The organism is Qingrenia yutianensis, assembly GCF_014385105.1.
GTDB lineage: Bacteria > Bacillota > Clostridia > UMGS1810 > UMGS1810 > Qingrenia > Qingrenia yutianensis.
In genome coordinates, this window is the sequence record NZ_JACRTE010000006.1 from 115,343 (window position 1) to 173,013 (window position 57,671).

The 57,671-nt window shown below is 43.7% G+C and carries 59 protein-coding genes and 1 riboswitch (2 of these 60 running past the window's edge); of the genes, 15 read left to right on the forward strand and 44 right to left on the reverse strand.

What is annotated here, in order from left to right; translation table 11 throughout:
* The 3 genes from galE to H8706_RS06800 form a co-directional block, all read left to right on the forward strand.
* Window positions 1-486: the final stretch of a UDP-glucose 4-epimerase GalE gene (gene galE, locus H8706_RS06790; RefSeq protein ID WP_262432031.1), read on the forward strand. 519 nt of this gene lie to the left of the window's left edge; 486 of the gene's 1,005 nt are visible here — the last part of the coding sequence; its start codon lies beyond the left edge, outside the window; its stop codon occupies window positions 484-486.
* A gap of 106 nt (window positions 487-592) precedes the next feature.
* Window positions 593-1,144: a hypothetical protein gene (locus H8706_RS06795; protein WP_178348393.1), complete on the forward strand. Its 552-nt coding sequence runs from the start codon at window positions 593-595 to the stop codon at window positions 1,142-1,144.
* A 96-nt stretch (window positions 1,145-1,240) separates the two neighbouring features.
* A complete protein-coding gene (locus H8706_RS06800) occupies window positions 1,241-1,942 on the forward strand; it encodes an ATP-binding protein (RefSeq protein WP_262432032.1) in 702 nt (233 codons plus the stop codon).
* A 97-nt stretch (window positions 1,943-2,039) separates the two neighbouring features.
* On the opposite strand, the gene H8706_RS06805 is transcribed toward H8706_RS06800, so the two are convergent.
* The 24 genes from H8706_RS06805 to H8706_RS06920 form a co-directional block, all read right to left on the reverse strand.
* A complete protein-coding gene (locus H8706_RS06805; RefSeq protein ID WP_262432033.1) occupies window positions 2,040-4,064 on the reverse strand; it encodes a bifunctional 4-hydroxy-3-methylbut-2-enyl diphosphate reductase/30S ribosomal protein S1 in 2,025 nt (674 codons plus the stop codon).
* Window positions 4,057-4,650, reverse strand: a complete 594-nt coding sequence (locus H8706_RS06810; RefSeq protein ID WP_262432034.1) for a lysophospholipid acyltransferase family protein — start codon at window positions 4,648-4,650, stop codon at window positions 4,057-4,059. Before H8706_RS06810 ends, H8706_RS06805 begins: the two co-directional genes overlap by 8 nt.
* Before the next feature lie 3 nt (window positions 4,651-4,653).
* The gene (gene cmk / locus H8706_RS06815; RefSeq protein WP_262432035.1) at window positions 4,654-5,331 is read right to left on the reverse strand and encodes a (d)CMP kinase; all 678 of its coding nucleotides are present in this window, start codon (window positions 5,329-5,331) and stop codon (window positions 4,654-4,656) included.
* A 13-nt stretch (window positions 5,332-5,344) separates the two neighbouring features.
* A complete protein-coding gene (locus tag H8706_RS06820; RefSeq protein ID WP_178348388.1) occupies window positions 5,345-5,764 on the reverse strand; it encodes a HutP family protein in 420 nt (139 codons plus the stop codon).
* Between the two features lie 96 nt (window positions 5,765-5,860).
* On the reverse strand, window positions 5,861-6,331 hold the full coding sequence (locus H8706_RS06825; protein WP_262432036.1) for a hypothetical protein: 471 nt from the start codon (window positions 6,329-6,331) through the stop codon (window positions 5,861-5,863).
* Window positions 6,332-6,401: 70 nt separating this feature from the next.
* On the reverse strand, window positions 6,402-7,616 hold the full coding sequence (locus H8706_RS06830; protein ID WP_262432037.1) for a BaiN/RdsA family NAD(P)/FAD-dependent oxidoreductase: 1,215 nt from the start codon (window positions 7,614-7,616) through the stop codon (window positions 6,402-6,404).
* Window positions 7,617-7,629: 13 nt separating this feature from the next.
* Window positions 7,630-8,493 (reverse strand): MurR/RpiR family transcriptional regulator, encoded by an 864-nt coding sequence (locus H8706_RS06835; RefSeq protein ID WP_178348385.1) that lies wholly within the window; start codon window positions 8,491-8,493, stop codon window positions 7,630-7,632.
* Window positions 8,494-8,651: 158 nt separating this feature from the next.
* Window positions 8,652-8,852, reverse strand: a complete 201-nt coding sequence (locus tag H8706_RS06840; RefSeq protein WP_178348384.1) for a cold shock domain-containing protein — start codon at window positions 8,850-8,852, stop codon at window positions 8,652-8,654.
* 144 nt (window positions 8,853-8,996) lie between these two features.
* A complete protein-coding gene (locus H8706_RS06845; protein WP_262432038.1) occupies window positions 8,997-9,677 on the reverse strand; it encodes an MBL fold metallo-hydrolase in 681 nt (226 codons plus the stop codon).
* An 83-nt stretch (window positions 9,678-9,760) separates the two neighbouring features.
* The gene (locus H8706_RS06850; RefSeq protein ID WP_262432039.1) at window positions 9,761-10,171 is read right to left on the reverse strand and encodes a twitching motility protein PilT; all 411 of its coding nucleotides are present in this window, start codon (window positions 10,169-10,171) and stop codon (window positions 9,761-9,763) included.
* 255 nt (window positions 10,172-10,426) lie between these two features.
* On the reverse strand, window positions 10,427-10,774 hold the full coding sequence (locus tag H8706_RS06855; RefSeq protein ID WP_262432040.1) for a type II toxin-antitoxin system PemK/MazF family toxin: 348 nt from the start codon (window positions 10,772-10,774) through the stop codon (window positions 10,427-10,429).
* 2 nt (window positions 10,775-10,776) lie between these two features.
* The gene (locus tag H8706_RS06860) at window positions 10,777-11,052 is read right to left on the reverse strand and encodes a CopG family ribbon-helix-helix protein (RefSeq protein WP_262432041.1); all 276 of its coding nucleotides are present in this window, start codon (window positions 11,050-11,052) and stop codon (window positions 10,777-10,779) included.
* A 119-nt stretch (window positions 11,053-11,171) separates the two neighbouring features.
* The gene (alr, locus tag H8706_RS06865; RefSeq protein ID WP_178348379.1) at window positions 11,172-12,296 is read right to left on the reverse strand and encodes an alanine racemase; all 1,125 of its coding nucleotides are present in this window, start codon (window positions 12,294-12,296) and stop codon (window positions 11,172-11,174) included.
* Window positions 12,268-12,903, reverse strand: coding sequence for a hypothetical protein (locus H8706_RS06870; RefSeq protein WP_178348378.1), 636 nt, complete (start codon window positions 12,901-12,903; stop codon window positions 12,268-12,270). Before H8706_RS06870 ends, alr begins: the two co-directional genes overlap by 29 nt.
* 3 nt (window positions 12,904-12,906) lie before the next feature.
* The gene (locus H8706_RS06875; RefSeq protein ID WP_262432042.1) at window positions 12,907-14,190 is read right to left on the reverse strand and encodes an NAD(P)H-hydrate dehydratase; all 1,284 of its coding nucleotides are present in this window, start codon (window positions 14,188-14,190) and stop codon (window positions 12,907-12,909) included.
* An 18-nt stretch (window positions 14,191-14,208) separates the two neighbouring features.
* On the reverse strand, window positions 14,209-14,718 hold the full coding sequence (locus H8706_RS06880; protein ID WP_262432043.1) for a DUF6106 family protein: 510 nt from the start codon (window positions 14,716-14,718) through the stop codon (window positions 14,209-14,211).
* Between the two features lie 16 nt (window positions 14,719-14,734).
* On the reverse strand, window positions 14,735-15,640 hold the full coding sequence (locus H8706_RS06885; RefSeq protein ID WP_178348375.1) for an RluA family pseudouridine synthase: 906 nt from the start codon (window positions 15,638-15,640) through the stop codon (window positions 14,735-14,737).
* Window positions 15,633-16,136 (reverse strand): signal peptidase II, encoded by a 504-nt coding sequence (gene lspA, locus H8706_RS06890; protein ID WP_262432044.1) that lies wholly within the window; start codon window positions 16,134-16,136, stop codon window positions 15,633-15,635. Before lspA ends, H8706_RS06885 begins: the two co-directional genes overlap by 8 nt.
* 25 nt (window positions 16,137-16,161) lie before the next feature.
* Window positions 16,162-17,613 carry a glutamate--tRNA ligase gene (gene gltX / locus H8706_RS06895; RefSeq protein WP_262432045.1) on the reverse strand — a complete coding sequence of 484 codons (1,452 nt, stop codon included), beginning with the start codon at window positions 17,611-17,613 and terminating at the stop codon, window positions 16,162-16,164.
* A 31-nt stretch (window positions 17,614-17,644) separates the two neighbouring features.
* A complete protein-coding gene (locus tag H8706_RS06900; protein ID WP_262432076.1) occupies window positions 17,645-19,345 on the reverse strand; it encodes a proline--tRNA ligase in 1,701 nt (566 codons plus the stop codon).
* A gap of 210 nt (window positions 19,346-19,555) precedes the next feature.
* Window positions 19,556-20,941: a M56 family metallopeptidase gene (locus tag H8706_RS06905; RefSeq protein ID WP_262432046.1), complete on the reverse strand. Its 1,386-nt coding sequence runs from the start codon at window positions 20,939-20,941 to the stop codon at window positions 19,556-19,558.
* A complete protein-coding gene (locus H8706_RS06910; protein WP_178348371.1) occupies window positions 20,938-21,315 on the reverse strand; it encodes a BlaI/MecI/CopY family transcriptional regulator in 378 nt (125 codons plus the stop codon). Before H8706_RS06910 ends, H8706_RS06905 begins: the two co-directional genes overlap by 4 nt.
* 166 nt (window positions 21,316-21,481) lie before the next feature.
* Window positions 21,482-22,645 (reverse strand): iron-containing alcohol dehydrogenase, encoded by a 1,164-nt coding sequence (locus tag H8706_RS06915; RefSeq protein WP_262432047.1) that lies wholly within the window; start codon window positions 22,643-22,645, stop codon window positions 21,482-21,484.
* Window positions 22,646-22,672: 27 nt separating this feature from the next.
* A complete protein-coding gene (locus H8706_RS06920; protein WP_394354540.1) occupies window positions 22,673-23,413 on the reverse strand; it encodes a carboxymuconolactone decarboxylase family protein in 741 nt (246 codons plus the stop codon).
* A gap of 143 nt (window positions 23,414-23,556) precedes the next feature.
* Here H8706_RS06920 and H8706_RS06925 point away from each other — a divergent pair, with 143 nt between their 5' ends.
* Complete coding sequence (locus tag H8706_RS06925) at window positions 23,557-23,988, forward strand: MerR family transcriptional regulator (protein WP_178348368.1); 432 nt, start codon at window positions 23,557-23,559, stop codon at window positions 23,986-23,988.
* 86 nt (window positions 23,989-24,074) lie between these two features.
* On the opposite strand, the gene H8706_RS06930 is transcribed toward H8706_RS06925, so the two are convergent.
* The 17 genes from H8706_RS06930 to H8706_RS07010 all read right to left on the reverse strand — a co-directional run bounded on the left by H8706_RS06930 (window position 24,075) and on the right by H8706_RS07010 (window position 38,945).
* Window positions 24,075-24,767 (reverse strand): helix-turn-helix domain-containing protein, encoded by a 693-nt coding sequence (locus H8706_RS06930; RefSeq protein ID WP_262432049.1) that lies wholly within the window; start codon window positions 24,765-24,767, stop codon window positions 24,075-24,077.
* 33 nt (window positions 24,768-24,800) lie between these two features.
* Window positions 24,801-25,490, reverse strand: coding sequence for a helix-turn-helix domain-containing protein (locus H8706_RS06935; protein WP_178348366.1), 690 nt, complete (start codon window positions 25,488-25,490; stop codon window positions 24,801-24,803).
* A gap of 369 nt (window positions 25,491-25,859) precedes the next feature.
* Entirely contained in the window at window positions 25,860-26,636 is a 777-nt protein-coding gene (locus tag H8706_RS06940) for an acetyl-CoA carboxylase carboxyltransferase subunit alpha (RefSeq protein ID WP_262432050.1), read from the reverse strand.
* Window positions 26,637-26,659: 23 nt separating this feature from the next.
* Entirely contained in the window at window positions 26,660-27,451 is a 792-nt protein-coding gene (gene accD / locus H8706_RS06945) for an acetyl-CoA carboxylase, carboxyltransferase subunit beta (protein WP_316636679.1), read from the reverse strand.
* 5 nt (window positions 27,452-27,456) lie between these two features.
* A complete protein-coding gene (gene fabZ, locus H8706_RS06950; protein ID WP_262432051.1) occupies window positions 27,457-27,879 on the reverse strand; it encodes a 3-hydroxyacyl-ACP dehydratase FabZ in 423 nt (140 codons plus the stop codon).
* A gap of 290 nt (window positions 27,880-28,169) precedes the next feature.
* Window positions 28,170-29,399, reverse strand: coding sequence for a beta-ketoacyl-ACP synthase II (fabF, locus tag H8706_RS06955; protein ID WP_262432052.1), 1,230 nt, complete (start codon window positions 29,397-29,399; stop codon window positions 28,170-28,172).
* 18 nt (window positions 29,400-29,417) lie between these two features.
* On the reverse strand, window positions 29,418-30,152 hold the full coding sequence (gene fabG / locus H8706_RS06960; RefSeq protein WP_178347087.1) for a 3-oxoacyl-[acyl-carrier-protein] reductase: 735 nt from the start codon (window positions 30,150-30,152) through the stop codon (window positions 29,418-29,420).
* A complete protein-coding gene (fabD, locus tag H8706_RS06965) occupies window positions 30,145-31,077 on the reverse strand; it encodes an ACP S-malonyltransferase (protein WP_262432053.1) in 933 nt (310 codons plus the stop codon). The genes fabG and fabD overlap by 8 nt, the downstream gene beginning before the upstream one ends.
* Window positions 31,065-32,009: a nitronate monooxygenase gene (locus tag H8706_RS06970; protein WP_262432054.1), complete on the reverse strand. Its 945-nt coding sequence runs from the start codon at window positions 32,007-32,009 to the stop codon at window positions 31,065-31,067. Before H8706_RS06970 ends, fabD begins: the two co-directional genes overlap by 13 nt.
* Before the next feature lie 6 nt (window positions 32,010-32,015).
* Entirely contained in the window at window positions 32,016-32,237 is a 222-nt protein-coding gene (locus H8706_RS06975; protein WP_262432055.1) for an acyl carrier protein, read from the reverse strand.
* Window positions 32,238-32,286: 49 nt separating this feature from the next.
* The gene (locus H8706_RS06980) at window positions 32,287-33,240 is read right to left on the reverse strand and encodes a beta-ketoacyl-ACP synthase III (RefSeq protein WP_262432056.1); all 954 of its coding nucleotides are present in this window, start codon (window positions 33,238-33,240) and stop codon (window positions 32,287-32,289) included.
* A gap of 151 nt (window positions 33,241-33,391) precedes the next feature.
* Window positions 33,392-33,892 (reverse strand): MarR family winged helix-turn-helix transcriptional regulator, encoded by a 501-nt coding sequence (locus H8706_RS06985; protein WP_178347082.1) that lies wholly within the window; start codon window positions 33,890-33,892, stop codon window positions 33,392-33,394.
* 219 nt (window positions 33,893-34,111) lie between these two features.
* Window positions 34,112-34,402, reverse strand: coding sequence for a DUF2325 domain-containing protein (locus H8706_RS06990; protein ID WP_178347081.1), 291 nt, complete (start codon window positions 34,400-34,402; stop codon window positions 34,112-34,114).
* Between the two features lie 77 nt (window positions 34,403-34,479).
* Window positions 34,480-36,573, reverse strand: a complete 2,094-nt coding sequence (locus H8706_RS06995) for a heavy metal translocating P-type ATPase (RefSeq protein ID WP_262432057.1) — start codon at window positions 36,571-36,573, stop codon at window positions 34,480-34,482.
* A 31-nt stretch (window positions 36,574-36,604) separates the two neighbouring features.
* On the reverse strand, window positions 36,605-36,841 hold the full coding sequence (locus tag H8706_RS07000) for a DUF1490 domain-containing protein (RefSeq protein WP_178347079.1): 237 nt from the start codon (window positions 36,839-36,841) through the stop codon (window positions 36,605-36,607).
* A 173-nt stretch (window positions 36,842-37,014) separates the two neighbouring features.
* Window positions 37,015-38,157: a Gfo/Idh/MocA family protein gene (locus H8706_RS07005; protein WP_262432058.1), complete on the reverse strand. Its 1,143-nt coding sequence runs from the start codon at window positions 38,155-38,157 to the stop codon at window positions 37,015-37,017.
* The gene (locus H8706_RS07010; protein ID WP_178347077.1) at window positions 38,157-38,945 is read right to left on the reverse strand and encodes a sugar phosphate isomerase/epimerase family protein; all 789 of its coding nucleotides are present in this window, start codon (window positions 38,943-38,945) and stop codon (window positions 38,157-38,159) included. Before H8706_RS07010 ends, H8706_RS07005 begins: the two co-directional genes overlap by 1 nt.
* A gap of 134 nt (window positions 38,946-39,079) precedes the next feature.
* On the opposite strand from H8706_RS07010, the gene H8706_RS07015 reads away from it, so the two are divergent.
* From H8706_RS07015 to H8706_RS07030, 4 genes are all read left to right on the forward strand, one after another.
* Window positions 39,080-39,892, forward strand: coding sequence for an AraC family transcriptional regulator (locus H8706_RS07015; RefSeq protein WP_178347076.1), 813 nt, complete (start codon window positions 39,080-39,082; stop codon window positions 39,890-39,892).
* Window positions 39,893-40,001: 109 nt separating this feature from the next.
* The gene (trkA, locus tag H8706_RS07020) at window positions 40,002-41,360 is read left to right on the forward strand and encodes a Trk system potassium transporter TrkA (RefSeq protein WP_262432059.1); all 1,359 of its coding nucleotides are present in this window, start codon (window positions 40,002-40,004) and stop codon (window positions 41,358-41,360) included.
* A 12-nt stretch (window positions 41,361-41,372) separates the two neighbouring features.
* Window positions 41,373-42,812, forward strand: a complete 1,440-nt coding sequence (locus H8706_RS07025; RefSeq protein ID WP_178347074.1) for a TrkH family potassium uptake protein — start codon at window positions 41,373-41,375, stop codon at window positions 42,810-42,812.
* 192 nt (window positions 42,813-43,004) lie between these two features.
* A complete protein-coding gene (locus H8706_RS07030; RefSeq protein WP_262432060.1) occupies window positions 43,005-44,441 on the forward strand; it encodes an APC family permease in 1,437 nt (478 codons plus the stop codon).
* Between the two features lie 70 nt (window positions 44,442-44,511).
* Here H8706_RS07030 and H8706_RS07035 read toward each other — a convergent pair whose 3' ends face one another.
* Window positions 44,512-45,750 carry an L-rhamnose isomerase gene (locus tag H8706_RS07035; protein WP_178347072.1) on the reverse strand — a complete coding sequence of 413 codons (1,239 nt, stop codon included), beginning with the start codon at window positions 45,748-45,750 and terminating at the stop codon, window positions 44,512-44,514.
* Window positions 45,751-45,862: 112 nt separating this feature from the next.
* On the reverse strand, window positions 45,863-46,828 hold the full coding sequence (locus H8706_RS07040; RefSeq protein WP_316636691.1) for an AraC family transcriptional regulator: 966 nt from the start codon (window positions 46,826-46,828) through the stop codon (window positions 45,863-45,865).
* Window positions 46,829-46,952: 124 nt separating this feature from the next.
* Between H8706_RS07040 and H8706_RS07045 the strand changes: the two genes are divergently transcribed.
* A complete protein-coding gene (locus H8706_RS07045) occupies window positions 46,953-47,735 on the forward strand; it encodes a putative ABC transporter permease (protein WP_262432061.1) in 783 nt (260 codons plus the stop codon).
* Window positions 47,736-47,744: 9 nt separating this feature from the next.
* Here H8706_RS07045 and H8706_RS07050 read toward each other — a convergent pair whose 3' ends face one another.
* Window positions 47,745-48,611, reverse strand: coding sequence for a helix-turn-helix domain-containing protein (locus H8706_RS07050; RefSeq protein ID WP_262432062.1), 867 nt, complete (start codon window positions 48,609-48,611; stop codon window positions 47,745-47,747).
* A 927-nt stretch (window positions 48,612-49,538) separates the two neighbouring features.
* On the opposite strand from H8706_RS07050, the gene kduI reads away from it, so the two are divergent.
* The 6 genes from kduI to H8706_RS07080 all read left to right on the forward strand — a co-directional run.
* Window positions 49,539-50,369, forward strand: coding sequence for a 5-dehydro-4-deoxy-D-glucuronate isomerase (gene kduI / locus H8706_RS07055; protein WP_178347089.1), 831 nt, complete (start codon window positions 49,539-49,541; stop codon window positions 50,367-50,369).
* A gap of 24 nt (window positions 50,370-50,393) precedes the next feature.
* Window positions 50,394-51,182, forward strand: a complete 789-nt coding sequence (locus H8706_RS07060; protein ID WP_178347069.1) for a gluconate 5-dehydrogenase — start codon at window positions 50,394-50,396, stop codon at window positions 51,180-51,182.
* Between the two features lie 188 nt (window positions 51,183-51,370).
* Window positions 51,371-51,472, forward strand: a riboswitch (glycine riboswitch).
* Between the two features lie 75 nt (window positions 51,473-51,547).
* Window positions 51,548-52,981 carry an alanine/glycine:cation symporter family protein gene (locus tag H8706_RS07065; protein WP_262432063.1) on the forward strand — a complete coding sequence of 478 codons (1,434 nt, stop codon included), beginning with the start codon at window positions 51,548-51,550 and terminating at the stop codon, window positions 52,979-52,981.
* A 204-nt stretch (window positions 52,982-53,185) separates the two neighbouring features.
* Window positions 53,186-53,872 carry a hypothetical protein gene (locus H8706_RS07070; RefSeq protein WP_262432064.1) on the forward strand — a complete coding sequence of 229 codons (687 nt, stop codon included), beginning with the start codon at window positions 53,186-53,188 and terminating at the stop codon, window positions 53,870-53,872.
* Window positions 53,873-53,886: 14 nt separating this feature from the next.
* Window positions 53,887-56,754: an S-layer homology domain-containing protein gene (locus H8706_RS07075; protein WP_262432065.1), complete on the forward strand. Its 2,868-nt coding sequence runs from the start codon at window positions 53,887-53,889 to the stop codon at window positions 56,752-56,754.
* 94 nt (window positions 56,755-56,848) lie between these two features.
* Window positions 56,849-57,671: the 5' portion of an S-layer homology domain-containing protein gene (locus tag H8706_RS07080; RefSeq protein ID WP_262432066.1), read on the forward strand. Its footprint extends 242 nt past the window's final position; the window shows 823 of its 1,065 coding nt (coding positions 1-823); its start codon is at window positions 56,849-56,851; the stop codon falls past the right edge of the window.

The window sequence follows — 57,671 nt, forward strand, 5'->3', positions numbered from 1 at the left end:
AGATATTTCAACCCCATCGGTGCGCACGAAAGCGGACTTTTGGGCGAGGACCCCAACGGTATCCCGAACAATCTCGTTCCTTATATTGCACAGGTTGCTCTCGGCAAGCTTGAAGTTTTGTCGGTGTTCGGCAACGATTATCCCACGCACGACGGCACGGGTGTAAGAGATTACATTCACGTTGTGGACTTAAGCCAGGGACACATTAAAGCACTTGAAAAAATTATGGATACAACCGGCGTTGACGCATATAACCTCGGCACAGGCACAGGTTACAGCGTTCTCGACGTTGTAAACGCATATCAGGAGGCAAGCGGTGTTAAAATCAACTACAAAATCGCTCCGCGCCGTCCCGGCGATATAGCAGAGTGCTATGCAGACCCGACAAAATCCAAAAACGAGCTTGGCTGGAGCGCAAAGCTTGACATTAAAAAAATGTGTATCGATTCGTGGAACTTTACTAAAAAAAATCCTAACGGACTTTAATTTTTAAAGGCATTTCACCGTTTGGTGTACTGCCATTTTTGACAGCAAGACGGTGAAGATGTACTGTACTATCTTCACCGTCTTTTTTTGGAGGACTTGAAAGACTATGAAAGAAACCGACACCTTGGAAAAATACATTAAAAAAATGAAAAAACCGAGCGACTTTTTTAATCATCATATATGCCGCAGCTCGCTTTACGGCGGAATTGAATATTTTGTTACGCTTTACAGCAAAATTCCCGAGCGCTTTCTATACGAAATATATAAAGAAGCGCTTATGAAAAGTATACGGCATAAATTTAAAAAACAGCTTTTCACCGAAAAACTCGAAAGAAAAATAAAAGCGCTCGGCAAAGACGAAATTTTAAGCAACACAAATCTTGTAAATCTCGCCGATGATGACGGATTTATAACAGTATACCGCGGTCATACCGACGATATCGAATACACATCGGCGTCGTGGACGGCAAATGAAGATTTCGCGCACCGTTTCGGCAAACGCCACGCACTGTTTGACAATCTGCCGTATTATTACGTCACAAAAGGGCGCGTAAATATTGACGACATTGTTATGTATATCACCGAGAAGGGCGAGGACGAAATTATTGTTCTGCCGAAATTTGTAAAAGAAAAAACACGGGAAATTTTTGAATTTTAACCTTAAATTGTATTTGATTTTTTTAATCAAACGTGTTATATTGTTTGTCGTAAGATATACAAACAGATATACAAAAATATGTGTGAGGTGTTTTATATGATAAGACGTATCATTGAAATAGACCGTGAAAAATGCAACGGCTGCGGACTTTGCGCCGAGGCTTGCCACGAGGGCGCAATCGGAATGGTTGACGGCAAAGCGAAACTTCTCCGCGACGACTACTGCGACGGACTCGGCGACTGCCTGCCCACTTGCCCTACCGGCGCAATATCGTTTGTAGAGCGCGAGGCGGCGGAATATGATGCCGAGGCGGTTAAGAAAAATATGGAAATTAAAAAACAAAAATTTCACGGCGGTTGCCCCGGTTCAATGGCAAGAACAATTTCTCACGAAAAGACGGAGGACGTATCAGCGGAAGATACCGCAAAACCGGTATCACAGCTTTCACAGTGGCCCGTGCAGATTAAGCTTGCACCCGTGAACGCTCCGTATTTTGACGGCGCAAATCTTCTCATTGCCGCAGACTGCACCGCTTACGCATATGCGGATTTTCACAGAGATTTTATAAAAAACCATATAACGCTTATCGGCTGTCCCAAGCTTGATATGACGGATTATTCCGAAAAACTTACGGAAATTATAAAAAACAACGATATAAAAAGCGTAAAGGTTGCAAGAATGTCCGTTCCGTGCTGCGGAGGTATTGAAAATGCCGTTAAAACCGCACTTCAGAACAGCGGAAAGTTTATTCCGTGGCAGGTTGTGACAATTTCAACAGACGGCGGAATTTTGGAATAATTTTATATTTTCAAATGTAAAATCAGTCACAAAAAATTTAGTTTTAACGCAAAAAACCGTGAGCCTTAAGCCCACGGTTTTTATTATGTTGTCTTAATTATTCTTCTGTTGTTTCAGCGGTTTCTTCGGAAACAGCTTCATCATTGGCAGCTTCTTCTTTTGCGTTTTCCTCCGCAACGATTTCAGCTTCCTCTGCTTTCTGTGCTTCTTCGATAATCGCTCTTATGCTCAAACCGATTTTTTTGTTTTCAAAATCGAGTTCAACAACTCTTGCGGTTACGTGCTGACCAACGCTCAATTCGTCCTCAACCTTGCCGATACGTTTTGCGGCAACCTGCGAAATATGAATTAAGCCGTCAACTCCGGGATAAATTTCAGCAAATGCACCAAACGGAACAATTCTTACGATTTTGCAGTCGATGTCTTTGCCCACCTCAAGCTCTGCTTTTGCTTTTTCCCACGGATTGTCGCAAGCTTTTTTGTAACCGAGCGAAACTTTGCCTGTTTCTTTGTTAAAGTCGATTACATAAACTTCAACAGTTTCACCCTCCGAAACAACCTCGGACGGGTGTTTGATTTTCGACCACGAAAGCTCGGAAATGTGAACCAAGCCGTCTACACCGCCGATGTCAACAAACGCACCGAATTTTGTGAGCGATTTAACAACGCCTGTGTATGTTTTGCCGACTTCAACGTTGTTCCAGAATTCTTCTGCAAGTTTCTTTTTCTGCTCTCTGATAACCGCCGCGATTGAGCCGACGATTTTCGTTCTGCCGCGTTTTTTGGAAATTTCAATAATTTTAAGATCAACGGTAAGATTCTGCAATACCGACAAATCAGCCAAATATCTGTCCGACGCAAATTTTGCCGGAACAAAAATTCTTCCGCCGTTAACAGCAACCAAAACACCGCCGTTTAAAATTTCAACAACCTTACCCGTAAGAACGGTTTCGTTTTCAAAAGCTTCTTCCAAAACTTTTTCGCTCTTGATAGCGTCGATTTTTCTTTTTGAAAGCGTAACTTCGCCCTCAACGTCATTAACTCTGACAACGAAAACTTCAATTTCGTCGCCGACATTTATAAGTTCACAAATGTCAGCCTCGGGGTCGTCAACAACCTCGCTTGCAGGTATGAAACCGTCTGATTTATACCCCAAGTTAACGCTGACACCGTTGGGTTCAACTCGCATAACGGTTCCCTTAACAATATCACCTGTTTTTAAGGTAACCAAAGCCTGCTCCTTTTCGTGTTCTTTCAATACTTCGGCAAAGCTTACTTCGCCATTTACCATTTCTTCCATCTCGCCTACTACCTCCTTAATTATCCACGGCGGAGTCGATGCTCCGGCCGTAATACCAATTTTGTTTTTTGGTATATCGAAACGCAAGGGTAAATCCCTCACGGTTTCAATCTGAAAAGTGTTTTTGCAGTATTTTTTTGAAATATCCGCAAGCCGTTTTGTGTTTGCGCTCATCCTGCCGCCCACAACCAGCATAATATCGACCGTTTTCGATATTTCCTCCGCGTCTTTCTGACGTTTTTCGGTCGCACTACATATTGTATCAAATATTATGGGGTTTTGGCAAGATATTTTTACAAATTTTTTTATTTTTTCGTAATTTTTTTTATCCATAGTGGTCTGCGCCACCAGACAAACCCTGTCGGACGGCGAAATTTTGCCGTCAAGCTCGCTTAAATCGCTTATAACCAGCGCGCTGTCGTCACACCAGCCGTTTATACCGTCAACCTCGGGGTGATGCTTGTCCCCCGCGATGATGATTTTATAGCCTTTTTCGTGATACTCCGAGGCGATATTGTGAATTTTTTTCACAAACGGACAGGTTAAATCGCAAAAATCAATATTTTCGCTTTTTATTTTTTCAATCACGCTTTTTTTAACGCCGTGCGTACGTATCGCAAGCGTTGCGCCTTTCGGCGTTTCATCGGGCGAATTTACAATTTTCACGCCGAGCGACTCAAATTTTTCTATCACCGAGCCGTTGTGAATAATCGGTCCGAGCGTGACGGTTTTTTTCTCTTTTGCAATGCGCATAAGCTCGTTTACGGCGCGCTCTACGCCGAAGCAAAAACCTGCGCTTTTTGCCACTGTTATTTTACACATTTTTTGTATCTCCGGCAAGTTTTTTAATTTCTCCGTAAATGTCACCGCTCAAAACTTCAAGCTCCTCTGGAGTGAGTTTTTTGCCTTTAAGTTCGGTCAAATCCATACATTTGCCGATGTTTATTTTTATCTTTGAAAAAGGTTTATAACTTGCGTTAATGTATATCGGCACAACATTTGCACCCGTTCTCGACGCGATAAGCGCCGCGCCTTTTTTCGCGTCCGCGCCGTTCATTTGTTTTGTGCGCGTGCCCGTCGGAAACATCCCCAAAACCTCGCCGTTTTTAAGAACCTCCATAGAGCTTTTTATTGCCTTAATATCCGCCGCACCGCGCTTTATGGGAATAACACCCTCACTCGTCAAAAGCTTGTTTAAAAAGAAATTTTCAAACAGCTCGCTTTTCGCCATAAAATGGACTTTCCGCTTTAAAAACAGTATCAGAATGACGGGATCCCAGTTGCTTTGGTGGTTTGCGCACACCATACACGCACCGTTGTCGGGGATATTTTCCATACCCGAAATTTCTATTCTGAAAATCACACGGCAAAATACTTTTACCAGAAACTCAACAATTCTTAAAATCATACTCTATTTTTCCAATCTTTCAGAAATTATGTTTTCAATAAGACGCTCCGACTCCGCAAGATTAAGCTCGCTCGTATCCGCCAAAATACTGTCGCCGGCAGGTTTAAGAGGTGCAAACGCACGCTCCTCGTCGTTTTTGTCACGCTTTTTCATATCGCACAAAACCTCGTCAAACGTGACGTTTTCTCCCTTTTCCAAAAGCTCGTCAAAGCGCCTTTTTGCGCGTTTTTCAGCACTTGCGGTGAGAAAAATTTTAATATCCGCATCGGGCAGAACATATGTTCCTATGTCGCGCCCGTCCATAATACAGCTGTGATTTTTCGCGATTTCGCGCTGTAAATCCACAAGCTTTAAGCGGACTTCCTTTATGACCGCAATATTTGACGCGCCCATCGACACCTCGGGCGTTCTTATAAGGTTGGTAACGTCCGCGCCGTCAAGATAAATATGCTGATTACCGTCTATGTGCGAAATTTCGATTTTCGTATCGGCAATAGCCTTTATCACGCTTGGTATATCGTTTTTTATGTCAATTTTCAAATTCAGCATTTTTAATGCTGACGCGCGGTACATCGCACCCGTGTCTATGTATATAAACCCGAATTTTTTTGCCGCAAGACGCGCCAGCGTGCTTTTTCCTGCGCCCGACGGGCCGTCAATGGCAACGTTTATAATTTTCATTTTGTCCTCCGAATTAAATAACGCGGTGTCCCAAGCCTATGCCGACTTCGTTTAGGTGAAGCATACCGATTGCAAAAAATATGCACACGCAAAGGTGCTCTTTATACCTTGCAATGCCGATTTTTCCGCCGACGTTAAGCCCGATTGCCTTATCCATAACCTGCGTAATAGCCTCACGCGTTGCACCGATAACGGCGCCCTCCTCACGGTGAGTGCTCGAAATAACTCCCTCGCGCACCGCAGAAACCACCGCGCGCTCAACAATTTTGTTGATGTTGGTTATAAATTCTCCGCCGTAATCGACCGCGGAACACACAAATCCGTCCTTGCTTTTTTCTTCTATGTACTCACGCTCGGCGCTTCTGCCTTTTGTGAGTGCAATGGAAATCGCCGCGGCTGCCACGTCACGGCTGCCGATTTCATTTTCGTTCATAATTTTCTCCTTTGCTGCCATATTACCGTCGGGCGGTAGTCTGATACCGCCTTAAATTTTATTATACAACATTTTTCGCGGATTTACAATACCTTTTCAACTGTTTTTGAGAATTATCCGTCCTACAAAATTTATGCCCTTTGTTATCGGAATTTCGCCGTTTGCCGTTGTAAGATAAAGATTATCGGTCATATCCGAAATTTTAACGGTGTATTTTTCGTTTTTAAGTGCCTTTATCTCTATAACCGACGTGCTTAAGAGTTCAAGCTTTTTTTCGGTTTGGTCAAAGACGTCCACCTTTTCGCCGTTCACCAAAATTTCAAGCTCATTTTTCGGCTCGCCCGACAAAAGCGTGAGCGTCACAACACCCTCGCGGATTGCGTCATCGCCTACCGCCGTGCCTTCAAAAACCTCAATATCGGTAAAATATCCCTTTACAAAAGGAATTTTCAATCCGATCTGCGATATTAAAACCAGTGCAAGCAGTGATATACAAAGCGTTTTAAGCGTTTTGTCAACGTTTATATTTTCGCTTTTTTTCCTTATTTTATCAAAAAATTTATTCATATTCCGCCCTCCCGAAAATATTTCATCACAAGTATATTTTATGAAGAAACGGAAAATAAATTCAAATTATCTATACGTTTTTGCCTGCAAGATAACCTGTCGAAAAGGCAATCTGCAAATTGTAACCGCCTGTATACGCGTCGACGTCGATAACCTCGCCGGCGAAAAACAGTCCGCTTTCAAGCTTGGACTCCATAGTTGACGGGTTTATCTCTTTCACGCACACTCCGCCCGACGTAACAATTGCCTCGGAAACGGGACGGAAATCCTTTATGTTAAGCGGAAAACGCTTTATTGCCGAAACAAGATTTTTTCGTTCGTTCTTTGTTATTTCGTTAACCTTTTTGTGCTCGAAAATCCCCGATTTTTCCGCAACGGGGGCAATCATTTTCTGCGGTAAGAGTTTTGACAGCGAATTTACAAAATCCTTGTTTTTAAATTCATCAAAATCGCGCAAAATGCGCTTGTCCAGCGTTTTTTCGTCCAGTGCCGGTTTTAAATCTATAAAAACCTTACACTCTGACACCCGGTCGGGTTTTATGTGACTGCTCGCGCTCAAAACGAGCGGACCCGAAATTCCGTAATGCGTGAAAAGCATTTCGCCCATTTCGGAAAAAATCTCTTTTTTGCCGTCATATACGCTTAAAACAACATTTTTCAATGACAGTCCCATCATAGGATAAACATTTTCCTTTGTTTCAAGCGGTACGAGCGACGGTTTGGGCGGTATTACGGTATGACCGAATTTTTGAGCGAATTTATATCCGTCGCCCGTCGAACCAGTGGACGGATAACTAACACCGCCGGTTGCGATAACAACTTTGTCGCACAAAAGGCTTTTTTTGTCGGCAAAAATCACTCTCTTTTTGCCGTCCTCGCTTAAAATATCGGCAACCTCGCTGTTGTAAAGTACAACGCCGTTTTTTGCAAGCAGTTTTTTCAGCGCGTTCAAAACATCTTTCGATTTATCGCTTACAGGGAAAATTCTCCCTCCGCGCTCGACTTTTGTTTCAAGACCGAGCTTGTTTAAAAGCCGTATAAGGTCGGCATTTGTGAAAGAATAAAACGCGCTGTATAAAAAATTTGAGTTGCGCGGAACATTTTTGAAAAATTCCTCAATATCGGCATTGTTTGTAATGTTGCAGCGTCCCTTGCCCGTTATGAGAAGCTTTTTTCCAAGCATATTGTTTTTTTCGGTAAGCACAACTTTTTTGCCCCTCGCGGCGGCAACCGCGGCGGTCATCATTCCGGCAGGCCCTCCGCCTATAACGCAAACAACACTCACATTTTCACCCCGTTTATTTTATGTATTTCTCGTAAACCTCGTATTCGTCCCAAATATCCTCAAGTTCGGAAAGCGTTTTTCCGACCTCCTCCTTGCGTTCGATAACAAGCGCGACAATAAGCGCATTGATAATCGAAAGCGGTGCGACAAGCGAATCTACAAACGTTGACATATCGCACCGAGCGGTGAGCGTGTAGCTCGCGTTTTCGGTGATGGGCGAATTTTGACTGTCGGTAATCGCAACAATACTGCTTTTTTTCTCGTGCGCATATTTTAACGCGTTTATCGTTCTGCGCGAATAACGCGGAAAACTAATCGCTACAACGACGTCGTTTTCGCCTATTCTGTAAATCTGCTCAAACGTTTCACTCGCACTGTTTGTGCTTATAATTTTAACATTCGGAAAAATTAAATTAAGGTAAAATCCCAGAAAATTCGCTATGGAATAACAGCTTCTTGCGCCGATAATATAAATATTCTCGGCGTTTAAAATTGTTGACACCGCGCCGTCAAATGCGTCTTTATCAAGCTCCTCACCCGTTTGTTTAAGCTTCTCCATATCCGAAAGAAGCACCGATTTTAAAACGTTCTGCTCATCGATATGCGTCTTTATTATTTCCATTCGCTGAACGGAAGTAAGCTTGTTGCGTATAAGCTCGCGCAGAGCCTTCTGAAGTTTGGGATATCCCCCGAAACCAAGCTCAACCGCGAAGCGGACAACTGTAGACTCGCTCACTCCCACAACCTTGCCAAGCTTTGACGCAGTGATGAACGCCGCTTTGTCATAATGTTTTACAATATAGTCGGCAATTTTTTTGTGACTCTTGCTGAAGGTATCCGACCGTGCCGAAATTTCGGCAATTAAATCTTTCTCCATTTTTAAACCCTCTTATTTTTCTGATAATGTATATGCAGTCAAACACCTCCAATGGACGCCATTGGAGGTGTTTTAAGGTTTGTAATTATCGAGCTATAAATATACACTATCTGTTAATCAAATCTATATTTAAAAACCCTTGCATCGGAATGCCTCAATTAGCACTTTGTAACGTTGGCAGCTTGAGGGCCTTTGTTTCCTTCGATAACTTCAAATTCTACGTTATCACCCTCTGCAAGTGATTTGTAGCCGTCCATTGTAATAGCCGAAAAATGAACAAAAACGTCTGTACCGTCTTCGCATTCGATGAAGCCGTAGCCTTTTTCAGCATTAAACCATTTAACTGTACCTTTTTGCATATCTAAAGTACCTCCTAAAAATTTTACGAGCTTAATTTTTCGCTCAATGAATAGTTTACCATATCGGCAAAAAAAAGTCAAATGTTTTTTTGAAAAACCGTAACTCTTTTTTCATCAAAAAGCGACATTTCCAAAGACCGTTTATTAAAGCTCTATTTCCTTGTAAATAGTGGGAATAACCTTATTTTCAACGTCCAAATCCTCCGCGGTCATATCGTCAAACATTCCCACGTGATACGGTACAACCTTTTTGGCGTTTATTTTTTTTGCAAAACGCGCCGCGTCGGTTTTGTTCATATTGTTTCCCAGTCCGTTTACCGGCATAAACAAAACATCTATACCGTCCGGAATATCGCCGAAAATATCGGTATTATACAGCGTGTCGCCGGTGATGTAGTATTTCTTTTCGCCGTCGTCGATTATAACGCCTATCGGGTGCGGGTCGGAATGTGCGGCAAGCACCGAAGTAAATTTCACGCCGTCCTGCGTCCACTCAGTGTGACGGTTGAATTTAACATAATTCTGATTTTTGTTGCCTATTTTTCTCGCTTCTTCAAAAGCCGCCTCGGGCGCAAGCACGGTAACGCTTTTTTCACCGCAAATATAGTGCACAAGCGTGTCGGGGTCGGTGTGGTCAAGATGGTTATGCGTAAGCACCAGGACGTCGGGAACAATTTTAAGAAAACTTTCGTCCGCCGGCACACGGCGGTAGTTGCGCGGATTAACTCTTACAACGCTGTTTGAAAGATACGGATCTGTCATAATTTTGATTTTGCCATTGTCAAACAAAAGTCCCGCCTGTCCGAGATAAGTAATTTTCATCATATTTGTCAAGTCCCTTCAAAATGTAAAATAATTAAAACAAATCAGCGCACACACGGCGCGCTGATTTGGCTAATTTAATATTCTTAAACGATATAACCGTAAACCTTTTCGGGAAGCTCCGATTTAGCTGCGCTGACTGTGATTGTGAAATTGATGTTTTTATCCTTCGCGATTTTGTCGATTTTTTCTATAAAACCGTCAAGACCTTTAATATCGTCGTCAACAACCTTGAAAAGACTGTCAACAAAAATATGGGTAATATCGTAATTCTGCGAAAGAGCGCCGTTTATAAAGCATATAAACTCATTGTACGTCTTGATTGCATACTCTGCCGCGTCGATAAGGCGAACCGCATAATTGAGCTGGTAAACGTGCCTGTCGCCCGAGTTTATGAACACAACATTTCCGTGCGCGGTGTCAATAGCCTCGTTAACTCTGTCAAGCATCATTTTGGTCTTTCCCGTACCTTTTTTTCCAACGATTAAATTAACCATCAAAATCACTCCTTTTTTTAAATTAAAGCCTCCGAAAGAAATATTTTCCTGATTAAATAATATCATAGCTTTGCACGATATGCAAGGTGTTTTGTAAAAAAGGGAAAAATACGTCAAAAAACACAAAATTTAATACCGATTTTTGTAAAAAAACGCAAAAATTATTGACGCAAAAATACCGCCGAAAAGCATCGGCGGTGTTTTCATTAAGAATTGCGTATTAAATTCTTTGCTATGTAGAAAAATCCACACAGCCTACTCTTCAAGTCCGAAGCTGATTTCAAGAGCCTCGTTCACCCTTGCCATAAGCTCCTCGTCCAGATGTCCGATTTTTTCTTTAAGCCGTCTTTTGTCAATAGTCCGCACCTGCTCGGCAAGAATAACCGAGTCTTTGTTAAGTCCGTACTCGTCGCCCGAAATTTCAATGTGCGTGGGCAGCTTTGCTTTGTTGATTTGAGATGTAACGGCTGCGATAATCACAGTCGGACTGTATTTGTTTCCAATATCGTTCTGGATAACCAAAACGGGTCTTACACCGCCCTGTTCCGAACCGACAACAGGGCTTAAATCAGCATAAAAAACATCGCCGCGTTTTACAATCATTCTTATTCACACTCCGAAAGTTTCTCCTCGTAGCTCTGCTGCTGCTGACAGTCCGCTTCAAAGCAAACACTTGCAAATTCCAAGTTGATTTTCGCCATATCCTCGTAGCCCTTTTTCATCATCTCGGCGTGCTGCTGCTTTTTTCGGTCTTTGATATAAAGCCGCATTGCCTCGCGGATAAATTCACTTCTGTTAACATTTTGCCGTTGTGCAAGCAAATCCACTTCTTCAAGCAGCGAATCGGAAACACTAATCAGTATTTTTTTGTGATGTGCCAAGACAGTCAAGCCCCCTCAACTTCTTTAATATTACTTGAATTTACATATTTATAAGCTTATTTCAGATACTAAAATTATACCCCACACCGCACTGTTTGTCAAATGCAGTTTATTCCAAATTAAGCCCCGTGTATGTAAACCCCGGGAACGCGCTTGCTCAAGCTGCACAACACCTCATAGTTTATTGTTCCTATAATTTCAGCAGTTTCTTCTACGGTAACAGTATTATTACCGCTTTTTCCAAATAATATAACCTCATCACCCAAATTTATATTTTTAAGATGAGTTGCGTCAACCATAAGCTGATCCATACAAACGCGCCCCAAAACCCTGCACCTCTCGCCGTTTATAATGACGTCCGCTTTGTTTGAAAGAAGCCTGTTGTAGCCGTCGGCATATCCTGCCGAAACGGTTGCGATTTTCATTTTTTCCTTTGCGGTAAACGTTCCGCCGTAACTTACGCTCGTTCCTGCCTCCACCGTTTTAATGTGCACAACCCTGCTTTTAAAGCTCATTGCGCTTTCAAGCTTTAACGCATCTTTGTTCACAAAATCCGACGGGTAATAACCGTAAGTTATAATTCCGCTGCGCACCATATCAAGGTGGTATTCGGGAAAATCTATAATTCCGGCGCTGTTGCAGATGTGGCATATGGGAATTTTTATTCCCCTTTTCAAAAGCTCATTTTTTATAAACATAAACTTTTCAAACTGCACTCTGGTAGGCATTTTGTCCGCTTCGTCCGCCTTTGCGAAATGCGAAAACATTCCCTCGATTTCTATGCCGTCAAGCTTTGAAATTTTTATAATTTCCTCCACTGCGTCCTCGCTTGGCAAAAATCCTATCCGTGCCATTCCCGTGTCGATTTTAATGTGAATTTTCGCGGTTTTCCCGAGTTTTTTCGCGGTGTCCGAAAGCTTTTTCGCGGTGTCAAAATCAAAAACCGTGAGCGTGATGTTGTCTTTCACAAGCTCGGCATATTCGTCGCCGAACACCGCGCCGAGAATGAGAACGGGCGTGTTTATTCCAGCTCTGCGGAGCTGTTCCGCCTCGCCGTAGGTTGCAACGCCGAAATAGTCAGCGCCTCCGTCAAACAAAAGCGACTTTGCAACCTCAACCGCGCCGTGACCGTATGCGTCCGCCTTGATAACAGCCAGCAGACGCGTGCCGTCCTTTAAAAGTCCGCGTATGTTTTTTACATTGTTCTTTACCGCGTCAAGTTTTATCTCTTTCCAAACCCTCATTGGTATCCCCTTCTGTATCAAAAACACCGTCTTTGAATTTTTTCACAAATTCAAATCCGTTAAATTTCATTTCAAAAAGTTTTTCTCCGCCTTTTCTGAAAACGGTAAACGATTTCGGTTCAAGCTTTTTTTCGTCCAAAATCATAATTTCCACAAGCTCGTCACCGCTTTTTGTGGAAACGTCGCATTTTATGCTTATGCCTGCACCGCCCTCTTCATAGATGTATCCCGAGCCTTTGCCGGCAATGTACCGCGCAAAAAATTTGTCGGGAAAAATGTGCAGATATTCGTCCTTTTCCTCTTTGACCTTTTCCTTGCCGTTCGTTTTTCCGTTTATAATTACAGCCTCGCCGTCTTTGAAAACGATTTTCAGCTTATCTTCGGGATATTCAACCATACGCGCGCCGTCCTTTTCGGAGCAAAGCGCAAATTTATACGAATTTTCCGTTTTGTTGCTGAAAACCTCAATACTGCCCGACGCGGCGTAGCTTTGCATATCAAGATATTTTTTCTCAAACCGTTCTTCAAACGTCTGCTTTTGAGGCGCGGAGCACCCCGTGAGCACGAGCGAAATCAAAAGTATCGGAAAATATCTTAACTTTTTCAAAAATCAGCCTCCCAAATATTTTAAGGCATAGGCAAGCGTGTTTATAATGTCGGTCGGCGTAAGTCCGTATTCACCGAGACTTTGCGATGCCATATCCGCCGCAAGCGAATGAACGTAAACACCCAAAAGCGCGGCATTTTCTGCGCTCATACCCTGGCATACAAACGAAGTTATAACGCCTGCAAGAACGTCGCCCGTACCGCCCGTCGCCATTCCCGAATTTCCGAGAACGTTTTCAAAAACCTTTCCGTTTTTGAAAACAACCTTTGTTCGGTGCGATTTAAGCACAACACAGACGCTGTATTTTTTTGCAAATTCAACTGCGAGCTGTTCGGCATTATCAATGACATAATCCAAATCTTTGCCGGCAAGACGTGCAAATTCCGCGATGTGCGGTGTGAGAACAATCTCCTGCCTATGGCTTGTTAATACATTTATATTCAAAGCCAGCGCATTTATTCCGTCCGCGTCGATAACAAGCGGTTTTTCGCACTGTTTAACAATATTTTCAACAATATATCTTGTGCCGTCGGTAAGCGACATTCCGCACCCGATAAGGCAGACATTGCATTTTTGCGAAAATTTCAGTATTGCGTCAAATGCGTCTTTTGTCAAAACTCCGTTGTCGTCGCACAAAGGATAGGTCATAACCTCTTTGAGCGTAATTTCAAAAATATTGTTAAGACTTCTCGGCGTGCCGAGCGTTATAAGACCGCTCCCCGTTTTTAAAATCGCCTCGCACGCAAGACGCGCCGCGCCCGTAAAACCCGTGCTTCCGGCAACAGCAAACGCTCTGCCGAACGTGCCCTTGTGCGAATTTTCCGCACGCTTGGGCAAAAGCTTTACAGCTTTTGCAAGCGAGATTATATTCCCATTTTCAACGTCGCTTTTTTGCACCGCAGACACAAAGCGCGTGTGATTTTCGTCAAAATCGGCAAAAACAACCGCTGCTGCCATATCGTTGTCGTGCGAAATTGTGAGCGCAAAATTTTTATCACTGTATGTTTTAAGTATTTCCTTTGCTTTTTCGGAAAATTCAAAAAACGGCTTTCCGAGTTCATCTCTCACAACCGAAATTTCGGTTAACGGCAAACGCGAAAGACCGCAGCCTATCGCCTTTGCGAGCGCCTCTTTTGCACAAAAAGCGCCCGCAACCGTATTGATATTATAGCTGCGGCTCTTAAAATATTCAATTTCTTTTTGTGAAAACAGCTTGTTTAAAAATTCAGTCTTTGACGCTAATTTTTCAAGCCGTGAAATTTTTAAAATATCAACGCCGATTGACATAAACTATGCCTCCGTGCCTTAATAATTTTCAATCTCGCCTTTTAAATGAACGGTTCTCGGCGAATATGTCTTCATTGCCTCAATCATCTTTTGTGGCGGATTGAAAACGAGAGTTTTTTTCTGCCCGTCTTTCGAGAACACCGCATAATAAGCATTTTCGTAATTTCTTGTTCCGAGGTCAAACACGTTCGTGTAATTCTCGCCCTGCTTATACGGCGCAACAATCTCAAATTCTTTCGTCGAAAAGCTCAAAACTCTTTTTCTCTTTCTTTTCGCTATGATTTTGTCAATGTCGATATCGCCGTTTGTGAGAATATATTCATATTCCACATTAAAATGCGTGATAAGAATATACGCGCCGTAAACAACTCCGGCGTCTATGAGCAGAACAAAGCTCGAAAACGGTGTAAACAAAAAGAATAGCGAAAAACCAAGAAGAATTACTGCCAAAATAATCCCCAGCGCCGAAATTGTGAGTTCAACAGGATTTTTTTTCACCTTTACGATATACTCGCAAAAAACGTCCATAACACTTCTCCTAACATTATTTATTTCTTAAAACATTTAAAATATCGTTAAAATAATCGGGAATTTCGCTGTCAAATTCCATATAATCACCCGTCACGGGGTGAACAAACCCGATTGTTTTTGCGTGGAGCACCTGCGATGTGAGGTTAAATTCATTTTTTTTCGGACCGTAAACCGCGTCGCCCAAAACGGGATGACCGATATATTTCAAATGCACCCTTATCTGGTGCGTTCTGCCCGTTTCAAGACGGCAGGTAAGGTATGTGTAATCGCAAAACCGTTCCAAAACCTCAAAATGCGTGACGGCATTTTTTGAATTTTTGCTTGTCACCGCCATTTTTTTGCGCTCGGTCGGGTGACGCCCTATCGGCGCGTCGATAACGCCCCTGTTTGTTTCTATAACGCCGTTTGCAATGCAGATATAGCGCCGTTTTACACTTTTTTCCTTAATCTGTTCGGCAAGCGAAATGTGCGCGCGGTTTGTTTTTGCCACAAGCAAAAGTCCCGACGTATCTTTGTCGATACGGTGGACAATTCCCGGACGGATAACCCCGTTTATTCCGCTTAAATTGCCCTTGCAATGGTACAAAAGCGCGTTTACAAGCGTGCCGGAATAATTTCCCGCGGCAGGGTGGACAACCATATTTTTACCCTTGTTTACCACCAAAAGCTCGTCGTCCTCATACACAATGTCGAGCGGTATGTTTTCGGGTTTAACGTCAAGTTCTTTGGGTTCAAAATCCGAAACCTCCACAACGTCGCCCGTGCAGACTTTATAGCTTACGCGCGCCGTTTCGCCGTTTACGGTAACGCGCCCGTCCTCAATAAGCTTTTGCACCGCAGAACGTGTGAGCGAGTCGATTTTTACGAATTTATCCAATCTCTCGCCGCCGTTTTCGCATACAAGAGTGATTTTATCCATTGCCGTTTTCCTCACTGCTTTCAGCCGTTTTTTCCTTTTTCCGCGCCTTGTCCGCGTCATAATAAAATACAATGTAAACGCAAAGCAAAACCGCGCCGACAACCACACAGCAATCGGCAAAATTGAACACGGGATAGTTTATAAAATCAAGCTTTATCATATCCACAACACTGCCGTGACGGAAAATTCTGTCGAGAAAATTTCCTACCGCACCGGCATAAATAAGCGAAATCGCGAAGTTGAAAATTTTATTCGGCGTGCGTTTTTTTATTATCACAAATGTGAGCGCGATGAGCACAAGAGCGGTGAAAATTATAAAAAAGTACCGTCTGCCCGAAAAAATGCCCCAAGCCGCGCCCGTATTTTTAATGTAAGTAAACGATAAAATACCGCTTATAACGTTTATGCTTTCTTCAAACGGAATATTTTTCACCGTTAAAGCCTTTGTAAGCTGGTCGGCTATAACAAGCACAACCGACAAAATAACGTAAAGCACAAAACCGCCTCCTTAAAACGCCGGATTATGCATTGGCAAGCTTTTCAATTCCCTTTTTAATTCTCGCAACAGACTCATCTTTGCCGAGAATGTAGCCAAGCTCGATAGCTCCGCCGGGTGTGAATGCCTTTCCGCTCAGTGCAACGCGGAGCGGCCAGAGAATTATGCCGTTTTTAACGCCGAGTTTTTCGATAAGCGCAAAGAGTGCATTATGAATGTTTTCCTCTGTCCAATCCGAAATTTCTTCAAGCACGGGAAGCGAATTTTTAAGGCTTTCAAGCGAATTTTCGGGATTGGTTTTCATCTTTTTGTGCGTGTAGAGCGAAATGTCGTATTCGGGCAAAGCGTCGATAAAGTCGATTTGCTCGGGAATATCCGAGAATTTTTCGCATCTGTCGTGTAAAAGACGCGCAAGTTCCGTTTTGTCAACGTCCTTTTTAACCGCTTTTTCAAAATACGGATTTGCTTTTTCCAAAAATTCCTCAACCGTCATTTTTCTTATATATTCGCCGTTGAGCCAGCTTAATTTTTTCTCATCGAAAACGGCAGGCGATTTGCTTATGCCGTCAATGCTGAAATTCTCGATAAGCTCGTCCATTGTGAATATTTCTTTATCTCCCCCGGGACTCCAGCCGAGAAGCGCGATATAGTTTATAATCGCGTCTTTTAAGTATCCTTTGTTTATAAAATCCTCATACGACGCGTCGCCCTCGCGCTTTGAAAGCTTTTTGCCGTTTTCTTTGATAATCGGCGAAACGTGAATGTATGTCGGAATTTCCCAGCCGAACGCCTGATACAAAAGATTGTATTTCGGTGTGCTCGAAAGGTATTCGTTGCCTCTTATAACGTGGGTGATGTGCATTAAATGGTCATCAACAACGTTTGCAAAATTGTAGGTCGGAAGTCCGTCCGATTTCAGAAGAACGTTATCGTCAAGCGTTGAATTTTCAACCGTGATTTTGCCGAAAACCGCGTCCTCAAAGCTTGTTGTGCCGTGAGGGTCGATTTTTTGTCTTATAACATACGGAACGCCCGCTTTAAGCTTTTCCTCGATTTCTTCTTTTGAAAGACCGCGGCAGCAGCCGTCGTATTTCGGCGTCATTTTGTGCGCAAGCTGTGCCTCTTTGAGCTTGTCAAGACGCTCTTTGTCGCAGAAACAGTAGTATGCACCGCCAAGCTCAACAAGCTTTTCGGCATACTCTTTATAAATATTTCTTCGCTCGCTCTGAATGTACGGACCGTAATCACCGCCCACATCCGGACCCTCATCGTGCTTAATTCCCGTTTCTTTAAGCGTTCTGTAAATCAAATCCACCGCGCCGTCAACATATCTTTCCTGGTCGGTGTCCTCAATTCTCAAAATATAATCTCCGCCCATATGCTTTGTTAAAAGATAAGCATAAAGCGCCGTTCTCAAATTTCCGATATGCATATATCCCGTAGGACTCGGTGCAAAACGGGTTCTAACCTTTGACATTTATATCTTTCCCTTCGTTTATGGCTGACGCCTATTTTTCCGCGTTTATAATTTCTTTGGCCTTTTTGATTGCTTCTTCAACCGTAAGTTCCAAAACAGTGTCGGATTTTCTTTCTTTAAACTCAACAATGCCCTCGCCGAATTTTTTGCCGACGGTAATTCTTATCGGAATACCCACAAGGTCGGCGTCGTTGAATTTTACGCCAGCGCGCTCGTTTCTGTCATCATAGAGCACGTCTATACCCTCGTTTTTGAGCATTTCATAAAGCTTTTCTCCGCCCTCTTTCTGCTCCTCGCTTTTCATATTGGGAACAACCAGAATAACCTCAAACGGTGCAACACTCATAGGCCAGATTATGCCTTTTTCGTCGCTGTGCTGTTCAATAATCGCCGCAACACAACGGTTTACGCCTATGCCGTAGCAACCCATAATCGGAACCTTCGGTTTTCCGTCCTCGTCGAGAAATGTGCAGTCGAGCGCCTCTGTATATTTTGTGCCGAGTTTGAAGATGTGTCCAACCTCAATACCCTGACAGATTTTCATTTTTCCTCCGCATTTCGGGCAGGTGTCGCCCTCTGTAACCGTTCTGAAATCACCGACAAAATCGGGTGTAAAATCACGTCCGACGTTAACATTTATAAAGTGATAATCCGATTCGTTTGCGCCCACAAGGAAGTTTTTCATATTCATAATTTCGTTGTCGGCAATAACCTCAATACCGAGATTTATAGGACCTGCAAAACCAACGTTTGCGTGAGTGATTTCCATAACGTCGGCAGGAGATGCAAGCTCAAGCGAAACCGCTTTAAGGTGGTTTGCAAGCTTTGTTTCGTTGACATCTCTGTCACCGCGCACCATAACCGCAACAAATTTGCCGTCCGCGTTGTAGATAAGCGTTTTTGCAAAGTTGTCCGCAGTCTGATTAAGACCTTCAACAAGTTCATCTATCGTGCCGGCGTGCGGTGTGTGGATTTTTTCGATTTCGCGCATTTCTTCGTCTTTTGCCGGGTCGGGAATACAAACCGCCTTTTCGGAGTTTGCGCTGTATCCGCATTTTTCGCAGTATGCAATGGTGTCCTCGCCGATGTCCGACTTAACCATAAATTCCTGCGAACCGCTTCCGCCCATTGCGCCCGAATCCGCGTCAACGATTATAAAATCAAGTCCCATTCTTTTAAAAGCCTTATTGTATGCCGAATACATTTTTTTATACGACACGTCAAGCCCCTGCTCGTCCTTGTCAAAGCTGTACGCGTCTTTCATTATAAACTCACGGCTTCTTATAACACCAAATCTCGGACGGCGCTCATCGCGGTATTTCGTTTGAATTTGGTATATCGTCATAGGAAGCTGTTTGTACGATTTTACAGTATTTTTAACCGTTTCGGTAAAAATCTCCTCGTGAGTCGGTCCGAGGCAGAAATCACGGTTTGAGCGGTCTTTCAAACGAAACATTTCCGAGCCAAAAACCTCCCATCTGCCCGACGCCATATAGCTTTCGGCAGGAAGAAGAGCCGACATAATAAGCTCTACCGCGTCCTCACGGTTCATTTCCTCTCTTAATATATTTTCAACTTTGCGCAGTGTTTTGAGTCCCATAGGAAGATAGGAATACACTCCCGACGCAAGTTTGCGCATAAGACCTGCGCGGAGCATAAGCTGATGGCTTACAATTTCAGCCTCGGCAGGAACTTCTCTTAATGTGGGAAGCAAATACTTCGATAATCTCATTTTTAATTTCAAACCTTTCTATCCCTATTGTATCATTCTTATAGTATAATCTATTTAACGCAAAGTTGCAACACTTTTTTGTTATTTTTTTAAATTTTTCCTCTATTACGCAAAAAAGGACGGCTGTTAACACACAAAAACACGCATATCGCTTTTTTGGCGATATGCGTGTTTTTCGCTTTTTAATTATTCTGTGCCGTTAATATTTAATTAAAGTCCCGACGCAAACTCGTCAATCAAATATTTTCCGTCCTGCTGTTTTAATATCAGATAAAATGACGTTTCGGTTTGATTCGGGTCAAATACCGATTTATCGTCCGGCGTCATTGTCACCTCCGCAAGTGCAACCCATTCGCCGTTTGTAAAGCCTTTTTCCGCCGGGTTATCAACCGCGGTGATGTTTTTGAGCGTTGCCTTGTTCATACCAAAAACGTAATCGTCACCGAAGAAACCGTCTATACAGCTTTGCGTGCAGTAACGTTTCATATTCTCAAAATCGCCGTCGCTGAACAGGTAAAAGAACTGTTCTGCTGTATATTCGGGCGACGCTTTGTCATATTGGCTCGGTTTTTCGGCAAAATTGCCGTTGTCTTTTGCGAAGTTTGACAATATTCCGCTTGCATACACCGCCGTTATAAGTATGGCAACCGCGGCAACGACGGAAATTATCACCGCAGTTTTGCTTGTTTTTTTCTTGTTTTTAATCATAATGAACCTCCTTTTCAGAACCTTTTTACTGCCTGTCATCTGAGTGGTGAGCGGAAGTCCTGTAAGCCTGCCTGTCGGGAGAAGAGAAAGAATTGTGTTGATATAGCTCATTTCCTCGCTGTCCGACATATTTTTTGTGACCGCCATATCGCACGATATTTCACATTCCGCCGCAATCTGCTTTGAAACGTACCGCGCAACAGGATTGAACCAGTGCACGCAAGCTACAAATTCGGCAAACCATTTATACAAAATATCGTGCCGTTTAAAATGCGTCATTTCGTGGTGCAGTATGTTGCAGAGCTGTTCGCGCGAAAGCTCTTTTTTCGGCAAAACCAGCGTGGGATTTACTATGCCCGTCATAAACGGCGATGAAACATTTTCCCAAACGCGGACGTTGATTTTTCTGTCTGTATATTCGCTTATTTCGGGCAAGATGACATCTTCTGTCTGTCTGCGTATTTTAACGTTAAGGCTTATATACCGCGCAATGTTCAAAAGTATCAAAAACAGTGCGCCGGCAAGCCACAAATACGCTAAAATATTTATATGAGCGTAAATTATTTCGTCCCATATAACAGCCGTTTTGTCAAAAATCCGCATTTGAACCGCGCCCGTTTGCACCGCATTTCCTATTGCTCCGGTTTGTCCGATACCGTTTGTCTGTACCGTCTGCACCGCTTGTGACAAGGTGTTCGGCATACGCACCGTCACCGCACTAAACCGCACAGGGATAAGCATTACGGCAAGCACGCACAGCCATATGTAATAATGCCACAAATAACTGAAATGCTTTTTTGTTATCGGGCGAAACAGGCAGATTACGCCGGCAAGCACCGAACCTGCAAGCGATGTGATTAAAATGGCTTTGAATACTTGGCTGATCATTTTTTCTCACCCCTGTCATCAAAAATCGCTCTCAGCTCTTTTATATCGTTTTCCGAAAATTGTTCATCTTCAAAAAGCGATGCCACAAGATTTTCGGCTGAACCGTTAAACAGATTTTTTATAAGGCTTTTCACCTGCGATTTTTTATATTCCTTTGCCGTTATAAGCGGTGTGTAATACCACGCTTTGCCCCGTCTTTCGGCGGACAATGCTCCCTTTTCGACAAGGCGCGCAAGAAACGTTGCAATCGTTGTGCGTTTCCAGCCTTTTTCTTCAACGGCTTTTCCGATTGCCGACGAGCCTATCGGGCCGTCCGCTTTCCATACTGCTTTCATAATTTCAAGCTCCGCTTCACCTATGTTAATATTTGTCATAAGGTATACCTCCAATATATTCTACTTTTGTCGACATAATTAGTCTACTACATTAGACATAGTTTGTCAAGCACTTTTGTTAAATTTATAAAATTTGTTTTATACAGTGCAAAAAACGGCACAGGATTAAAAATCCTATGCCGTTTTTAAATTCACCTTGCCGATTTTAGAAACATTCTTTCAAAACGTTCAAAATATCGTCCGCGCTCATTTTTTTGTATCCGCCGCCGGGAACGGTGGAATTTGCGATTTTGGGGAGCATATCCTCTGTTACGCCGAGCTCGCGCAAAGACACGGGAAGTTCAAGCATTTTTATAAACTCCGCAAGCGCGCCGATTCCGCTTTCCGCCGCCTGTTCTTTAGTCATACCGTCGGTGTTTATGCCCCACACATTTTTTGCAAATCTCACAAATTTGTCAATTCCGTATTTTGCAATATACATGTAATACGGCACCGAAACCACCGCAAGACCTGCACCGTGCGCACAGTCTGTGTACGCGCCGATTTGATGTTCAATCATATGAACCTCCCAGTCCTGCTCCTTTGAAAGTCCCGTCACAGTGTTAAGGCCTATCGCCGCGCACCACATAATGTTGCTTCGCGCCTCGTAATTTTCGCTGTCTTTCATAGCGGTTTTCGCGCTGTTTATAAGCGAACGCATAACACCCTCAAGAATATAGTCGGTGGTGTTGTCGTCGTCACCCGAAAAATACTGCTCGCAAAGGTGCGACATAGTGTCGAAAATTCCGCTCGCCATCTGATATTTCGGCACGGTGTATGTGTATTCGGGGTTGAGAATGGAAAATTTCGGATTCACATTTGACGGGAAAACTCTGCCGTTTTTAAGCGTTTTTTCTTCATTTGTAATAACCGAACCGCCGTTCATCTCCGAGCCTGTTCCAGCCATTGTGAGAACCGACGCAACGGGAACAATTTTGTTGTTTACGTCCTCAAAGTTAACCCAGTATCTTTCCCACGGGTCGCCCTCGCAGTATGCCGACACCGAAATTCCCTTTGCGCAGTCGATAACTGAACCGCCTCCGACCGCCAGAATAAGGTCAACATCGTTCTCGCGGACAAGTCTTGCTCCCTCTTTGAGCTGACTGTACGACGGGTTTGATTTTATTCCCGAAAGTTCAACAACATTTTTGTCTGCACCTTTTAAAATATCAACAACCTTGTCGTACAAACCGCTCTTTTTTACCGATCCTTTTCCGTACATCAAAAGCACGTTTTTTCCGTAGTTTGCAAGTTCGCCCGAAAGATTTTCAAGCGAATTTTTGCCGAAATAAATTTTTGTGGGATTGTAATAGGTAAAATCAAATTTCATTTTTAAAAACCTCCGTTTAACTTAAACTTAAAGATTATTGTAATATTCGTCGTCTGCCTTTTCAAGCCATTCGTTTGACGTATTCTCGCCGGGGCACTCTATTGCAACGTGCGAGAACCAGCTGTCTTTTTTCGCGCCGTGCCAATGCTTTACTCCGGCAGGAATTTGAACAACGTCGCCCGGTTTAAGCGAACGGGGCGCACTGCCCTCCTCCTGATACCAGCCCTCGCCGTCGGTACACAAAAGAATTTGTCCTCCGCCTTTCGATGCCTTGTGAATATGCCAGTTGTTTCTGCACGACGGCTCAAACGTAACATTCGCCGCAAAAACCGTTTTTTCGGGATTTGTAAGCGGATTTAAGTAGCTTTTTCCCACGAAATATTTTGCGTACGCACTGTTTTCGCTGCCAAGCCCGAAAATTCCGCCGTGACAAGGCTCGCTGTCATCTTTATAAACCTCTTTAACAATTCTGAAAGCCGCCCACGCGTTAGGCCAGCCTGCATAAAACGCAAGATGCGTGAGAATTTCTGCCATCTCTGTTTTTGTGACACCGTTCGCCTTTGCGGTTTTCGCGTGATATTCAAACGAAGAATCCACCATTCCCTTGCTTACAAGTGCCGTTACGGTGACAATCGACCGCATTTTGAGCGAAAGTTTGTCATCTCTCGACCATACCTCGCCGAAAAGCACGTCATCATTAAGCTGTGCAAATTTCGGTGCAAACTCTCCGAGCGACTCTCTGCCTGCTGTCTGTTTTTTAGTTTCCACGTTATTTTGCCTCCTTATTGACATATTTATTTACTTGTGATACAATCAAACTGCAAGTTCGATTATATTCTACAACTTAAAGTGCACTTTAAGTCAAGAGTTTTTTTAAAAAAATTTTTTTGAAATGTTAAGGAGATATAAAAATGTTATACACAGTGGGCGAAATCGCAAAGAAAATAGGCGTTGCGCCGTCAACTTTGAGGTATTACGACAAGGAAGGTCTTCTCCCCTTTGTTGAGCGGAGCGGCGGCGGAATAAGAATGTTTAAAGACGCCGATTTGGAATGGCTGTCGATTATAGAATGTCTTAAAAAGACGGGAATGCCGATAAAGGAAATTAAAAAATTTATCGACTGGTGCTGTGAGGGCGACTCCACAATAGAAAAGCGTCTTGAGCTTATAGACACCCAGCGCGATGCGCTTTTGCGCAAAATGGAGGAATTGCAGAAAAATCTTAAAATCCTCGATTACAAGCATTGGTATTATGAAACCGCAAAAAAGGCAGGCACCTGCAAAATTCACGAAAATATGAAAAAAGAAGATATTCCCGAAAAATTCAGAGATTTGAAAAAATAGTTATAAAAAATGCGTGCCGTCAAAAATTTTCGGCACGCATTTAATTTTTTTGGCACAGGGACGTTAATATCCGTGTGTCTTACTTTTTATCTTTTAAAATCAACAAGCACCATAGTGCACTGCCCCAGCACCGTTATCTCGTCATAATCGAACACGGCGGGTTTTTCGTTGTAAAGCTCACTCTGCGACACGACGGTGAATTTTCCTCCGCTTATGTAAATACGCCTTATATAAAGCTTATTGCGATACATAAAAGCATAAATTTTTCCGCTTTCCATTTCATTGTCAATACGGTTGCGCATTGTTTCGGCATCCTCGCAAAGCGAAACGCTTATCCACTTTAAAATTACAATATTGTCTTTTTTAATCTTTGCGGCATCCATACAGTTATCGGGCGCGTACACCGCTACAAACCGCCCTATCCGCGTTCTGAAAAAATTCGGGAGCTTTATATATTCACGCGCGTAATCGGTGTCAAGCTGCATAATATATCTGCACCCGTCCTTGCCGAAAACCGGAATTTTCGCTTCTTCGTCAAAATTTCTCGACGGATCGTTTAATAAGTCGACATCGCTCCCGTAAAGCTCTTCAACCGCCACTTCCAAAATTCTTGCGATGTTTTCAGCGGTTTCGGGCGAGGGGCTTATGTAGCTTTCCTCATAATTTATAATATCCGAATTTGAAACACCCGCCGCCTTTGCGAGCGTTTCACGGCTTAATCCTCTTTTATGTCTTACGTACATCATTCTTTCGCCGAATTTTTTACCCTTAATATCCATAACACAGCTCCTTCTTACAACCTCACCTGCATTTTAATCCAAATCAACCAATGCCAAAACACACTCGCCTATTATCATAATTTCGTCATACTGAAAGACTTTCGGTCTGTTTTGAAAACATCTACTGTGTGTTATGGTTGTAAATGCACCTGCAATATTGTGTATCCTGCGGATAAAAAGCTCATTATTATGAATAAAAGCATAAATTTTACCGTTTTTTATTTCTTCGTCAATTCGTTTCTGTTTGACCTCTGCAATGTCGCAAACGGAAACGTTTATACGGCGTACTATGACAAGGTCGCCTTTTTGTATCAGTTCGCTGTCCATATAATTGTCGGGCGCACAGATTGCGGCAAAACTCCCAGTTTCCGTTTCCGGCAGACAAGGCAGTGTGAGCGTGTCGCATTTTGCGTCGTTTCCTATCTGCATAATATCCATATAATTACTGCCCGTATATACGGGAATTTTTACAAAATTTCTTGGTTTTCTGCATTCGTAAATGCTTTTTTCTCCGCGTCCCGAAACGATATATTCTGTCGGTGTTTCAAGCGCTGCGGCAATTTTTTCCGTAACGTCGATATTCGGCAGGCAATAGTTGGTTTCGTAATTTGAAATAGTAGTGTTTCCAACCCCTGCAAGCCAACCGAGCGCCGCCTGCGAAAACCCTTTGCTGCGGCGCAGTTCCGCAATTCTGTCCCCCGGCGTTCGTTTGATTCTGGGCATATTTTTGATCCCTCCGTTTGATATTAAATTTTGCGCAAAATTTTTAACAAAATTTTACATTTTTATTATATTATGTGAAAATGCAAATGTCAAGTTTTTATTTGAAAATTGCGCAAAAATAAGCGCAAAAACAAAAAAATCGGGCTTTGGCACACCGCAAAAGCCCGACCTTATAAATAAATTTAGTCATACGGAGTTCAATCCTCTGATGCCTAGCCGAAAGAAAGTAATCCGAACTCCGATTTTGAGAGGCAGATTTTAGTGCGGAAGATGAAGCAAGGCTGACGCCTTGCAAAGATGACAAGCCAAAAGATGCCGAAATTATGCCTTTTCAGGCGGGTTCGGATTACTTTCTTTCGGCTAAATTTATTATACACTGCCTATTTTTCTGAATTTTTCATATCGGTCATCAAGCAAATCTCCGATGTCAAGCTTGTTAAGTCTTTTTATTTCTTTCACAAGCTTAAGTTTAAGTTCGTCGCAGATTTCCTCATTTGTTCTGTTTTCCTCGCTGATAACCGTTTCAACAATGCCGAATTTGTGCAAATCCTTCGCCGTAAGTTTTAAAGCCTCCGCCGCATCGGGCGCTTTGGACGAATCTTTCCACAAAATGCTTGCGCACCCCTCCGGCGAAATAACCGAGTAAACTGCATTTTCAAGCATAAAAATGCTGTCGGCAACTGAAAGCGCAAGCGCTCCTCCGCTTCCGCCCTCGCCCGTTACAACAGAAACAACGGGAGTTTTGAGTGTCATCATTTCCATAAGATTTTCGGCAATCGCAAGTCCCTGACCGCGCTCCTCCGCGCCTATTCCGCAGTACGCGCCCGAGCTGTTTATAATACAGATTACGGGACGGTTAAACTTTTCTGCCTGTTTCATAAGGCGAAGAGCTTTTCTGTATCCCTCCGGACTCGGACATCCGAAGTTGCGTTTCATCCTCTCCTCTATGGTCGTTCCGCGCTCCATTGCAATCACCGTGACGGGCATTTCGTTTAAATACCCTATTCCGCCGATTATCGCGCCGTCATCCGAAAAACGTCTGTCACCGTGAAATTCAATAAATTTTGTTATCATTCTGTTTATGAAATACGCTCCCGACGGTCTTTTTGAGTCGCGCGCATTTAAAACTCTCTGATATGAATTCATATTTCCGCCTCCTGTGCAGTATTTTAATTATGAAGTGTTAAAATATCCGCAAGTGTGTTTTTGAGCTTTTCGCGCGGTACAATCGCGTCAACAAAGCCGTGTTCGAGCAAAAATTCCGCCCGCTGAAAGCCGTCGGGAAGTTTCTGTCCCGTCGTCTGTTCAATAACCCTTGCACCTGCAAAACCGACAAGCGCGTGCGGTTCGGCGAGAATAATATCGCCCTCCATTGCAAAGCTTGCGGTAACACCTCCCGTTGTTGGGTCAGTCAAAACCGTTATATACAAAAGCCCTGCGTCCTTGTGCTTTTTCACCGCACCGCTGACCTTTGCCATCTGCATAAGCGAAAAAATTCCCTCCTGCATACGCGCACCGCCCGACGTTGTAAAGCCTACCACGGGCAGTTTTTTGCTTAATGCAAGCTCAAACGCACGGGTGATTTTTTCGCCCACAACCTGACCCATACTGCCCATCATAAACTCGGAATTCATAACGAAAATCACATATTTAATTCCATCCGTTTCGGCAATTCCGTATGACACCGCGTCTTTGCAGCCGCTTGTTTCAACCGCTTTTTCAAGCTTTTCGTCGTAGTTTGGAAACTTAAGAGTGTTTTTGCTTTTTAAATCTGCATCTTTTTCTTTAAAACTGTCGCACACAAGCGCAATACGCTCTTTCGGATTCATTCTGAAATACGAATTACATTCTGGGCAAATCATATTGTTTTTTTCCGCGTCGACGTAAGCAAATTCTTTACCGCATTTTTTGCAGATTTTAGTTTTTTGGTTCTCATTGCGTTTAAAAATTTTATCCAGCATAAAATTTACACCTCGTTTTTAATGATAGCAAACGAAAAATCGGCTTTAACCGCAGCTTTTCCGTTCACTTTTCCCGTTCCCGACGCAAAATAAAACGGCTCGTGCACACGCACAATTTTACATTCGGTTTCAAAAGTGTCGCCCGGCTTTACCGGACTTTTAAACTTAACCTTGTCAAGCCCCGTAAAATACGGCAAGGTGTTTTTCTCCATTTTGTCCGCCATAAGCACGCAAATCGACTGCGCCATAATTTCGCACAGAATTACCCCCGGAACGACGGGCGAACCGGGAAAATGTCCGTCCAAAAACCACTCGTCGCCGACGATTTTTTTAACGCCGTGCGCAACCTCTCCCTCAACATATGCCTCGTCGATTAAAAGCATACTGTTTCGGTGAGGCAGAATATTCATAATTTCTTCTTTGTTCATTTCAATTCTCCTTAGCCGAAAGAAAGTAATCCGAACTCCGTATGCCTTGCATTTTAAAAATTTCATGCCTTTTCGGTTTGTCGTCCTCGAAAGGCGTCAGCCTATCTTCGTCCTCCGTACCGAAAATTCAAATGATTTTTAAAACGGAAGGTCGAAGAGTTTAAATGGAGCAAATTTTTTAAAAGACAAGGCGAAAAGCTGGGTTAATACTGACGTATAACATAGCTTTTCAACGCAGTATTTTGGAAAATTTGCCTATTTAAACCACACGGGGTTCGATTCTCTGATGCCTACACACGTCTGAACGCAAGACACGCGTTGTGACCGCCGAAGCCGAGCGATACCGAAAGCGCAAGGTCTATATCGGTTTTGAGCGCCGTGTTGGGCGTATAGTCAAGGTCGCACTCCTCATCGGGAACTTTATATCCGATTGTCGGCGGAACGATATTGTTGTTGAGCGTCAATATGGATGCTATTGCCTCTGCTGCGCCTGCCGCGCCGAGCATATGTCCCGTCATCGACTTTGTGGAGCTGATATGCACCTTGTATGCGCCGTCGCCGAACGCTTTTTTAACAGCCATTGTTTCGGTTTTGTCGTTGAGCGGTGTGCTTGTTCCGTGCGCGTTGATATAAACCTTTTCGCACGGCACGTCTTTATTGTTTTCGAGCGACTCAATAATCGCGTTTGCACCGCCTGTGCCGTCGGGCGACGGAGCGGTAACGTGATATGCGTCGCAGGTGTTGCCGTAGCCTGTAATTTCAGCGTAAATCTTTGCACCGCGCGAAACCGCGTGTTCGTATTCCTCCAAAACAAGTGCACCGGCACCCTCGCCCATAACGAAACCGCATCTTTCCTTGTCAAACGGAATTGACGCACGGTTTTTGTCACTGCTTTCGCAAAGCGCCATACAGTTTATAAATCCGGCAAATCCAAGCGGATTGATTGATGCCTCCGCACCGCCGGCGATAATTGCGTCCGCATAACCGCCCTTGATTGCGCGGTATGCCTCGCCGATACAGTTTGAACCCGTTGCACACGCGGTTACAATGGAAAGGCACGGACCTTTTGCGCCGTATTTTATGGCAATATTTCCTGCCGCGATATTTGAAATCATTTTAGGTATAAACATAGGCGAAACACGTTTCGGACCGCGCTCAATAAGATTTTTATGCTCGTTTACAATGGTGTCGAAACCGCCTATTCCCGAACCGAAATAAACACCGAGCCTTTCGGACGCAATTTTTTCAATAATACCGCTGTCATCCACAGCCTGATGCGCCGCCGCCATAGCATACTGCGAATATCTGTCAAGCTTTCTCGCCTCGCCTTTTTCCATATAAAGCGTCGGGTCAAAATCTTTAACCTCGCCGGCCAAAGTAGCTCTAAAATCGGTTATGTCAAATTTTGTCACGGTGTCAATGCCGTTTCTGCCCGACACAAGACCGTTCCAAAAATCGTTTGTATTGTTTCCGACAGGCGAAATAACGCCCATACCCGTTACAACCACTCTCTTGTTCATATTAAAATCCTTTCCTGACTACATTGCCAATCCGCCGTCAATGCGGATAACTTCGCCCGTTATATAGTCGGACACATCGTCCGCAAGAAATACCGCAAGGTTTGCAACCTCGCCGGCACTGCCCATTCTTTTGAGCGGAATTGCGCCTTTTACCGCGTCATTTTCCTGAAACGCCTCGGTCATATCCGTTTTGATAAATCCAGGTGCAATGGCATTACAGCACACATTGCGCGGCGCAAGCTCTTTTGCAACCGTTTTTGTAAGCCCGATTATTCCCGCCTTTGCCGACGAATAATTCGCCTGACCGGCATTGCCGATAAGCCCTGCAACCGAGCTGATATTTATAATTTTACCGTATTTTTTCTTCATAAAATTACGGTAACAGTGTTTAATCATATTAAATGCGCCTTTTAAATTCGTGCCGATAACACTGTCAAAATCGTCCTCGCCCATTTGCAGAACAAGCTTGTCGTTTGTAATTCCGGCATTGTTTACAAGAATGTCAACACCGCCGAAATCCTCGATAACCTTTTTAACAGTGTTTTCGCACTCGGCAAAATTTGAAACGTCGCATTTGTATATATTTATCTTTCCGCCGTTTTTTTCGATTTCATCTTTTAATTCAAGCGCCTTTTGCTCACTTCCGCAGTAAACCGCCGCAATATGCGCGCCCTCTTTTGCGAATTTTTGAGCAATCGCTCTGCCTATTCCTCTCGACGCGCCCGTTATAAGCGCAACTTTTTCGTTAAGCATCAGCCTTCACCGCCTCAACAGTCAATTTAAGCGACTCGAAATCTTCAACGGAATACGTTTTTACCTCGGACGAAATTTTCTTAATAAGTCCGCAGAGCGTTTTGCCTGCGCCTGCCTCGATAAAATCGGTATAACCGTCGGAAATCATATTTTTAACAGTATCGCACCAGCGGACGGGGTTGTTCATCTGCATTGAGATTGTGTCAAAAACACTGCCCTCATACGGCTTTGCGGTATAGTTTGCGTAAACGTCCAAACCCGGAGTTTTAAGCTCGGTATTTTTAAGATATTTCTTAAATTCCGCCGCCGCACCGTCCATATAAGGCGAATGAAAAGCCGCGCTGACCGCCAAATCTATAACGCGCGCCGAAACCTCTTTTGCATTTTCTTTAAACTGCGAAATTGCGTTTTTTGAACCTGCAACAACCGTCTGAACGGGCGAATTGTAGTTTACGGGGTAAATTTCTTCGCCGTTTTTGCGGATTCTTTCACATATTTCCTCAACCGTTCTGCTGTCCGCCTTAAGAACCGCCGACATAGCGGTGTCGTGCTCCTCCGACGCTTTCTGCATAAACTTTGCGCGTTCGCACACAATTTCAAAACCTTTTTCGTAAGAATACGCGTCCGCATACGCAAGCGCGGCAATTTCTCCGAGCGAAAAGCCGGCAACTCCGTCGGGAACAATGCCGTTTTCTTTGAGCGCAAGCGCGGCGCAAAGGTCTACAAGATAAAGGCACGGCTGGGTGTTTTTTGTTTGGCAAAGCTCCTCCGCAGTGCCGTTGAACGACTGCTCCATAGTGCCGTTTCTGAAGCTTTCGGCATAATCATAAAGCTTTTTTGCGCTTTCGGAATTTTCGTATAGCGACTTTCCCATACCCGGATACTGCGCACCCTGACCCGAAAAAACTATCGCTAATTTACCCATTTTTCCGCCCCTTTCAATATTTTCTCCGCATCAGTGCAAATTTCTTCGATAATTTCCTTTGCACTCTGCTCTTTATTCACCATTCCTGCAACCTGCCCTGCGAGGAAACATCCGTTTTTCTCGTCGCCTTCCACCGCCGCAAGACGGAGTGCGCCGACTGCCATATTTTCCAAATCGTTGTCGGATATATCGGAATATTCTGCTTTTGCATATGCACGCGAAAACGGCGTTTTTATGCTTCTGACGGGGTGTCCCAGACGTTTGCCCGTGACGATTGTTGAAATATCCCCGGCTTTTAAAACCTTGTTTTTATAGTTCTGATGAACGTTACATTCTGTCGCAACCAAAAATCTTGTTCCGATTTGAACGCCGACCGCGCCGAGCATCAAAGCCGCCGCCATACCTCTGCCGTCCGCAATTCCGCCCGCCGCAAGAACGGGAACGGAAACCGCGTCGCACACCTGCGGAACAAGCGCCATTGTGGTGGTATCACCGACGTGACCGCCCGACTCTCCGCCCTCGGCTATAACCGCCGACGCGCCGAGCCTTTCAACGATTTTCGCAAGCGCGGTGGAGGCAACAACGGGAATAACCTTTATTCCGGCGTCGTTCCACATTTTCATATACTTTTCGGGATTGCCTGCACCCGTTGTGATAACGCTCACCTTTTCGTCTGCCAAAAGCTTTGCAACCTCGTCGGTGTGCGGACTCATAAGCATAACGTTTACGCCGAACGGCTTATCGGTAAGCGAGCGCGCTTTGTCAATCTGACCTTTAAGATATTTTGCGTCGTAATTCATTGCCGAGATTATACCAAGACCGCCGCCATTTGAAACGGCAGCGGCGAGGTCTGCGTCGGCAATGTGCGCCATACCGCCCTGAAAAACAGGGTATTTAATTTTCAGCATATCGCATATTGCAGATTTAAGCATATTTAATTACTCCTTTTTACTGTCGATGTATTCAACAAGCGAGCCTACTGTTTTGCCGACGTCGGCAACCGAAATTTCAATGCCGAATTCGTCCTCAAGCTCCATCATAATTTCAACCGTTTCGAGCGAATCAATTCCCAAATCGTCGAATGTTGTTTCGCTTGTGATACCTGCGGTATCCATATCAAGGTGGTCTGCCAATACTTCTTTAATTTTGTCAATAGTCATTTTAAATTCCTCCAAAAATAATATAAATTTTATAAAAATCTTTTAAGATTTACCACTTTATAAGGCACGAACCGCTTGAAAGTCCGCCGCCGAACGCCGTCATAATAATGAGGTCGCCTTTTTCTATGCCTTTTGTACGGTTAAGCTCGTCAAGCGCTATTGCAATGCTCGCCGCCGAGGTGTTGCCGTAATTCTGAATGTTCACAAAAAACTTCTCCATAGGAATTTTGAGCCTTTTGCTTGCATACTGGATAATGCGCACGTTCGCCTGATGCGGAACGATATATTTTATGTCGCCGAGCAAAACGTTTGCCTCCTCCGCCAGACGCGAAATATCACCTGCCATAGTGCTTACGGCAAATTTAAACGTTTCCTGACCGTCCATAAAAATTCTGCAGTCTTTGGTTTCTTTTTTGTAATACGGTGAAAGATTTGTACCTGTCGGGATATTTATAACCTCGTCACTGCCCTCGGTGTTTATGTGCGACGCAATGTAGCTGTCGCCCGGTTCAAGCACCGCCGCGCCTGCTCCGTCACCGAAAATAACACAGGTGTTTCTGTCTGTCCAGTCGGTGATTTTACTTATTCTTTCACTTCCAACCACAAGCGCTTTTTTAACCTTTTTGCGTGCAAAATATCCTGCCGCGGTTTCAAGTGCAAACACAAATCCGCTGCACGCAGAGTTTATGTCGTATGCCGGGCAATGTGCACCCAAAAGCCTTTCAATTCCGCCGGCGGTTGTGGGGCAAAGATAGTCGCCTGTCATTGACGCGGTGATTATAAGGTCGATTTCATCAGGCGATGTACCGCTCATTTCAAGCGCTTTTTTCGCCGCCTTATATCCCATTTCCGAGGTGTTTTCATCTGCGGAAACGCGCCTTTCGTTTATTCCGATGCGCTGTTTAATCCACTCGTCCGACGTATCAATGGTTTTTGACAAATCGTCGTTTGTAACCGAAAGAGGCGGCAGATAACTGCCCGTTCCAGTAATTTTAAAGCTCATTTTGAACTTCCTTTCAAAAAATATTCTGCTGATAATTCTCTGCTTGTTGAAAAATCAACATCTATGCCGAAAAAACAAAGATTTTGCATTTATTTGTTGCAAAATCAACAAGAGTTCTCAAAATTTTTACAGGGACATATGCCCTGTATTTTTACTTCTTATCCCACATTTCTTCTTCAACGCACTTTTCAATGTTTTTTGCCGTGGTGCGCAGTGTGCGGTACATAGTTGTGCGGTCGTCCTCTTCAATATCGGTAAGGCTTATGGAATCTATAAGCGACGAAATGGTTTCGACAATCGGCTCCATAATTTTCTGACCGCTTTCGGTAATAACCGCAGGAGTGTTGTATTTTTTATCTCCGAAAAAGTTGGGATAATCAATATATCCTTTTCTGTAAAGCGACGCATATGCGCGCGAAACGGCAGCTTTGTCAGCACCTATAATTTCAGAAAGCTGTGACACGGTAAGACCGTCGCGGTACAAAAGGAGGTACGACAAAAATATTCCGTGATTGCCCAAAAGACCGTATTTATTCATAACTTCGTTTTTTAGCTTGCGAATATTTTTATGGACAATAGAAATATTATTGGAAAAAGCCTCAAATCTTTTTATGAGCAGCAGCTGCTCAAATTTTAAATTTTTATTATCCATATTTGCCTCCTGATTTTTTATTACAGACAGCATTGTACCACAAACTTGTTGTGTTGTCAACAAGTTTGTGAAAATTTTTGGAATTTTTTTCTGATTTACTCTAAAAACCTTGCTCGCCTTTGCAGAAAAAGCCTGTTTATCGGGCATTTAAAACACAATGTCTGTAATCTGATTTCGGCCGGATTTTGATTAGTTCCAGCTAACTCAACACCAAAAAAATTATTTTGCTCCCGCAAAATACTCCTCCAACGCTTCATTCAGTGCACACGCACCTGATGAATTGCAATGTTTTATGTACGCACCCGATTTTTCGGCTTGGTTTGTTGCCGCATTCACCATCTTATGTGCCACCGTCCCCGTGAACACCACTATCATATCGGGACTTCCTATCTGATTTTTAAAATTTGCGGGACACTGTGTGAACACCTTGCATTTACAGCCGAATTTTTTGCAAATTTCCTTGTATCTGCAGTGCATTCTGTCGTGACCGCCGACAATTACTACACTCATCTTCTTTCCTCCGTATTTTATTGTTATGTCCGCAAAGACGAAAAATCAAAAAATTCCGCCTTTGCAAGACACAAATTTTACTTCTTAACTTCTTTATCTCCCTCGTTCAAAAACGGTTTCATACTGTAAGCGCACACGCCCATTGTGGATATATTGTGCAAAAGCGCCGATGAAACGGGTGTTATTACACCGAATATTCCGAGCAGTATAAGCGCACTGTTGAACACGGATATAAATTTATAGTTCCCGTAAATTCTCTTGAACAGGCTTTCGCTCAAGCTTCGCAGAACGCACAGACGTTCAAGGTCGGACGACACAAGCGTGATGTCCGCAACCTCGCGCGCAATGTCGGACGCGTCTTTCATAGCCACCGACACATCAGCCGCCGCAAGCGCAGGCGAATCGTTAATTCCGTCGCCCACCATAACAACTTTGTGACCGCCCTCTTTAAGTGAATTTACAATATTAAGCTTGTCCTCGGGGAGAACGCGCGCATAGAATTTGTCAATTCCCACCTGTCCGCAAACGTTTGACGCAGTAGACTCGCCGTCGCCCGTAAGCATAATCACGCGGTTTAATCCCATATCTTTAAGCTTTGCTATAACCTTATCGGCATCTTTTCTCAATGGGTCCTCAATGCAGAGTATTCCGCATAATTTTCCGCCGATTGCAAGATATACCATAGAATATCTCTCGCCGAGCTTTTTGATTTCGGCAGTTCTCTCTTCGTCAATTTCAATGTTTTCGTCGTCGAAGATAAAATGCGCACTGCCTATAAGCGCACGCTCGCCGTGCAGAATTGAAGAAATTCCGTGCGCGACGATATATTCAACCTCGGCGTGCTCCTCCTGATGTTCAAGCTTTCTTTCCTCCGCGGCATGAACAATCGCCTTTGCCACACTGTGCGGAAAATGTTCCTCCAAGCAAGCCGCCGTACGCAGTATTTCGTCCTCGGTATATCCCTCGTACGCAATCACCTTTGCAAGGTTGGGACAAGACACGGTAAGCGTTCCCGTCTTGTCGAAAACAATGGTATCTGCGTGAGCATAATTTTCAAGAAAACGTCCGCCTTTTACGGTGATGTCGTATTCCGTTGCCTCGCGCATTGCCGAAATTACGCAAATCGGCGTTGACAGCTTAATTGCACAGGAATAGTCAACCATAAGCACCGACAGCGCCTTGGTGACGTTGCCCGTGAAAAGATACGTTGCGGCACAGGTGAGCAAGCTGAACGGCACAAGCGAATCGGCAAATTTTTCTGCCTTTGTCTGCACGCCAGATTTAAGGTTTTCGGAGTTCTCAATAAGCTCCACAACCTTGCTTATTCTGCTGTTGTCGGCAAGGCTTGTAACTTTTATGTCAATTTCGCCCTCCTCGACAACCGTTCCGGCATACACGCTCATTCCCTTTGTTTTATGGCACGGCATTGCCTCGCCCGTCATCGCAGACTCGTTAACGCCTGCCTCGCCTTTTTCAACCGTTCCGTCAACGGGTATCATACTGCCCTGAAGAACTCTCACAACGTCGCCGAGCGCAATGTTTTTAAGCGGAATTTTAACCGCGGTTTCGTTTTCCGCTTTCCAAACCGTGTCGATATTGAGCGACAGACTGTCAGAAAGTGCGGTTTTCGCTTTTTTACGAGTATATCCCTCAAGGAGTGACGAAATGTTCAAAAGTGTCATAACCGACGCTGCGGTGGACGGCGAACCGCTCAAAAGCGACGCCGAAATTGACACCGCGTCCAGCACGGACACATTGATTTTGCCCTCCGAAAGCGATTTCAGACCACTTTTAACAAACGGTACCGCGCGGTAAAGCGCAAGCGGAAACGACAGAAACGACGGCAAAAACAGGCGCGCGAGAATACGGCGTTTTATGATTTTTGCAAAATCGCGCTTAAATTCCGCGTCCAGCACATCAAGCTGTGAAATTTCGCCTTTTTCAATCGACTTTGCCTTAATTTCCGCAATTTCGCCGAGAAGCTCCGAACGGAAATCTTTGTTATAAAACACAAGAATACCGCCGTTTATGTGCGACGCCTTTGCCGACAAAACGTACGGCAGACGCAAAAGCCTTGCGCAAAGCGGAACCTCCTGCGTTTTTTCAAAAACGTCCGCACCGCAGCGAACACGAAGTCTGCCCGGTTTGTCATATATAATTTTGTACCTCATAGGGCACCCACTTCCTTAAAAACCGTCAAAATTATTCTTCGCCCTCTGCCTCTTTTTTAGCGTCAAAGCAAATATCTTCAGCTTCTTCTTTCATATTCTGCAAAGTAACCTGTGCATCTTTTTGAAGTTTCATACATTTTGCAATGCCTTTTACGCACGCATTTCGTGTCTTGTCGCTTTTAAGCGCTTTAACGCCGTAGGTAGCTGTTAAAATTCCTCCGACAAAGCACAAAAGCTTTTCATTTTTGAGATAATCCAAAACTTTCATTTTAACTTCTTCCCTTCGTTAATTTATAGAATTTTCATTCTTGCGGATAGTTTATCACAACTAACTCGAAATGTCAATATTTTTCGGGCAAATTTCGACGTGTTTTCACATTTTTTGCACAAAAATAACGGCGGAGGTTTAACTCCGCCGTGCAGAACTCATTATGTCTGAATTTAATATAAGAACAAGCTTCTCTCTTCGCTTGTGCCGTTGTAAAACTCTGTCGAAATGGGTTTCGGAATTTCAAAATCCGTTGTAAGATGCTTTGTCGTACCGTCTTTGGATGAGTCGCAAACCGCTTTTAAAACCTCAAGCGCGTGATAGCTCATCTCAAACGAAAGACGCGGTTTTCTGCCCGTGCGCAATGCCCACGCCATATCCGCGGCGCCTATGCCCCGGCTGTTTTCTCTGAACGGGTGGCAAAGCGGAAATTCCATTTTTTCGCCGTTTCCTTTCTGCAAATAAATCGGGTCGCCGAAATTATTTGTATCGGGAACGTGTAAAATTCCCTCTGTGCCCATAATCATAAGCATACTGCCCGAAACATTAAACTCGGACGAAATTGTGAACGACAAAAGCGGACCGCTTTTAAATTTCATACTTGCGCACATTGTGTTTTCGGTGTTTACGAAAAAGTTTTCGTTAAACTTTTCGTGGCGCGGATTAAGATACGGTCTGTTTGCGTTTCTCGTTTCCGCAAAACCGCAGACGCTCTCGATAGGTCCGAAAATGTTAAACAGCGTGTGCAAATCGTAACCGCCCATATCGTACGGAATACCGCCTCCCTCGTGCATTACCGAGAATTTGCGGTAGTTGTCGTCCTCGGTTGTTTTTATAAGATGATACCCTCTCGGACGGTTTGAAATAATCTGGACAACGTCGCCGATAAGTCCGCGTTCCACTATAAGACGGGCTGTCTGCTCCGACGCGCCGAGAAATGTATCGGGCGCAACGGCAAACATCACGTTTTTCTCTTTGCGGATTTTGTCAAGTTCTTTCGCCTCGTCAAGCGTTAGGCACATAAGTTTTTCGCTGTAGCAGTGCTTGCCTGCCGAAAGAATTGCCTTGCTCACCTCAAAATGCGACGTCGGATATGTAAGGTTAAGCACAAGCTCAATTTCGGGGTCGTTTAAAATTTCCTCGTTGGTCATCTGCTTAACGCCGTATTTTTCAGCCTGTTTTTTCGACTTTTCGCTTACAATGTCACTGCATCCGACAAAGTCGATTATGCTGAATTTTTCTTTTAAATTCTGCATATAAATGTCGCTTATCATTCCGCAGCCGATTACCGCGGTTTTAACGCTTTTATACTGCATCAGTCGTCAACTCCCATCTTTTTGAGGTAGTCAAAGCTTGATTTTACGCAGTCAAACTCATCTCTGCCGTAACAGCAGTCCTGTTCGATTGCATAACTTTTAACGCCTTTGTTTTTGCAGAATTCGATAATGGGTTTCCAGTCGAGGTTGCCCTCGCCGACAGGTGCAAACTCAATGGGACGAGCCTCCCAGGTAGCGCCCTGCGGTCCGATACCGAAATCTTTTGTGTGAACGTAATCGAAACGGTCTGCATATTTTGTGAAAAACTCAACAACATTTTTTCCGCCCGACTGTATCCAGTGCGTATCCGGAATAATCTGAACGCCCTCGGGGTCAGTTTCTTTAAGAAGAATGTCTATGCCCGTATCCTCGCCGAAACGTTTGAATTCAAACGCGTGAAAATGGTAAACAAGCTTAATTCCGTGTTTTTTAAGTTCTGTGCAAAGCTCGTTGAGATAGTGAGCGTAGCATTTGTATCCGTCCGCAAAATTTGTAAGACCTTTGGGAATAGAGTCAACTCTCACATATTTTGTGTTGAAAAGTTCACATTCTTCAATGACGCTTTTCATTTTTTCGCCGACTTTAAGCGACTGGCAATATACCGAATCGTTAACCATTCCGTACTCATCAAAAAGTTTTTTAACCTCTTTTGCGTCGAAATTTTCGGGAATTGAATACTGAAGCATTTCAAATCCTATGTCCGAAAGACGTTTGAACGTTTTTTTCAAATCCTCAAAAGTTTTTGTATGTTCTCTGACCGTATACATCTGCAATGAAATTTTACTCATTTTTTATCGTTCCTTTCAAATTTTGTTCGATACCACAATTATATAAAATTTTCACAATAAAACAATGTATATTTCAAAAATATTGTTGTATTTTTCGACCAAATGTGATATGTTATATTAAAGGGGTGAAAACATTGAATTTTACCGATATGAAAAAAGGAATTTTTTGCGCGGACAAAATTGTCTGTATGTCGCAGATATGGAAAAACCACTCATCTTGGAGCTATTTAAAGCAAAAACGGCCCGACCACGGCATTTATTATCTTGCCGGCGGCGACTGCGAATATGTTATGCCCGGCGGTGAAAAGAAGAGTTTTAAACAAGGCGATATTATGTATATTCCGAAAGGTATAAACTACGAGGTATATTTTAACAATATAAATGAAAACGACGATAAAATTTTAAAGAGTGCGTATCTTATAAATTTCAACCTCACCGACACAAAAGGAAACGAAACTGCGTTTTCGGACGGTATCGAGCATATTTATTCCGACACGGACGGAACGCTTGAGGAAATGTTTGAAAATATTGTTTCACTCTATTTTAAAAACAGAGTTTTGAGTACAAAAAGCGAGTTTTATGCCATTCTTTCGCAGATTGCGGAAAAGCGCACCGAGGAAAACGGCAGTGCGGTTTGGGAGGGAATTAAGTATATCGAGGACAATTTCAACCAGCCGATAACCGTCGGCGAGCTTGCGAAAATGTGCGCGGTAAGCGAAACGTCATTCCGCAGAATATTTAAAGAAACGACCGGCGAAAGCCCCGTAAGATACATCAACCGTTTAAAAATAGCAAAAGCGAAAGAGCTTTTGAAAAGCAGTGAAATCACGGTTGACGAAATCGCGTATTTTTTGGGTTTTTACGATAAATCATACTTTTGCAAAACCTTTAAAAGCATAACAAATCTCACGCCTGCACAATACAGAAAACACCGCCTGCGCCGATAATTATTATTTTGCTTGACTTTAATATGCTGTAGTGATATAATCTTTGTCGGATTGGTAATAACTGATAATATAATACAGATATTTAGTTTGATTATTTAAGGAGAAAAAAATGAATATTATCGTATTGGGCTGCGGCAAGGCAGGACAGAAAATTGCCGAGCTCTTGAACGAGGAAAACGGTCACAATATTACGCTTATCGACCGTCGGTATGACGTTGTGAACGATATTATAAACCATTTTGACATTATGGGCGTTGTAGGCGACGGCGCGGACGTTGACGTGCTCAAAGAGGCAGGCATTGAAACCGCCGACCTGCTTATTGCGGTTACGGGTTCGGACGAACTCAACCTCTTGGCAAGCCTTATGGCGAAAAAGCTCGGCAACTGCCGAAGCATTGCGCGCGTAAGACGTCCCGAATATCACAAGGTTGTAAACCTTATGAAAGACGATTTGGGTCTTGCTATGGCAATAAATCCCGAACGCGCGGCGGCAAGCGAAATTGCAAGAATACTGCGTTTTCCCACCGCTATCCAGATTGACACCTTTGCAAAAGGCAGAGTTGAAATTTTGAAATTCAAAGTGCCCGAACAGTCACCTCTCGACGGTATGAAGGTTATGGACATTGTGGCAAAGCTAAACTGCGACGTTCTTGTATGCGGTGTTGAAAGAGCGTCCGAAGTGTTCATTCCCGGCGGTAATTTTGAACTTAAAAGCGGTGACCTTATAAGCATTGTTTCGTCAATTCAGGAAGGAACGCAGTTTTTCAAAAAAATCGGCATAAAAACCAACCGCGTGAAAGACACGCTTATTATAGGCGGCGGCGGCACGGCGTATTACCTTGCGTATCTTCTCATAGAAACGGGAATTAACGTAAAAATAGTGGAGCAAAATCCAAACAGGTGCGACGAGCTTTTAAAGCTTCTTCCCAAAGCTACAGTAATCTGCGGTGACGGCACCGACAACAGACTTCTCATTGAGGAGGGCTTGGAAAGTGCTGAATCGGTTGTTTCACTCACAAACATCGACGAGGAAAACGTTCTTTTGTCGCTTTATGCAAAAACCAAAACCAACGGCAAGGTTGTAACGAAAATCAACCGCATTGCGTATGATAGGGTTATCAACTCGCTCGACCTCGGAACGACAATTTATCCGAAAAACATCACGGCGGAATACATCGTCCGCTTTGTGCGCGCAAAGAAAAATTCGCTCGGCAGTCAGATTGAAACGATGCATTTTATTCTCGACAACAAAGCCGAGGCACTGGAATTCCGCATAAAAGACGGTTCGCCCATTTCGGGAATTTCGATAGATTCGTTAAAGCTTAAAGACAATCTTCTTATCGCGTGCATAAACCGCGGTGGAAAAATCATCATTCCGCGCGGTAAAGACGTTATTATGCCGGGCGATACGGTAATTGTGGTAACGCTTAAGTCGGGCTTTAAAGACGTAAGCGACATTTTGAAATAGAGGAATTATCATATGAATTACAAAATTATCGGCTACACATTAGGCTGGGTTTTAAAAATAGAGGCGCTGTGTATGCTTCTTCCGCTCATCTGCGCGGTGTGCTATGACGAAGAACAGTGCTTTTATGTGATCCTCACCTGCATAGGAATTGCATTTGCCGTCGGCGCGCTTTTATCGTATAAGGCACCAAAAAACAAGGCAATGTATGCAAAAGAGGGATTTGTAACGGTGGCGTTAAGCTGGATTGTTATGAGTATTTTCGGCGCGTTTCCGTTTGTGTTTTCGGGATATATAAAAGATTTTGCGGACGCGGTTTTTGAAACGGTTTCGGGATTTACCACCACCGGCGCGTCCATTTTGACCGACGTTGAGGCATTGCCGAAATCGCTTATTTTCTGGCGCAGTTTCACGCACTGGATAGGAGGTATGGGCGTACTCGTGTTTTTGATGGCTATTGTGCAGTTATCGGGCAGCGACAACATATTTTTGATGAAAGCGGAAAGCCCCGGTCCGAACGTCAGCAAGCTTGCACCGAAGGTAAAATCCACCGCAAAAATATTGTATCTTATATATATCTTTTTCACGGTTTCGGAGATTGTTTTTCTCCTCGCCGGAAAAATGGATTTGTTCTCTGCCCTCACCCTCTCGTTCGGCACGGCAGGAACGGGCGGATTTGCAATTCTTAATTCGGGACTTGCAAATTACACGTCGTATCAGCAGATTGTAATAACGGTATTTATGATAATTTTCGGCGTCGATTTTTCGTTTTACTACCTTATTATGATGCGAAAATTCAAAGACGCGTTCAAACTGGAAGAACCGAGGGCGTATCTCGCAATTATTATCGTTTCGGTAACGCTTATCACGGTTAACGTTGCACCGATGTTCCAATCGTTCGGCGAAGCGATAAAACACAGTGCGTTTCAGGTCGGCTCAATCATCACGACAACGGGATACTCCACCGTCGATTTTGACAAATGGCCCGCATTTTCAAAAACGCTCATTGTGATTTTGATGCTTTGCGGTGCGTGCGCAGGAAGCACGGGCGGAGGTATGAAAGTATCGCGCATTATGCTTTTGCTCAAGAGCATTGTTAAAGAAATAAAAATTGCGGCGCATCCGAGAAGTGCAGTAAAAGTTAAAATGAACGGACGCTTTGTCGAACACGAAACAATGCGCGCGGTGAATGTTTATTTCGCGTCGTATATGGTTATCGCGTTTTTGTCGGTTTTGATAATCAGCATTGACAATTTTGATTTTACAACCAACTTCACGGCAGTTGTTTCGGCAATCAGCAACATAGGTCCGGGACTTGCAAAGGTCGGTCCCGCGTGCAATTTTTCGATATACTCGCCCCTTTCAACCACGGTTTTAATATTTGATATGCTTATCGGCAGACTTGAAATATTCCCGATTTTGGTACTGTTTTCGACAAGCACCTGGAAAAAATAATAAACAACCGCCCGAAAATGCGCTTTATAAAAAACCAAGCGAAGGGCGGTGTTTTTTGTGCAAAAAATCGGCAAAAATATGTAACAATTTTACAATAATTCTTTATATTACCGATATTTTATTGACAATTCAATAAATATGTATTATCATAGTAACGTTGTGAATTAGAAAAATAGGAAAGGTATTTGAAAAATGGAGAAAAAACTAACGAAAAAATACGGGCTTTTGACGGCTATTGCTATGGTTGTCGGCATTGTTGTCGGAAGCGGTGTTTTCTTTAAAGCACAGAACATTTTAAACGCCACCGACGGCGATATGCCTCTCGGTATTCTCGCCTGGCTTATCGGCGGTGCAGTTATGATTGTGTGCGCCTACTGTTTTGCAACAATGGCTACAAAATACGAGAAAGTTAACGGTCTTGTAGACTATGCCGAGGCGGCGTGCGGTAAAAAATACGCATATATGACCGGCTGGTTTATGACAATGATTTATTATCCGTGTATAACTTCGGTGCTTGCGTGGCTTTCGGCAAGATACACTCTTGAGGTTTTCGGAATGATGGAACCGACATCGGGAACCTGCCTTGCGCTTGCGGGACTTTATCTTTGCGCAATTTACGCAATGAACGCACTCTCGCCTATTATCGCAGGAAAATTCCAGGTTTCGGCAACGGTAATCAAGCTTATTCCGCTCACTCTTATGGCGGTTGCCGGCACAATTTACGGACTTACCGTAAAGCCCGACGGCGCATCGCAGGCGCTTTTGATACAGAATTTTGCCACTGCAAAAGGCGGCAACACCGACATACTTTTCGGTTCGGTGGTTGCGACGGCATTTGCATATGAAGGCTGGATTGTTGCAACGGCAATAAACGCTGAACTTAAGGACGCGAAGAAAAATCTTCCGCGCGCACTGACACTCGGAACCGCTATTGTAATGTGCGTTTACATTGCTTATTATATCGGCGTTGCCGGCGGTGCAACGGTTGAAACGCTCCGAAACGACGGCGCAACAACAGCGTTTACAAACATTTTCGGTTCGGTATTGGGCACGATTTTAAAAGTGTTTATCGCAATTTCGTGTCTTGGCACGCTTAACGGTCTTATGCTCGGCTGCACAAGAGGAATTTACTCTCTTGCGGCAAGAAACGAAGGTCCGAAACCGAAAGTTTTCTCGGAACTTGACCCGACAACAAATATGCCCACAAACTCGGCAATCGTCGGACTTTTGCTTTGCGCGGCGTGGCTTTTCTACTTCTTTGCGGCAAATCTTGCGTCGCTCTTTGTTGCAAATTACGACGCGTCATCTGCAAACGGATTTATAAAACTTATCGGCACGCTTAACGCTGAAACAAACACAATTTCGGTAAACTGGTTCGGTTTCGACTCATCCGAAATTCCGATTGTTACACTTTATGCAATGTATATTCCGATTTTCTTCAAGATGATGAAATTCAAGGAATTTTCACCGTTCAAGCGCATTGTTATGCCGATTTTCGCAATTATCGGCTCGATATTTATGGTGTTTGCGGCAGTTTATGCTCATAAATGGGGCGTTGCGTTCTACCTTATCGTGTTCGCGGTTATAATGCTCTGGGGCAAAGCGGTAATGAACCCGAAAGAAAACTAAAAAACCAAAAAATTTACGCACCCGAAATTATAAGTTTTCGGGTGCGTTTTTTTGTGATTTAAAAACAGTTTTATCTCTTTGACAAAACGTCCTTTTCGTATTTTTTAATTTCCGAAAGGTAATCGGAATTAACATTTTCGTCGGCAAGATATTTTTCCCAAACATCGCCGAACGGAAGTGTTTTAAGCTCCTCGTTTTTAACCATAAGCGCGGTCAAATCTCCGCTGTCCTGAAGTTCTTTAAGCATTTTGTGAGGTGTCAAAAGTGCATACAAAAGTGCTTTCTGAACATTTCTCATTCCTGTTACCCAAGCAGAAATTCGATTGATTGACGCGTCGAAATAGTCGGTTGCGATAAATACCTTATCGAGCGCGTCTGCGGCAACAATCTCTTTTGCGATTTCTTTCGTTTCGTCGTCAAACAAAACAACGTGGTCACTGTCCCAGCGCACACCGCGCGTGATGTGGAGCGCGATTTTTTCGTTGAACAAAAGCATAGCCGAAATCTTGTCCGACACAACCTCTGTGGGGTGATAGTGACCGTTGTCCATAAGCGGTGTAATGCCGTTTTTGTTGACGTAATTTAAGCAAAATTCCGCCGAACCCACGGTGTACGACTCCATTCCTATGCCGAAAACCTTTGACTCGAGCGTGATATAAACTTTTGTTTTGTCATACGGCACCGACAAAATTTCGTCAAGCGACGCTTTGAAACGTGCACGGGGCGAAAAACGGTCTGCCGGAATGTCTTTGTATCCGTCGGGAATCCAGATGTTCATAACGCACGGAACGCCTGTTTCTTCAGCGAAATACTGCGAAATTTCAACGCATCTTTTGCCGTGCTCAACCCAGAATTTGCGCACATTTTCGTCGGGCGACGAAAGCGTGAGGTTATCTTTTACCATAGCGTGCGAGAAAAACGTGGGGTTAAAATCAATACCCATATTTCTTTCTTTCGCAAACTTCACCCATTTTTCAAAATGTTTGGGTTTAAGTTCATTTCTGTCGGCAAATTCGCCGTCCTCAAAAACCGCATAGCAAGCGTGAAGATTAAGCTTCTTTTTGCCCGGAATAAGGCTCATCGCCTTGTCAATATCCGCCGTAAGCTCGTCAAAAGTGCGCGCTTTGCCCGGATAGTTTCCCGTTGTCTGAATACCGCCCGAAAGGCTTTCCTTTGTGTCAAAACCCACAACATCGTCGCCCTGCCAGCAGTGCATAGACACGGTTACGTTTTTAAGCGTGTCTATCGCCTTTTGCGCGTCAATGCCGTAATTTTTGTAAATTTCAGCCGCGGTGTCAAATCTATTCATTTTCGTGTCCTCCTTAAAAATACAAATTTACACTATAATAATATCATTTGCGCGCAAAAAAATAAAGGACGCTTTTTGTGTTAAAAAGTGTCCTTATTTGCACAAAAATATTTTACTTTCTTCCGCCGTGGATTTCGCGGTATTTTTTCGGAGAAACGTTAAAATTCCGATTGAAAATTCTGTGAAAATAGCTGATGTTGCTGTAACCTACGCGGTTTGAAATATCCGAAACGTTAAGGTCGGTTGTTTCCAAAAGAAAGCACGCCTGCGAGAGTCTTTTTTGCTGAAGAATTTCAGTGTACGTCTTGCCTGTGCGCGATTTTATCTCTTTTGAAAGCCAGTAAAAATCGTAGTGCAAATTCTCGGCAAGCTCAGCAAGAGAGCCGTTTTGATAGTTTTCTTCAACATACGCAAGCACCTTTATAATATCCCCGTCGCTGTGTCCGTGTTCAATGAGCCTGTCTGTGTGATTTAAAAGGTGCAGAAACAAAAGTCCCATTGTCCGGCGGTTGATTTTCCTGACGTTCGGCGTTTTGTTTATCAGCGTCCAGATAAGATTTTCAACAAGATTTTGCACGGGCAGAACGTCCGACACTTCAAAATGCAGAAAGCTTGATTTTTCGCCGTTGCTTTTTAAATGTTCGATTATAAATTGACGCAGAGGAGTGTCCTCATTTCCCAAAATTGCAAGCGGAAGATCGAAAAAATCGGGCAGAATTATGAAATTCACCGCAATATCGTCCTCGGACGCAGGTAAAATCTCCTGACTCGCGTTTTGTCCCAAAAACAACAGTTCGCCCTCGCGCAGTACGATTTTTTTGCCGTTGACAATGTGCGTCGTTTCGCCCTTGCACATATAAATTACCTCAATAAAATCGTGCGAATGTTTCGGGAAATGCACAAAACGCGTGTGCGGACGCACCGTTATAAGCTTGCCCTCCTCCATAAGCTTTTTACTGCTTATAACGCTCGCATTGCCGTTCATATAAAGGTTTTTATCAATTTTTTCACCGTTTAAAATTGCCCGTTCCTCGCCGGTTATCGGAATCAGACGTTTTAAGATTTTTTCGTTTATCATAATTTTCACCAAAATTATAATATCACATTTTTTTAAAAATGTAAAATAAAATCAAAAAAATGTTGAAGATTTTAACAATTTGGTATATAATATATGGAAAGAAAATTTTTAAAGGGGTGTGAAAATGTTTTTTTATACGCTGGAAAAATATTTTTTATGGTTCATTCTGTACGCCGTTGTCGGCTGGGTTTACGAAAGTATTCTCTGCTCGGTTACAAGCAGAAAATTTGTAAACCGCGGATTTTTAAACGGGCCGTACTGCCCTATTTACGGCGCCGGCGCGATTTTGGATATGCTTATTCTGGGAAAGATAACAAATCCGTTTATCCTGTTTTTTGCGAGCGCGCTTCTCACCTGCTCGCTTGAATATGTCACATCATATGCGATGGAGGAAATTTTCCACGCGCGCTGGTGGGATTATTCAAGCTCGAAATTTAACATAAAAGGCAGAGTGTGTCTGCTCGGCGCGCTGGTTTTCGGCTTTTTGTCGGTAATGCTGATTTTGTTTATCCACCCCTTTGTTTTAAGGCATACAAACAATGCACCGCGCCTGATTTTAGGCATAGCGTCAGGTGTGCTTTTTGCAATTTTCACAACCGACTGCATTGTTACCGTTTCCGGCTTTACGAGCTTTAACGCACGTCTTAAAGAATTTTCGGAATATCTCGGCAAGAAGAAAGAAGATGCCGCGGCGGAGTTTGAAAAATTCCGTGCCGAGCATACGTCGCTCAAGCTCAACAGCGCATACGAAATGTTTCTTCTGCGCCTTAACGGTCAGCACAGACGTATGATAAAAGGCTTCCCCAAACTTAAATCCATAAGATATGAGGACGCATTAAACCGTCTGCATACAGACATTCAGACATTTAAAAAACGCAGACTTATAAACAGAGATGTAAAAAGATAAGTATTGTTTTCATTCCTTTTTATCGGTATATTTTTTTGGCGACACGCCGACGGCTTTTTTAAACGTACGCATAAAATTAGCGTAATCGTTAAAACCGCAATCCGCCGCGGTGTCCGATATGCTTTTGCCCGATTTCAAAAGCTTTTTCGCCTCGGAAATTCTTTTCGACGTGATATATTTTATAATTGTCGTTCCGAAAGTTTTTTTGAAAAGCGTGCAGAGATAACTTACCGAAACAAAGGAATATCCGGCAATATCGGCAAGTGTGATTTCTTCGGCATAGTGCTTGTTTATGTATTTCACGGTGTTTATTATAATTTTATTTGTTTGATTTGTCACAATCTCGGTGTCTTTCGCACCGGGATTTTTTTGTGCGAATTTTTCGTTTAAAAATATCAGAAATTCGTTTATTATCCCGTTTTTGATTATCTCGCCGCCGAAATTATGCTTGCATTTTAGCCGTTCTATAAGGCTTTTCACATACAAAAGCCCGTTTTCGTCAAGCGAAATGCGGTTGCCCGATACGGAGTCGCGCGTGTAAAAACAAGCGGACAAATCAGTTAAATCGGTGGAATTGTTATAAATATAATGCGGATGGATTTGAAAAACATAGCGCTCAAAATGCGTCTTGTCGGTAAACGTGATTTTGTGCGGTTCAAACTGGTTTATTATGAAAATATCGCCGTCGTTGACCTCGTAAACGCGATTGTCTATAAGAAAACAACCTCCTCCGCCGAGGCACAAAAGCACCTCACAACACTCGTGGATATGTATTGTGCTTTCCTCAACGCCGACCGTGGAATAAAAAATTCCGTACCCGTTTGTTTCAAGCGAATATTTTATCGCCTCACTGCATTTGTTAAAAATTATATTCATACTTATCACCTGCCGTTTATTTTATCACAATACAAAAAGATTTGCAATAAAAAGAATAAAATTTACAAAGAAATTGCAAAAAATAAGTGATAAAATATAATTGAAAATGAAAAAACGGAGGTGTTTATCATTATTGAGCTTAAAATTATAAATAAGTCGGGCGAAGTTAAATTCAGCGAAAAAGGCGAAAAAATCGACGCGGAATTTAACAGTGCATACCATGAGGGCGACAAAATCGTTATACATCTTAAAGACTGCGAATATCTGGCGGTTAAGCTTGACAAAACACTTTGTGAAAGCATTGTTTTTGTACCGAACAAGATTATGGAATTTACCGTTCCGTACGGACGTTTAAAGGTCGGCTACGACAAGAACGCTTTTTCCGGCGAAACTCACAAAATATCAGTCCGCGAGCCGTCGGAGGACGAAATTTATGCAGAACGCAATATCGCGCTCAACTCCCACGATTTAAGCGGTATGAAAGGTGTATATCCGCACGCGCACGCAAATCTGGTAACACGCAATGAGCCGTGTTTTTTCGAGCGCAACGCAATCGACGGCGTGTGCGAAAACGAAAGCCATGGCAATTTTCCGTATCATTCCTGGGCGGCAGGCGCAAGGGAGGATTTGGAATTTTATCTCGATTTCGGCACAGATGCTGAAATTGAAAAAATTGTGTTTTTCCTCCGCGCGGACTTTCCGCACGACACATACTGGAAAAGCATTGACGTAAAGCTTGACGGCGGTGAAACGTTTACGGCGGAATTTTGCGAAACCGCCGAAGGTCAGGAGCTTGTTTTTGACGAAAGAAAAAAGACAAAATCAATACACCTTACAAACTTCAAACAGGCGGTGTATCCGTTCTCGTGGGCGGCGCTGTCGCAGATTGAGGTGTACGGAAAATATATTAAGGAGGATTTATCTAAAATGGAAATCAGATGCGCGTCAAACCCCAAAGACGTAAAACACTACACAACCGACAGATTGAGAGAGGAATTTCACATTTCGAAACTTTTCACAAAGGATAACATCAGAATGGTTTACAGCCATATCGACAGAATTATCACCGCGGGACTTATGCCTATTTACCACGAATTAAGGCTTGAGGGCGGAAAAGAACTTGCAAGCGACTATTTCCTTGAAAGGCGCGAAATGGGCTGTATAAACATCGGCGGAAAAGGCATTATCGTTGTTGACGGCACGGAGTACGAAATGAATCCGCGTGACGGAATTTACATCGGCAAGGGCAACAAAGAGATTGTTTTCAAATGTGTTGAACCCGAAAATCCGCCGAAATTCTACGTTTCGTCCTGCCCTGCTCACAAAGAATATCCCACAGTTAAAATTGACATAACAAAAGCGAAAAAAGTGCCGTGCGGTTCGGCGGCGGACTGCAACAAGAGAGTTATAAACCAGTACATACACCCCGAAGTTATGCAGTCGTGCCAGCTTGCTATGGGACTTACACAGCTTGAGGAGGGTTCAAACTGGAACACTATGCCGTCGCACACCCACGACAGACGTATGGAGGTTTATCTCTATCTCGATATGGGCGAAAACGACGCAGTATTCCATATGATGGGCGAACCTAACGAAACGCGCCACATCATTATGCACAACGAAGAAGCGGTTATTTCGCCGAGCTGGTCAATTCATTCGGGCGTCGGCACAAGAAATTACTCGTTCATTTGGGCGATGTGCGGTGAAAATCAGGAATTTACCGATATGGACGGCATTGAAACAAGAGATTTGAGATAAAATTTTAAAGGAGAGAAAAAGTATATGTTCAGACTGGACGGAAAAGTTGCGTTCATCACGGGCGCAAGCTACGGGATAGGCTACGCAATCGCAAAAGGTATGGCAGGCGCCGGCGCAAAAATCGTGTTCAACGACATAAACGCCGAGCTTGTGGAAAAAGGTCTTGCGTCGTATAAAGCGGACGGAATTGACGCAAAAGGCTATGTTTGCGATGTTACCGACGAGGACGCGGTTAACAAAACTGTTGCGCAGATTGAAAAGGAAGTCGGCGTTATTGACATTCTTGTGAACAACGCAGGAATTATAAAAAGAATTCCTATGTGCGAAATGAGCGCCGAGGATTTCAGAAAGGTCATCGACGTCGACCTCAACGCGCCGTTTATCGTATCGAAAGCGGTAATCCCGTCGATGATTAAAAAAGGACACGGAAAAATTATAAATATCTGCTCTATGATGTCGGAGCTCGGACGCGAAACCGTTTCGGCATATGCCGCGGCAAAGGGCGGACTTAAAATGCTCACACGAAACATTTGCTCAGAATACGGCGAATACAACATTCAGTGCAACGGCATAGGCCCGGGATACATTGCAACACCGCAAACCGCGCCGCTCCGGGAAAAACAGCCCGACGGTTCGCGCCACCCGTTCGACACGTTTATCTGCTCGAAAACGCCTGCCGGAAGATGGCTTGAAGCGGACGAACTTGCAGGTCCCGCAGTATTTCTGGCGTCGGACGCGTCAAATGCCGTAAACGGTCACATTCTCTATGTTGACGGCGGTATTCTCGCGTATATCGGCAAACAGCCCAAATAATTATCCCCTATTTTTTAAAAGAGCGCCGAAAAATGTGTTTTTGAGGCAATTATGTCTTATCAAGGAACTGTTTTTCGGCGCTTTTTGCATTTTTTTGTCAAAATATGTTGACACAGTAAAAAAAGTATGTTATCATATGGTGGTTAAATTTGATATGACCCGCAGATGTTTCAGGGATGACCGGGAACGTAGGGAACTTCGGAGAAGCTCATTTGATTGAGTGCCGAAGGGGCAAGGCATATATTTGAACGTATGCCGAAACTCTCAGGCAAAAGGACGAAGATACAATGTGTATTTTTATATACCTTTCTTTGAAGTTGCCGTTTGGGTCGGCAGCTTTTTTTATTTTATAAGGAGGTCTGTAAATGGACGCATTAAATGATTTTTTGAGCGCAGTAGACGGATACGTCTGGGGTATTCCGCTTATCGTGCTTATTATGGCGGTCGGTATTATTCTCACTGTCAGAACAGGTCTTGTGCAGGTTTTTCACCTTCCCAGGGCGCTTAAGTATATGTTTAAAAACGAAGATGACGGCAAAGGCGACGTTTCAAGTTTCGGCGCGCTCTGCACCGCACTTTCCGCAACAATCGGAACGGGTAACATCGTAGGTGTTGCAACCGCTATCGCAGGCGGCGGCCCCGGTGCTCTTTTCTGGATGGAATTTATGGCACTTTTGGGTATGGCTACGAAATATGCCGAGGGACTTCTCGCCGTTAAATACCGCGAAATCGACTCGGATGGCAAAGTGCTCGGCGGACCTTTCTATTACATAGAAAAAGGTATGGGCGCGAACTGGAAATGGCTTGCAAAACTCTTTGCAATATTCGGTATGCTGGTTGGTATTCTCGGCATAGGAACTATGACGCAGATTAACGGTATTGCTACCGCGGTGCAGAATTTCTTTGACCCCAACCGTGCAATGGTTGCGTTCACACTCGGCAAAGATGCTTATGCTTGGCCCACGGTTATCGCAGGTGTGCTTGTAACACTCTTTGCGGCGCTTGTTATAATCGGCGGTATCAAGAGAATTTCAAACGTTTCGCAGGTTATCGTTCCGTTTATGGCGGTTATATACTTTGTATGCGGTATTTTGCTTATTGTTTTCAACATCACAAAAATTCCCGCAGCGGTTGTACTTATCGTTAAAAGCGCTTTCTGCCCCAAAGCGGTATTCGGCGCGGCGGCCGGCATCACAATTAAAAGCGCTATGCAAAGCGGTATTGCACGCGGTATCTTCTCGAACGAATCGGGTATCGGTTCCGCTCCTATCGCGGCAGCCGCGGCAAAAACAAAAGAACCCGTACGTCAGGGTCTTGTTTGTATGACAGGTACTTTCTTCGATACAATCATCATCTGCACAATAACAGGTCTTGCAATCGTGCTTACAGGCGCATATCAGCCTGCTATGGACGGAACACTGAAGGGTGTCGAGGTCACAACAATGGCATTCAGCGAAGGACTTCCGTTCAACTCAACAGCAAGCGCATTTTTGCTTATGATAAGCTTGGTGTTCTTCGCGTTTACAACAATTCTCGGCTGGGATTATTATTCCGAAAAATGCTTGCAGTATCTTGTGGGCAACAAAAAAGGAATTATATTGTTTTACAGAATTTTGTATATATTGGCAGTGTTTGTAGGTCCCTACCTCAAAGTTGATTTTGTTTGGACGCTTGCTGACATTGTTAACGGACTTATGGCGTTCCCGAACCTTGTGGCACTGTTCGCATTGAACGGCGTTGTTGCCGCGGAAACAAAATCGTATATTGCAAGAATTAACAGCGGAAGTATAAAAGAATAAATCTAAACATCTCCAAACAAAAAAGTCTTGGTTTCAGCCAAGGCTTTTTTTTGTTATTACTGCGCCTGATATTTTGAATATGCAAATGCAGTTTTTGTAATCAAATTTTAACGTATCTATATGTTAAAATTTTCTTGACTTTAATAACGAAACGTTATATAATTATTATAGGTGTACATATGTTGTAATGTTTTGAGGTGAGATATGAAAAAACCGTTAAAAATCACGCTAATAATCATACTTATTCTGCTTGTCGGAATTTCCGCCGCGGCAATATGGCAGCGCGACAATATCAAGGCGTTTTACCTCGGTATGAAATATTCGTCGCCCGACGAAATTTCGGCGCTTATGGACGATAATGACAAAATTATCGAGGACGCATTAAAGGAATACAACGCCGGCGAAATTGCCGAGCTTGACGAGGAGCAGAAGAAAGAGCTTGAAAGCGGTGCACTTACCGAGCAGGAGGCTATTGATATAGTTCTCGGCAAAAAAGACGGCAAAGGGCAGAGCACAGGCAGTGCAAAAGGTGCAAAAAAAGACGAAACCGACGAAAAAATATCACAGCAGATTGCGAAGATGTACGTATTGAAAGCACAGTACACTTCAGCGCTGGAGGGACTTCGTTCGTCAATAATCGCAGAATACAAAGCATTGCCGAAAGATAAGCACACAACCGCGTCAAAAGAAGCGCTCGGCAAAAAAGCGCTCGGTATGGCGGCAAGTCTTGAATCGTCGTGCGATGCAAACGTAAATGCCGTAATTTCCGAGCTTAAATCAATACTTTCGGCGGCAGGACGTGATATGTCGCTTGTGTCGTCAATTCAAACGGCATACAACAACGAAAAACAGTTAAAAAAAGCATATTATATAAATATGTATGTTAAATAAACGGAGGGGTTCTGATGAAACTTTTTAAGAAAACAGTGTCGCTTATAACGGTACTTGCCGTTGTTTTTACAATGTTTACGGCAAATGTTTTTGCGGCAAAGGCAAGCGATTTTGCCGATTTCCCGACCGACTGGTCGGCAGAGGCTATGAAAGCCGCGGTTGACAACGGTCTTATTTTCGGAAGAAACAATAATGAAATTGTTCCGTACGGATTTTTGACAAGAGCCGAAATGGCGGCAATTATCAACCGCGCGTTCGGTGCGGATAAAACCGCTCCCATTTCGCAGTATGAGGACGTTTCTCCCTCGGACTGGTTTTACACCGAAATGGGCAAAGCAGTAAGAATGCAGACATTCAACGGCATTTCGGATACCGAAATGGCACCTGACGCGTGCATAACAAGACAGGAAGCGTTCACGGTTATTGCGCGTGCAATGGTAATTTCAAACTACGATTACTCCATTCTCGATAAATTCACCGACAAATCCGACATTGCGGACTGGGCGCTCCCCTATTTGACCGCTATGACTGCAAACGGATATGTAAACGGCAACGAAATGGGCGAAATCAAACCGCTCGACTACATAACAAGAGCAGAGTTTGCTCAAATGATGCACAATATGTTTAAAACATATTTCTCAACAGGCGGTTTCAGATCGGGACTCACACTTGACGGAAACGTTATGATTAACACCGAAGCGGTCAGCCTTACAAACGTTGTAATTAACGGCGATTTGGTTATCGGCGACGGTGCAAACGAAACACAGGTTATTCTCACAAACGTTGCAATAAACGGACGTTTGCTCGTAAGGGGCGCAAGCTACGTTCGTCTTAACGGTACAACGGTTGAGGGCGCACTTGTTGTAAACAACCTCAACAATGTTGTATATTTTGACAACTTCCGCACAGAAGGTGTATTTGACCACATTGTTGAAAACACCGCGGCAAAATATAAAGAGGGTACATTCTCTGTTTCGACAAACACCGGTTCGTCGTCATCTTCGAGCAAAAAGAGCGCAGCATACACGGTTGAACGCTATATGCAAAATCTTGATAAAACATACAAACTCGCATCGACAGACGAATTTTCGGGTATCGTAGGCGCACAGGTAAGCGCCGATACGCCTAAATACACAGGCTACACGCTCAACACCTCAAAAAGTAAGGTTTCGGGCACGGTTGTATCGGACGGTTCGCTGGTTTTACAGCTCTGCTACGACCTTGAAGCAAAGGTTGTAACCTTTGACTATCCCGACGGCGTTGTATTCGACGGCGAAAAAACAGACAGCTACGAGGCGCTTTACGGCGAAACCCTTAAACTTCCCGCAAACGTGAGAAAAGAAGAAGGCGGAATAATTTACGCGGTTGACTACTGGCTCAACTCGGAAACGGGCGAGAAAATCTATCCTACAGACGAAGTAAAAGTAACCGATCATATCACTCTTACTCCCGTATTTACAGAGGGTTGTCTTATTACATTTGACGACGACGGCAATATTGTTGCCAAAATCGCGGTTAAGAAAGGCACAAAAATTTCGGATTCGATAAAAGCAATGCCTGAGGTTTATTTTGACGGTTACTGGGAAGCTCCGTATTCCGTATGGGACGGCAAATCGTATCTCCACAAAATTGCGCAGGACTATTGGTATGACAAAGTAGCTGATGTTAAATACACTCTTGACACCGTTGCAAACGCAGATGTTACTTTGTATCCTGCGTGGGCGCTCGTTTCGCTTAACGTAATCGACACAACGCTCGGCAAAAACGGCACAGCATCGGTAGAATACAACTCCGATATGCGCTATGCCGACACGGTTAAGGACTTTATCTTCCGAAACAAAAGCTTTATCGAACTTACAGCATTTGATGATATTAAAAACAAATATCTCGACAAGCTTAAAGCAAACGGCCTTTTGGACGATGCCAAAAACATTTTGAAATATAAGAGCACGCTGACATATACACAGATCTTCGGCGAAGACTTTTTAAGAGAACTTATGCATAGCAACGTTCCCGACGGCGCTGATGCGGACGAATTTGTAAACGCTATTATCGATGAAATGTCTACAACTTCGGCAATCACCGCAACACCCGAAAGAATACCTGTTATCAAAGCTTTGAGTGAAAAGGTAAACAAACTCGAATACAAAGATGTTTCCGACAAAGTTCCGGCAAACTACAAACAGTACCTCTCGCTTGAAGATCAGGAAGACATTTTCTGGAGCGCAAAGGTTGCAACACTCGCACAGCTCCAAACTATTATACTCGCCGGCACAGGCACGGTAGACTGCAAAATTACTTTGAGTATAAATCCCGTTTCGGCGGTTATAATTCCTATGTATGACAGTCTTATCGACAAATACGAAAACACCGCAAACAAGGTTTGGAACGTAAGCGAAAACTACAAAAAACTTATGGAACTTATCTCTCCCGAAAACCTTTTGAACGGCACAAAATCGGAAGAAACAGAAAAAGTTTTGTCGGGTTACAGTCTTAAATCCGCAGACGAATATTACGAAATTCTCAAAGAAGCGGTTGTTCTCTTGGACTATGCAGACGCCGACTTTATGGACGCTGTTGACAACGGCACAATCACAAGAGCGCAGTACGAAGCGTTTGCCGAGATTATGCCCAATCACATCATCTCCTACCTCGACTTGGCAAACAGCCTCGGAAACAGATTTTTCGGTTCGGCATTCAGCGGTGTAACGGCTGAAATGGTTAACAGAAGATTTGCATATCTTACAAACCTGTGCGATATGTACGATTACACAACCGATGAAATGTTCAGCTTTGAGGCAGGTTCCGACACTGCGGACACATATACAATTAACTTCGGTGCACTTAAATTTACATTCAAAAGAAGCGAAGTAAGATACTAAAAAACATCAACGGGCGGACGGAAATCTTTTCCGTCCGCCTGTGTGACATTATGGGATATTTTCTCTCATAATGCACACCGGGAAAGGAATTTTTATGAAAAAATTTACATCATTTATCATTTTAACGGCGTTTATCGTGTCATTATTCGCGTTTCCGCCCGTTCTTGCGGCAGATTCGTATTTTACCGATATTGCGCCAAACACAACCTTGTGCGACGCGGTAAACAAGCTTTTCACCGCAAAAATCATTCTCGGCTACGGTGATTTGACGTTTCGTCCGAACAATCCCATCACCCGTGCGGAACTTTGCAAAATCGTAAATATGGTGTTCGGCTACACCGAAAAAGACCAAAACACATTTACGGACGTTTCGCAAAACGACTGGTATTACGACTATGTTCTCACAGCGAAAAAGGCAGGCTATATAAAAGGTTTTGAGGACTCGACTTTCCGCGGTGACGACTATTTGTCGCGCGAGCAGTTCTGCGCCATTTTAAACCGCACCGCAAAGCCGTTTGAGCTTCCGTTTGACAAGCAGATTACAGATGAAATATCCGACTGGGCAAAAGACGACGTTTACAAAATCGTGTCAAATTATCTTATGCCTCTCGAGGCGAACAACACATTCCGCGCAACGCAGAATATAACGCGCGCCGAGGTTTCGCTCGTGCTTGCAAAATTTGTTGCGGATACTCCCGTAACGCCGACAGAGCCGACAACCCCCGTAATCCCGTCAACAGGCGGTAACACAGGCGGTTCGTCGGGCGGAGGAAACAAAGGCAATTCGGGCGGTAATTCAGGAAGTAATTCAGGAGGTAAAAATGACGACACCAAACCCGATTACACGAACGAGCAGATTGTTGACACATTAAAATCACTCATAAGCCAGCTTGGAAATATCCGCTTTACCGCAGACG

Excerpts from the sequence above, each read along its gene's own strand:
- H8706_RS06940 (WP_262432050.1), bottom strand. The coding sequence starts at position 26,636 with ATGAATTCATATCAGAGAGTTTTAAATGCGCGCGACTCAAAAAGACCG.
- kduI (WP_178347089.1), top strand. The coding sequence starts at position 49,539 with ATGGAAATCAGATGCGCGTCAAACCCCAAAGACGTAAAACACTACACA.
- accD (WP_316636679.1), bottom strand. The coding sequence starts at position 27,451 with ATGCTGGATAAAATTTTTAAACGCAATGAGAACCAAAAAACTAAAATC.
- H8706_RS06905 (WP_262432046.1), bottom strand. The coding sequence starts at position 20,941 with ATGATCAGCCAAGTATTCAAAGCCATTTTAATCACATCGCTTGCAGGT.
- H8706_RS07010 (WP_178347077.1), bottom strand. The coding sequence starts at position 38,945 with ATGAGTAAAATTTCATTGCAGATGTATACGGTCAGAGAACATACAAAA.
- H8706_RS06835 (WP_178348385.1), bottom strand. The coding sequence starts at position 8,493 with ATGGAGAAAGATTTAATTGCCGAAATTTCGGCACGGTCGGATACCTTC.
- H8706_RS06850 (WP_262432039.1), bottom strand. The coding sequence starts at position 10,171 with ATGGTTAATTTAATCGTTGGAAAAAAAGGTACGGGAAAGACCAAAATG.
- H8706_RS06990 (WP_178347081.1), bottom strand. The coding sequence starts at position 34,402 with ATGAGTGTAGTAATTGTCGGCGGTCACGACAGAATGCACTGCAGATAC.
- H8706_RS06825 (WP_262432036.1), bottom strand. The coding sequence starts at position 6,331 with ATGAATAAATTTTTTGATAAAATAAGGAAAAAAAGCGAAAATATAAAC.
- H8706_RS07045 (WP_262432061.1), top strand. The coding sequence starts at position 46,953 with ATGTTTTTTTATACGCTGGAAAAATATTTTTTATGGTTCATTCTGTAC.
- H8706_RS06810 (WP_262432034.1), bottom strand. The coding sequence starts at position 4,650 with ATGATTTTAAGAATTGTTGAGTTTCTGGTAAAAGTATTTTGCCGTGTG.
- H8706_RS07075 (WP_262432065.1), top strand. The coding sequence starts at position 53,887 with ATGAAACTTTTTAAGAAAACAGTGTCGCTTATAACGGTACTTGCCGTT.
- H8706_RS06845 (WP_262432038.1), bottom strand. The coding sequence starts at position 9,677 with ATGATGAAAATTACTTATCTCGGACAGGCGGGACTTTTGTTTGACAAT.
- H8706_RS06935 (WP_178348366.1), bottom strand. The coding sequence starts at position 25,490 with ATGCCCAGAATCAAACGAACGCCGGGGGACAGAATTGCGGAACTGCGC.
- H8706_RS06855 (WP_262432040.1), bottom strand. The coding sequence starts at position 10,774 with ATGATTGTAAAACGCGGCGATGTTTTTTATGCTGATTTAAGCCCTGTT.
- alr (WP_178348379.1), bottom strand. The coding sequence starts at position 12,296 with ATGAGGGTTTGGAAAGAGATAAAACTTGACGCGGTAAAGAACAATGTA.
- H8706_RS06975 (WP_262432055.1), bottom strand. The coding sequence starts at position 32,237 with ATGACTATTGACAAAATTAAAGAAGTATTGGCAGACCACCTTGATATG.
- fabD (WP_262432053.1), bottom strand. The coding sequence starts at position 31,077 with ATGGGTAAATTAGCGATAGTTTTTTCGGGTCAGGGTGCGCAGTATCCG.
- H8706_RS06925 (WP_178348368.1), top strand. The coding sequence starts at position 23,557 with ATGTTATACACAGTGGGCGAAATCGCAAAGAAAATAGGCGTTGCGCCG.
- H8706_RS07050 (WP_262432062.1), bottom strand. The coding sequence starts at position 48,611 with ATGAATATAATTTTTAACAAATGCAGTGAGGCGATAAAATATTCGCTT.
- H8706_RS07000 (WP_178347079.1), bottom strand. The coding sequence starts at position 36,841 with ATGAAAGTTTTGGATTATCTCAAAAATGAAAAGCTTTTGTGCTTTGTC.
- H8706_RS07065 (WP_262432063.1), top strand. The coding sequence starts at position 51,548 with ATGGACGCATTAAATGATTTTTTGAGCGCAGTAGACGGATACGTCTGG.
- H8706_RS06795 (WP_178348393.1), top strand. The coding sequence starts at position 593 with ATGAAAGAAACCGACACCTTGGAAAAATACATTAAAAAAATGAAAAAA.
- cmk (WP_262432035.1), bottom strand. The coding sequence starts at position 5,331 with ATGAAAATTATAAACGTTGCCATTGACGGCCCGTCGGGCGCAGGAAAA.
- H8706_RS06915 (WP_262432047.1), bottom strand. The coding sequence starts at position 22,645 with ATGAAATTTGATTTTACCTATTACAATCCCACAAAAATTTATTTCGGC.
- H8706_RS06910 (WP_178348371.1), bottom strand. The coding sequence starts at position 21,315 with ATGACAAATATTAACATAGGTGAAGCGGAGCTTGAAATTATGAAAGCA.
- gltX (WP_262432045.1), bottom strand. The coding sequence starts at position 17,613 with ATGTCAAAGGTTAGAACCCGTTTTGCACCGAGTCCTACGGGATATATG.
- H8706_RS07060 (WP_178347069.1), top strand. The coding sequence starts at position 50,394 with ATGTTCAGACTGGACGGAAAAGTTGCGTTCATCACGGGCGCAAGCTAC.
- H8706_RS06820 (WP_178348388.1), bottom strand. The coding sequence starts at position 5,764 with ATGAACGAAAATGAAATCGGCAGCCGTGACGTGGCAGCCGCGGCGATT.
- H8706_RS06840 (WP_178348384.1), bottom strand. The coding sequence starts at position 8,852 with ATGCAAAAAGGTACAGTTAAATGGTTTAATGCTGAAAAAGGCTACGGC.
- H8706_RS07070 (WP_262432064.1), top strand. The coding sequence starts at position 53,186 with ATGAAAAAACCGTTAAAAATCACGCTAATAATCATACTTATTCTGCTT.
- H8706_RS06800 (WP_262432032.1), top strand. The coding sequence starts at position 1,241 with ATGATAAGACGTATCATTGAAATAGACCGTGAAAAATGCAACGGCTGC.
- H8706_RS06875 (WP_262432042.1), bottom strand. The coding sequence starts at position 14,190 with ATGTCAATCGGCGTTGATATTTTAAAAATTTCACGGCTTGAAAAATTA.
- H8706_RS06805 (WP_262432033.1), bottom strand. The coding sequence starts at position 4,064 with ATGTGTAAAATAACAGTGGCAAAAAGCGCAGGTTTTTGCTTCGGCGTA.
- H8706_RS06930 (WP_262432049.1), bottom strand. The coding sequence starts at position 24,767 with ATGGATATTAAGGGTAAAAAATTCGGCGAAAGAATGATGTACGTAAGA.
- fabZ (WP_262432051.1), bottom strand. The coding sequence starts at position 27,879 with ATGAACAAAGAAGAAATTATGAATATTCTGCCTCACCGAAACAGTATG.
- H8706_RS06880 (WP_262432043.1), bottom strand. The coding sequence starts at position 14,718 with ATGGACGTTTTTTGCGAGTATATCGTAAAGGTGAAAAAAAATCCTGTT.
- H8706_RS07040 (WP_316636691.1), bottom strand. The coding sequence starts at position 46,828 with ATGATAAACGAAAAAATCTTAAAACGTCTGATTCCGATAACCGGCGAG.
- H8706_RS06885 (WP_178348375.1), bottom strand. The coding sequence starts at position 15,640 with ATGGATAAAATCACTCTTGTATGCGAAAACGGCGGCGAGAGATTGGAT.
- H8706_RS06980 (WP_262432056.1), bottom strand. The coding sequence starts at position 33,240 with ATGAGCTTTAAAATTACTGGAACGGGCAGTTATCTGCCGCCTCTTTCG.
- trkA (WP_262432059.1), top strand. The coding sequence starts at position 40,002 with ATGAATATTATCGTATTGGGCTGCGGCAAGGCAGGACAGAAAATTGCC.
- H8706_RS06970 (WP_262432054.1), bottom strand. The coding sequence starts at position 32,009 with ATGCTTAAATCTGCAATATGCGATATGCTGAAAATTAAATACCCTGTT.
- fabF (WP_262432052.1), bottom strand. The coding sequence starts at position 29,399 with ATGAACAAGAGAGTGGTTGTAACGGGTATGGGCGTTATTTCGCCTGTC.
- H8706_RS06900 (WP_262432076.1), bottom strand. The coding sequence starts at position 19,345 with ATGAGATTATCGAAGTATTTGCTTCCCACATTAAGAGAAGTTCCTGCC.
- H8706_RS07025 (WP_178347074.1), top strand. The coding sequence starts at position 41,373 with ATGAATTACAAAATTATCGGCTACACATTAGGCTGGGTTTTAAAAATA.
- H8706_RS06995 (WP_262432057.1), bottom strand. The coding sequence starts at position 36,573 with ATGAGGTACAAAATTATATATGACAAACCGGGCAGACTTCGTGTTCGC.
- H8706_RS07030 (WP_262432060.1), top strand. The coding sequence starts at position 43,005 with ATGGAGAAAAAACTAACGAAAAAATACGGGCTTTTGACGGCTATTGCT.
- H8706_RS06985 (WP_178347082.1), bottom strand. The coding sequence starts at position 33,892 with ATGGATAATAAAAATTTAAAATTTGAGCAGCTGCTGCTCATAAAAAGA.
- H8706_RS07035 (WP_178347072.1), bottom strand. The coding sequence starts at position 45,750 with ATGAATAGATTTGACACCGCGGCTGAAATTTACAAAAATTACGGCATT.
- fabG (WP_178347087.1), bottom strand. The coding sequence starts at position 30,152 with ATGCTTAACGAAAAAGTTGCGCTTATAACGGGCGCGTCGAGAGGAATA.
- H8706_RS07005 (WP_262432058.1), bottom strand. The coding sequence starts at position 38,157 with ATGCAGTATAAAAGCGTTAAAACCGCGGTAATCGGCTGCGGAATGATA.